At 26.6% G+C, this 57671-nt stretch carries 51 protein-coding genes, 3 tRNA genes and 1 other RNA gene (2 of these 55 cut by a window edge); 33 read left to right on the forward strand and 22 right to left on the reverse strand.

What is annotated here, in order from left to right:
* The 3 genes from ACWXVK_RS01135 to ACWXVK_RS01145 all read right to left on the reverse strand — a co-directional run.
* Window positions 1-1000, reverse strand: partial view of an MHO_1580 family protein gene (locus tag ACWXVK_RS01135; RefSeq protein WP_456016977.1) — the 5' portion only. It extends 110 nt beyond the left edge of the window; the window shows 1000 of its 1110 coding nt (coding positions 1-1000); the start codon lies at window positions 998-1000; the stop codon falls past the left edge of the window.
* A 183-nt stretch (window positions 1001-1183) separates the two neighbouring features.
* Window positions 1184-1564: a hypothetical protein gene (locus ACWXVK_RS01140; RefSeq protein ID WP_438340802.1), complete on the reverse strand. Its 381-nt coding sequence runs from the start codon at window positions 1562-1564 to the stop codon at window positions 1184-1186.
* Window positions 1565-1704: 140 nt separating this feature from the next.
* Window positions 1705-2253 carry an inorganic diphosphatase gene (locus ACWXVK_RS01145; protein WP_438340803.1) on the reverse strand — a complete coding sequence of 183 codons (549 nt, stop codon included), beginning with the start codon at window positions 2251-2253 and terminating at the stop codon, window positions 1705-1707.
* 111 nt (window positions 2254-2364) lie between these two features.
* On the opposite strand from ACWXVK_RS01145, the gene ruvA reads away from it, so the two are divergent.
* The 13 genes from ruvA to hpt all read left to right on the forward strand — a co-directional run bounded on the left by ruvA (window position 2365) and on the right by hpt (window position 15888).
* The gene (ruvA, locus tag ACWXVK_RS01150) at window positions 2365-2976 is read left to right on the forward strand and encodes a Holliday junction branch migration protein RuvA (protein ID WP_438340804.1); all 612 of its coding nucleotides are present in this window, start codon (window positions 2365-2367) and stop codon (window positions 2974-2976) included.
* A complete protein-coding gene (gene ruvB, locus ACWXVK_RS01155) occupies window positions 2960-3907 on the forward strand; it encodes a Holliday junction branch migration DNA helicase RuvB (protein ID WP_438340805.1) in 948 nt (315 codons plus the stop codon). Before ruvA ends, ruvB begins: the two co-directional genes overlap by 17 nt.
* Before the next feature lie 87 nt (window positions 3908-3994).
* Window positions 3995-6637 (forward strand): protein translocase subunit SecDF, encoded by a 2643-nt coding sequence (secDF, locus tag ACWXVK_RS01160; protein ID WP_456016979.1) that lies wholly within the window; start codon window positions 3995-3997, stop codon window positions 6635-6637.
* 15 nt (window positions 6638-6652) lie between these two features.
* On the forward strand, window positions 6653-7912 hold the full coding sequence (hisS, locus tag ACWXVK_RS01165) for a histidine--tRNA ligase (RefSeq protein ID WP_456002093.1): 1260 nt from the start codon (window positions 6653-6655) through the stop codon (window positions 7910-7912).
* A gap of 1 nt (window position 7913) precedes the next feature.
* A complete protein-coding gene (aspS, locus tag ACWXVK_RS01170; protein WP_456016981.1) occupies window positions 7914-9587 on the forward strand; it encodes an aspartate--tRNA ligase in 1674 nt (557 codons plus the stop codon).
* 14 nt (window positions 9588-9601) lie between these two features.
* Window positions 9602-9844 carry a preprotein translocase subunit SecG gene (gene secG / locus ACWXVK_RS01175; RefSeq protein WP_438340809.1) on the forward strand — a complete coding sequence of 81 codons (243 nt, stop codon included), beginning with the start codon at window positions 9602-9604 and terminating at the stop codon, window positions 9842-9844.
* A 12-nt stretch (window positions 9845-9856) separates the two neighbouring features.
* Window positions 9857-12001: a ribonuclease R gene (rnr, locus tag ACWXVK_RS01180; protein ID WP_456016983.1), complete on the forward strand. Its 2145-nt coding sequence runs from the start codon at window positions 9857-9859 to the stop codon at window positions 11999-12001.
* Window positions 12002-12032: 31 nt separating this feature from the next.
* Window positions 12033-12464 carry an SsrA-binding protein SmpB gene (smpB, locus tag ACWXVK_RS01185; RefSeq protein ID WP_455966273.1) on the forward strand — a complete coding sequence of 144 codons (432 nt, stop codon included), beginning with the start codon at window positions 12033-12035 and terminating at the stop codon, window positions 12462-12464.
* A 1-nt stretch (window position 12465) separates the two neighbouring features.
* Window positions 12466-12858: a transfer-messenger RNA gene (gene ssrA, locus ACWXVK_RS01190) on the forward strand.
* Between the two features lie 624 nt (window positions 12859-13482).
* The gene (locus ACWXVK_RS01195; protein ID WP_438340812.1) at window positions 13483-13659 is read left to right on the forward strand and encodes a DUF2188 domain-containing protein; all 177 of its coding nucleotides are present in this window, start codon (window positions 13483-13485) and stop codon (window positions 13657-13659) included.
* 2 nt (window positions 13660-13661) lie between these two features.
* Complete coding sequence (locus ACWXVK_RS01200; RefSeq protein ID WP_456016986.1) at window positions 13662-14534, forward strand: tetrahydrofolate dehydrogenase/cyclohydrolase catalytic domain-containing protein; 873 nt, start codon at window positions 13662-13664, stop codon at window positions 14532-14534.
* A 158-nt stretch (window positions 14535-14692) separates the two neighbouring features.
* Window positions 14693-15364, forward strand: coding sequence for a deoxynucleoside kinase (locus ACWXVK_RS01205; RefSeq protein ID WP_438340814.1), 672 nt, complete (start codon window positions 14693-14695; stop codon window positions 15362-15364).
* Window positions 15334-15888, forward strand: coding sequence for a hypoxanthine phosphoribosyltransferase (hpt, locus tag ACWXVK_RS01210; RefSeq protein ID WP_438340815.1), 555 nt, complete (start codon window positions 15334-15336; stop codon window positions 15886-15888). Before ACWXVK_RS01205 ends, hpt begins: the two co-directional genes overlap by 31 nt.
* Window positions 15889-16304: 416 nt before the next feature.
* Here hpt and tig read toward each other — a convergent pair whose 3' ends face one another.
* Both tig and ACWXVK_RS01220 read right to left on the reverse strand, forming a co-directional pair.
* Entirely contained in the window at window positions 16305-17738 is a 1434-nt protein-coding gene (tig, locus tag ACWXVK_RS01215; RefSeq protein ID WP_438340816.1) for a trigger factor, read from the reverse strand.
* 48 nt (window positions 17739-17786) lie between these two features.
* Window positions 17787-18488: a hypothetical protein gene (locus tag ACWXVK_RS01220; protein ID WP_456016988.1), complete on the reverse strand. Its 702-nt coding sequence runs from the start codon at window positions 18486-18488 to the stop codon at window positions 17787-17789.
* A 150-nt stretch (window positions 18489-18638) separates the two neighbouring features.
* Between ACWXVK_RS01220 and eno the strand changes: the two genes are divergently transcribed.
* Window positions 18639-20015 carry a phosphopyruvate hydratase gene (eno, locus tag ACWXVK_RS01225; RefSeq protein ID WP_438340818.1) on the forward strand — a complete coding sequence of 459 codons (1377 nt, stop codon included), beginning with the start codon at window positions 18639-18641 and terminating at the stop codon, window positions 20013-20015.
* Window positions 20016-20124: 109 nt separating this feature from the next.
* Here the strand turns inward: eno and rplA are convergent, their stop codons facing one another.
* The 5 genes from rplA to ACWXVK_RS01250 all read right to left on the reverse strand — a co-directional run bounded on the left by rplA (window position 20125) and on the right by ACWXVK_RS01250 (window position 26584).
* The gene (gene rplA / locus ACWXVK_RS01230; protein ID WP_438340819.1) at window positions 20125-20817 is read right to left on the reverse strand and encodes a 50S ribosomal protein L1; all 693 of its coding nucleotides are present in this window, start codon (window positions 20815-20817) and stop codon (window positions 20125-20127) included.
* The gene (gene rplK, locus ACWXVK_RS01235; RefSeq protein ID WP_438340820.1) at window positions 20817-21260 is read right to left on the reverse strand and encodes a 50S ribosomal protein L11; all 444 of its coding nucleotides are present in this window, start codon (window positions 21258-21260) and stop codon (window positions 20817-20819) included. The genes rplA and rplK overlap by 1 nt, the downstream gene beginning before the upstream one ends.
* Before the next feature lie 296 nt (window positions 21261-21556).
* Window positions 21557-21808, reverse strand: coding sequence for a hypothetical protein (locus ACWXVK_RS01240; protein ID WP_456016990.1), 252 nt, complete (start codon window positions 21806-21808; stop codon window positions 21557-21559).
* A gap of 41 nt (window positions 21809-21849) precedes the next feature.
* Window positions 21850-22854 carry a hypothetical protein gene (locus ACWXVK_RS01245; protein ID WP_456016992.1) on the reverse strand — a complete coding sequence of 335 codons (1005 nt, stop codon included), beginning with the start codon at window positions 22852-22854 and terminating at the stop codon, window positions 21850-21852.
* A 760-nt stretch (window positions 22855-23614) separates the two neighbouring features.
* Entirely contained in the window at window positions 23615-26584 is a 2970-nt protein-coding gene (locus tag ACWXVK_RS01250) for a DEAD/DEAH box helicase (protein WP_456016995.1), read from the reverse strand.
* Between the two features lie 582 nt (window positions 26585-27166).
* Between ACWXVK_RS01250 and ACWXVK_RS01255 the strand changes: the two genes are divergently transcribed.
* The 3 genes from ACWXVK_RS01255 to ACWXVK_RS01265 are packed head-to-tail and all read left to right on the forward strand — an operon-like array spanning window position 27167 to window position 31080.
* Window positions 27167-27523: a hypothetical protein gene (locus tag ACWXVK_RS01255; protein ID WP_456016997.1), complete on the forward strand. Its 357-nt coding sequence runs from the start codon at window positions 27167-27169 to the stop codon at window positions 27521-27523.
* Window positions 27486-28769 (forward strand): site-specific DNA-methyltransferase, encoded by a 1284-nt coding sequence (locus tag ACWXVK_RS01260; RefSeq protein ID WP_456016999.1) that lies wholly within the window; start codon window positions 27486-27488, stop codon window positions 28767-28769. Before ACWXVK_RS01255 ends, ACWXVK_RS01260 begins: the two co-directional genes overlap by 38 nt.
* A complete protein-coding gene (locus ACWXVK_RS01265; protein ID WP_456017000.1) occupies window positions 28756-31080 on the forward strand; it encodes a DEAD/DEAH box helicase family protein in 2325 nt (774 codons plus the stop codon). Before ACWXVK_RS01260 ends, ACWXVK_RS01265 begins: the two co-directional genes overlap by 14 nt.
* Before the next feature lie 250 nt (window positions 31081-31330).
* Here ACWXVK_RS01265 and ACWXVK_RS01270 read toward each other — a convergent pair whose 3' ends face one another.
* The 3 genes from ACWXVK_RS01270 to ACWXVK_RS01280 form a co-directional block, all read right to left on the reverse strand.
* Entirely contained in the window at window positions 31331-31930 is a 600-nt protein-coding gene (locus ACWXVK_RS01270; RefSeq protein WP_456017002.1) for an FMN-dependent NADH-azoreductase, read from the reverse strand.
* Between the two features lie 107 nt (window positions 31931-32037).
* Window positions 32038-32111: transfer RNA gene (locus tag ACWXVK_RS01275), tRNA-Gly, on the reverse strand.
* A 3-nt stretch (window positions 32112-32114) separates the two neighbouring features.
* Window positions 32115-32188 (reverse strand) — tRNA-Gly (locus ACWXVK_RS01280).
* Window positions 32189-32471: 283 nt separating this feature from the next.
* Between ACWXVK_RS01280 and ACWXVK_RS01285 the strand changes: the two genes are divergently transcribed.
* Genes ACWXVK_RS01285 through ligA form a run of 4 tightly spaced genes read left to right on the forward strand, consistent with a single transcriptional unit; the run spans window position 32472 to window position 37250 of the window.
* Window positions 32472-33275, forward strand: coding sequence for an energy-coupling factor transporter ATPase (locus tag ACWXVK_RS01285; RefSeq protein WP_438340827.1), 804 nt, complete (start codon window positions 32472-32474; stop codon window positions 33273-33275).
* Window positions 33260-34276, forward strand: a complete 1017-nt coding sequence (locus tag ACWXVK_RS01290) for an ATP-binding cassette domain-containing protein (RefSeq protein WP_456017003.1) — start codon at window positions 33260-33262, stop codon at window positions 34274-34276. The genes ACWXVK_RS01285 and ACWXVK_RS01290 overlap by 16 nt, the downstream gene beginning before the upstream one ends.
* Window positions 34277-34291: 15 nt before the next feature.
* Window positions 34292-35242: a CbiQ family ECF transporter T component gene (locus ACWXVK_RS01295; protein ID WP_438340829.1), complete on the forward strand. Its 951-nt coding sequence runs from the start codon at window positions 34292-34294 to the stop codon at window positions 35240-35242.
* Between the two features lies 1 nt (window position 35243).
* Window positions 35244-37250: an NAD-dependent DNA ligase LigA gene (gene ligA, locus ACWXVK_RS01300; protein WP_456013219.1), complete on the forward strand. Its 2007-nt coding sequence runs from the start codon at window positions 35244-35246 to the stop codon at window positions 37248-37250.
* On the opposite strand, the gene ACWXVK_RS01305 is transcribed toward ligA, so the two are convergent.
* From ACWXVK_RS01305 to ACWXVK_RS01315, 3 genes are all read right to left on the reverse strand, one after another.
* Complete coding sequence (locus ACWXVK_RS01305; RefSeq protein ID WP_456012143.1) at window positions 37236-38591, reverse strand: MAG0480 family ComEC-like protein; 1356 nt, start codon at window positions 38589-38591, stop codon at window positions 37236-37238. The two genes, ligA and ACWXVK_RS01305, sit on opposite strands and share 15 nt — an antisense overlap.
* Entirely contained in the window at window positions 38516-39031 is a 516-nt protein-coding gene (locus ACWXVK_RS01310; protein WP_456017004.1) for an MAG0490 family ComEA-like DNA-binding protein, read from the reverse strand. Before ACWXVK_RS01310 ends, ACWXVK_RS01305 begins: the two co-directional genes overlap by 76 nt.
* Window positions 39032-39564: 533 nt before the next feature.
* Window positions 39565-40299 (reverse strand): YebC/PmpR family DNA-binding transcriptional regulator, encoded by a 735-nt coding sequence (locus tag ACWXVK_RS01315; protein WP_438340833.1) that lies wholly within the window; start codon window positions 40297-40299, stop codon window positions 39565-39567.
* A 92-nt stretch (window positions 40300-40391) separates the two neighbouring features.
* Between ACWXVK_RS01315 and holA the strand changes: the two genes are divergently transcribed.
* The 6 genes from holA to ACWXVK_RS01345 all read left to right on the forward strand — a co-directional run bounded on the left by holA (window position 40392) and on the right by ACWXVK_RS01345 (window position 45750).
* Complete coding sequence (holA, locus tag ACWXVK_RS01320) at window positions 40392-41375, forward strand: DNA polymerase III subunit delta (protein ID WP_456012140.1); 984 nt, start codon at window positions 40392-40394, stop codon at window positions 41373-41375.
* Complete coding sequence (locus ACWXVK_RS01325) at window positions 41375-42883, forward strand: alpha-amylase family glycosyl hydrolase (RefSeq protein WP_456017006.1); 1509 nt, start codon at window positions 41375-41377, stop codon at window positions 42881-42883. Before holA ends, ACWXVK_RS01325 begins: the two co-directional genes overlap by 1 nt.
* A gap of 63 nt (window positions 42884-42946) precedes the next feature.
* Entirely contained in the window at window positions 42947-43468 is a 522-nt protein-coding gene (locus ACWXVK_RS01330; RefSeq protein WP_455966203.1) for an MHJ_0274 family protein, read from the forward strand.
* Window positions 43455-44318, forward strand: coding sequence for a CDP-diacylglycerol--glycerol-3-phosphate 3-phosphatidyltransferase (gene pgsA / locus ACWXVK_RS01335; RefSeq protein ID WP_456002202.1), 864 nt, complete (start codon window positions 43455-43457; stop codon window positions 44316-44318). The genes ACWXVK_RS01330 and pgsA overlap by 14 nt, the downstream gene beginning before the upstream one ends.
* Before the next feature lie 208 nt (window positions 44319-44526).
* The gene (gene rpmG / locus ACWXVK_RS01340) at window positions 44527-44682 is read left to right on the forward strand and encodes a 50S ribosomal protein L33 (protein WP_455966207.1); all 156 of its coding nucleotides are present in this window, start codon (window positions 44527-44529) and stop codon (window positions 44680-44682) included.
* Window positions 44683-44697: 15 nt separating this feature from the next.
* Window positions 44698-45750, forward strand: a complete 1053-nt coding sequence (locus ACWXVK_RS01345) for a M24 family metallopeptidase (protein ID WP_438340839.1) — start codon at window positions 44698-44700, stop codon at window positions 45748-45750.
* Window positions 45751-45824: 74 nt separating this feature from the next.
* On the opposite strand, the gene ACWXVK_RS01350 is transcribed toward ACWXVK_RS01345, so the two are convergent.
* The 6 genes from ACWXVK_RS01350 to ACWXVK_RS01375 all read right to left on the reverse strand — a co-directional run bounded on the left by ACWXVK_RS01350 (window position 45825) and on the right by ACWXVK_RS01375 (window position 54885).
* Complete coding sequence (locus ACWXVK_RS01350; RefSeq protein WP_456017008.1) at window positions 45825-46610, reverse strand: hypothetical protein; 786 nt, start codon at window positions 46608-46610, stop codon at window positions 45825-45827.
* Between the two features lie 1314 nt (window positions 46611-47924).
* The gene (locus ACWXVK_RS01355; RefSeq protein WP_438340841.1) at window positions 47925-48770 is read right to left on the reverse strand and encodes a deoxyribonuclease IV; all 846 of its coding nucleotides are present in this window, start codon (window positions 48768-48770) and stop codon (window positions 47925-47927) included.
* A 13-nt stretch (window positions 48771-48783) separates the two neighbouring features.
* Window positions 48784-50325 carry an RNA polymerase sigma factor gene (locus ACWXVK_RS01360; protein WP_438340842.1) on the reverse strand — a complete coding sequence of 514 codons (1542 nt, stop codon included), beginning with the start codon at window positions 50323-50325 and terminating at the stop codon, window positions 48784-48786.
* A complete protein-coding gene (dnaG, locus tag ACWXVK_RS01365) occupies window positions 50315-52249 on the reverse strand; it encodes a DNA primase (RefSeq protein ID WP_456017010.1) in 1935 nt (644 codons plus the stop codon). Before dnaG ends, ACWXVK_RS01360 begins: the two co-directional genes overlap by 11 nt.
* A gap of 15 nt (window positions 52250-52264) precedes the next feature.
* On the reverse strand, window positions 52265-53638 hold the full coding sequence (locus ACWXVK_RS01370; RefSeq protein ID WP_455994080.1) for a glycine--tRNA ligase: 1374 nt from the start codon (window positions 53636-53638) through the stop codon (window positions 52265-52267).
* A gap of 668 nt (window positions 53639-54306) precedes the next feature.
* Window positions 54307-54885, reverse strand: a complete 579-nt coding sequence (locus ACWXVK_RS01375) for a hypothetical protein (RefSeq protein WP_455994078.1) — start codon at window positions 54883-54885, stop codon at window positions 54307-54309.
* A gap of 367 nt (window positions 54886-55252) precedes the next feature.
* Between ACWXVK_RS01375 and ACWXVK_RS01380 the strand changes: the two genes are divergently transcribed.
* The 6 genes from ACWXVK_RS01380 to msrB all read left to right on the forward strand — a co-directional run.
* Window positions 55253-55915, forward strand: a complete 663-nt coding sequence (locus ACWXVK_RS01380; RefSeq protein ID WP_438340846.1) for a 16S rRNA (uracil(1498)-N(3))-methyltransferase — start codon at window positions 55253-55255, stop codon at window positions 55913-55915.
* A gap of 108 nt (window positions 55916-56023) precedes the next feature.
* A complete protein-coding gene (gene rplM / locus ACWXVK_RS01385) occupies window positions 56024-56458 on the forward strand; it encodes a 50S ribosomal protein L13 (RefSeq protein ID WP_438340847.1) in 435 nt (144 codons plus the stop codon).
* Window positions 56458-56856: a 30S ribosomal protein S9 gene (gene rpsI / locus ACWXVK_RS01390; protein ID WP_438340848.1), complete on the forward strand. Its 399-nt coding sequence runs from the start codon at window positions 56458-56460 to the stop codon at window positions 56854-56856. The genes rplM and rpsI overlap by 1 nt, the downstream gene beginning before the upstream one ends.
* Window positions 56857-56899: 43 nt before the next feature.
* Window positions 56900-56976 (forward strand) — tRNA-Ile (locus ACWXVK_RS01395).
* Between the two features lie 140 nt (window positions 56977-57116).
* Window positions 57117-57383, forward strand: coding sequence for a 30S ribosomal protein S15 (rpsO, locus tag ACWXVK_RS01400; RefSeq protein ID WP_438340849.1), 267 nt, complete (start codon window positions 57117-57119; stop codon window positions 57381-57383).
* A gap of 238 nt (window positions 57384-57621) precedes the next feature.
* On the forward strand, window positions 57622-57671 hold the beginning of the coding sequence (gene msrB, locus ACWXVK_RS01405) for a peptide-methionine (R)-S-oxide reductase MsrB (RefSeq protein WP_438340850.1). Its footprint extends 388 nt past the window's final position; 50 of the gene's 438 nt are visible here — the first part of the coding sequence; its start codon is at window positions 57622-57624; the stop codon falls past the right edge of the window.

The raw sequence follows: 57671 nt of genomic DNA on the forward strand, positions 1-57671 counted from the left end.
AAAGTTTTTTGTCAAAATGGTCATAATATTTAATTTTGCTAATATTATTTATGATGTTTTGATTTAGTTGAAATTCTAATTTAACATTACCTTTAAATGTGGGCGAAATATGATAGCCTATAAGTCCGTCTGTTTTGGAACTAATAAATTCTTTCTTTTTACTATTTCAACTATTTTTATTATTTATATAGTAATCTATTGTGTACTTGAACTTGTTTATTTCGGTTTTTCTTGGTATTAATTCAGCAGTAATGAATCTATTGCCTTCTTCAATAGAGATACTATTTAAAAATTCTAACTGATATTGCCTTTTAGGAATGTAATATTGATCTGGACTCTTTAATTCAATCGTTTGTTGCATTGCTTTTTCTAAAAAATTATTTTGTTTTAGGTTAAAAAACTTCATATTGTAAATTAGGTTATTAGCATAAGCAACATTATTTTCGAAAATGTTTGTATATTCCCCAGTCTCGCCATCGAAGGTAATTTTTATAGATTCAATTAGCTCAAACTTCAAATCTTTTTCTTTAACATTAATATTATTAAAATCAACAACATTATTTTCTATTTTGAAATTAATAACAAAAGAAAGCTTGTTATAAAAATTAGCTCTTCACCTGTTATAAAAACTAACCTTTAGTTCCTTTAAATCTTCGAATTTTATTTCGCTTTTGTCTGCATATTTTGAAATGCGAAATTTTATCCGTTCATTTTCTAATTTCTCTAAATCTTGCACTTCAAGATCCTTATTATTTAATTGCAAAATTTTAATTCTTGAATTCTCATATGCTGATTTAGGAATCGTGAATTCAATAATTCATGTATTCTCTTTCAGGTTTCTTAAAATTAATATTTCACATTTTTGATCTCTTGTAAGTCTGATGTCTAAATTTCATCTATCTTCGACATTGTATGTTCCGACAGTTGCACTAATTTTCTCTTTATATTCAACAACTTCTTTTTGGTGTTCAATGTTTGGATAATTATAAATTGGTAGCATTAAATCCTCTCTATGCCTCTCTTATGGGCATAATAAGTACACCATTATTTTTTACTTTATGCTAATAAATGAAACTTTTGAAACCTTTTATTACATAAAAAAATATTTTGTTCTCATTTTTTGCCAAAATAAATAAAAGCCATATTTGCTATCTTTGCAAATAAGCTTTATTTGACTATTTTATTAATCGAATAAACATCAATATAATAAACTTTCGATAAATTTTAATCTTCGATAGAATGTGGATTTTGATATATTGAAGGTTTTTCAAGTTATGTTGCTTAGATCGTCTTTGAATAAAATTGTTAGTAATATTGAACGGTCCAATTGACTTAGACTTTTAATTAGTTTTATAACTAATTGTTTTGATCCGCTCGTAATTTCTAATCTTTGCAATCTAAGTTCTTCAAAATTTGCAATTTTTTTGGATAATTCCAGTTCAAGTCTAGTAATGTCTAATTCTAATCTAAAACTGCCATTTTCATTTTTTAAACCCACAAAATCCTTTAATAGTTTTAATAATATTGGTCTTATAATAAGGATATTTTTAAATCTTTGTCTCATTTTTTACCTTTCACCATTATTTTAATATTTTTTTTAGGAATTATAGGAATCTATGAAACTGAAAAAACATTTTATATTTATAAATATAAAAAAATTTTAAAGTTTCAAAAAAAATGTAGCATTTTTAGCAATGCTACATTTTATAGATATTTATCTGGGTGTAATTCTTTCATTTTTTTAATGAATTCCTCTTTAGTAAGAGAGCCGTATTTTTGCATTAATTCGACACATTCATTATATTCATTTTGTGCTCATTTTGCATCTTCAAATCCAGTTATGCTGGTAATATTTGGGCCTTTGAAGAATTTATAGTTTTTAAAGAATATTTCTACTGAATGTAGTCACATTTTATCCAAGTCATCTAATGATTTAATGTGATCAAGACGATAATCATCAGCATGAACGGCGATTAATTTAGTATCAGTTTCACCTGAATCAATCATTTTCATTGCTCCAATAATTCTAGCTTCAACTGAGACACCTGGCATAAAAATTTCAGGTGAATAAACCAAGACATCTAGTTCATCACCATCTCAATCAAGTGCTTCTGAAAGGTAACCATAGTTTGCTGGATATCTAAAACCCTCACGCAAAATTCTATCAACTTTTATTTTTTTGGTTTTTCGATCATACTCATATTTAATATTTGAATTTTTAGGAATTTCTATATTTACTATTACATTTTTCATAAATAAAATTTTATCAATTTTTATTTTTTCTAAAAAATTTCCCTATTTTTTCTTAAAGTCGATGATTTTTAAAATTTCGCACTTATATTTGAATTCAGGAGGAAGAAAAAAATGACAATTTATTTATACGGAAAAATTGTACACACAAATACAAATTATTTTATTTTAGACCACAATGGTAGAGGTGAACTTATTTATGCGCCACAAATGAGTAGATTTAAAGCAGGGGAGGTGAGAAAAATATTTATATCTGAAATAAACAATGAATATTCTAGGGTGACATATGGATTTGACAATTTTAAAGAAATGGTAGTTTTTGAGGATTTAATTTCATTGCAAGGATTAGGCCCTAAAACTGCTATTTCAATATTAAATTCAGGTTGAGAAAATATTATTAATTATATTGCAAACTCTAATAAAGAAGAGTTAATAAAGGTACCTTATGTATCGCCAAAGATTGCTAATGCAATTTTATTGACCTTAAAGGATAAATATATTAAATTTATTTCAAAGATGAGTGATGAAGAAATGCAAAAATTCAATAAAGTTTCAAAAAACAACACAGTTTTAAAAGAATTTGAAGAAACAATGAAAATGTTAGGATTCAAAAATAATCAGATCAGACTTGCTCTTGATAATATGGAATTAACGAGCAATATTGAAGAATCTGTTGAAAATGCAATTAAAATAATTAGTCAAAAACAAAATGAAGCAAGAATTTAGAATAAAAAGTTTTGATAATTTTATTGGGCAAAATAAGATTACATCTACTTTAAAAGTGATGATAAACTCAGCACTAAAACAAAAAAGACCTATTGACCATTTATTATTTTACGGGCCACCAGGATTAGGGAAAACTACCTTAGCTCAAATAATTGCTAATGAGACTAAAAGTAACATCATTTATGTGCAAGGGCCCCTGATTCAAAAGAAAAGTGATATATTAACTTTGTTTTCTTCGTTGCGTGAAAATGATATTCTGTTTATTGATGAAATTCATGGTATAAATAAGAATATTGAGGAATTATTATACTCTGCCATTGAAGATTATGTTATTGATTTGCCTGTTGGTGTTGAAGGTGATATGAAAATAATGAGATTAAATTTAAATAAGTTCTCATTAATAGGGGCTACTACAAAATTTAATTTAGTATCAAATCCACTAAAAGATAGATTTGGATATATCGGAAAATTATTGCCTTATAGTAACGAAGAAATTAAAGAGATAATCAGTAATTCAGCCAATAGAAATAACATTATAATCGCACCAGATGCAATTGAGGAAATAGCAAGAAACTGTCGATCTACTCCAAGGATTGCTAACAACTTATTAAAAAGAGTTTATGACTTTGCATTATTTCGAAACTTAAATCAAATAGAAGCAAGTTTGGTAAAGGAATCATTTGAGTATCTAGATATATATCCCGGGGGATTAAATATTTTTCAGGTTGAATATTTGAGTATTTTAAAAAATGTATTTAAAAATAAAAGTGCTTCTTTAGATACTATAAGTTCAATTTTAAAAGATGATAAGGTAACAATAATTAATGATTTAGAGCCTATTCTTTTAGTAAAAAAGTTCGTTGAAAAAACTGTTAGGGGTCGAAGAATAACCAGCGACGGAATTGAATATCTAAAATCAATTAATAAATAACTAATAAGTTTTTATGTTTTTTATATTTAAAACTTTATAACTATTAAAATATATTCAAAATATAACAATTATTATATAATTGTACCTATGAATAAAAAAAATAAAATTAGCCCTGCAATAAAATGAGTTTTTAGTATTTTTATATTTATTGGGATGTTGTTAGCATTTATTTTTGGTTCTATTTTTTATTTAACACCAACATTGAATAAATTTAATCGTACTAATAATGAAATTATCGGAACTAAAACAGTTTTAAAAATTCAAAAAAATAGCAACCAAACAAGTTCTAAAAACGAATTACAACCAAATAAAATTGCAGATATTGTAAAGCAGTACCTTCAAGAAAAAGGTGATAAATTAACTTCTAACTATGATGTTAATTTATTGTCTAATAATCTTATTGAAGTAAAAGATTTGTCAGCAACTGATGATAAATCCCAAAAACAGCTTTTAGACTCATTAATTAAAAAACCTAATTTAACAATTACTGATCATAATGGTAATCCATTATTTTATAAAGGTAGATATCAAGGTAATGAAAGCTCATTTCACGGGTTGAAAGAGCTCATTGATGAAGGGTCTCAAAATTTTAACATGGATTTAGATCCGAATCCCGCAAGTGATAAAATACCTGAGGGTTATGCAGATAGAATTCAAATTAAATTGAATAGTTATGCATGAGATCAATTTACACACCTTGCATATGATTATTTTATAAGAGGTTTTCAACAACAAGGACAAGGTCAAGATGACCCCAGCTCAAAGGTATACTTTTGGTTAAATTTGGATGAATTCATTCAAAATGCCATTCAAAATGATAGAGAAAATTGAGATAGAGCAAAAAATAATCCTGTTAATTATGCATATGCCAATAATAAAGCAGGTGATGATGTTACACGCGATAAGGACGGAAAAGTATTAAAGACGTTAAAACCAAGCTTAAAATATTCAATTAATGCCCAAAGATATTTAATTTCTGCAATATCTCCTATTTCATTGATTTCATCAAAAAAACGTGATTCAATATTTTACTTAATTAATAACATTTCTAATGGTTATTCAAATAAACAATTAACTTCTTTAATTAATTTCTCATATACACCATTTAAATTGGAAAAACAAACTTCTTATTTTATTACTAAATCATATAGACAATTTGATTCATATATCATTGCTATAGTTGTTATGTGAGCCGTTATGTCACTATTTTTATTAATAAAGTACAGACTACTTGGTGTAACTGCTAGTGTTACGTTGGCATTCTTGATATTTGTATTTTTATCAATCATAACTGCTTTTGGTGTAGTTATAAATTCAATAATTGGACTAACAGCAATTATGTTACTATTTATTGCATTTAGTTTATTAATTAGAAAATTGCACATCTTTGCAAAGGAAATTAAGGAAGGTTCGAATACTAACAAAGCTATAAATAAGGCGACAAAAAGGTCATTGATATCTGGACTTGATGTAGTAGCTGTTATAGGCATTGGGGCCATTTTGGCTTTCTATTTAAATATTAATCATTCTTCAACTATTGGTGCGTTAATGGGTATTGGCGCTTTGTTAATTTCTTTTATTGTTATTGGTTTAAATACCATATTGTTTAGACTTATAATTCAAACCGAATCGTTTGATAATAAGAAGTATTTGCTTTTAAGTGCAAATAAAAAAATACATAAATTTACTTTAAAGATTAATAATTTCTTTAAAGTAAGACCACTTATTATTCCTATTATCGCTATTCTTATGGTGTCAATATTAATATTTGGTTCCTTTTCTGGAATACAAAAGTCAGCATTATTAGGTTTTAATGTCGATTCTAATTTAAAATTTAAGTTTATTTATAGTGTTGGTTTAAATTTCAAAAATGGCGTTGATATTAGTGGACAAACTACTATATTAAATGAATTGCAAAATTTTATTATTTCTCATAATGAAGGTGTTTTAATCGAGAAAGTAAAAGCAAGTGAAAACGGATTAAATTCGCTATTAATTTATTCTAATATGGATATGAGCAATTTAATAAACAACGAATTGCTAAAGTTATTTAATTCAAAGAATTATGCAGATGTTACTTTAGTAACTAGCTCTAATGCTTTAGGAAATAACAGCATCGGGTATTCAACTGCCTGAATCTCTCTATTAATGCTATTAACCAATATTTGCATATTCATATATATCACAGTTAGATATTCAATGCAATCAGCAGTTATTTTTATAGTAAAACAAATTCTTTTGATTGGTTTAGTGTTGGGGATATTCATTATCTTTAGAACTAAAATTGATAATTTTGTGTTTGACGGTTTATTATTTGTTTCATTTATCAATATTGTTGATTCGGTAATCAATTCATCAATCATAAAAGATGAAATTTTAAAAGATACTAATACCAAGAACTTTATTTATAATCCAACCCAGGTTCATAATATTATCAAAATATTAATAAGTGATACCTTTACTATTCAAACATTTAATGTTATTTTGGGATTTGTATTATTATCATCAGCTCCATTCTTGCTTGTGAGTGTATCGTTTAATGCAATATTTTCACTTCAATTAGCATTGTTATTTACTTGATATTTAAACATGTTTATTATTCCAAGACTATTAGAACATTTAATTAATTTAAGATATAAAAATAAACACAAAAGAATTGAAAATGATTTTTGAAAAACAGAAAAAATCCAAGAGCAAACCTTTATTGGTATTAATGATTTTTCGATGTAATTTAGTGAGGAATATATGTTCAAAAGATTAAAAGGCACACAGGATATTTATAATAAAGAGGCTAAAATACTAAATTTTATTCGTAAGACTTTTGAGGGAATAAGCAAAAAATATAATTTCCAATTTATTGAAACACCAATTATTGAAGACTATAATCTTTTTATAAGAGCAGCTGGTGAAACTAGTGACATTGTAACAAAAGAAATGTATGTTTTTCGCGATAACGGCAATAGAACTATTAGCTTAAGGCCTGAAGGCACAGCATCAGTTATTAGAGCATATATCGAAAATAAGATAAATAATTTTACAAAGGCAAAATTATTTTACTTTGGTCCTATGTTTAGATATGAGCGACCACAGAAGGGTAGATATAGACAATTTATTCAAGGTGGAATTGAATTAATCGAAAAAAAATCAGTTCTCTCTAATTTTGAGGCAATTAAATTTGCTAATGATTTCTTAAATGATTTAAAAATAAATGATTCTATTTTAGAAATTAATAATCTTGGTAGCATTGAAAGCAGAAATAAATATATTGCATACTTAAAGGATTACTTTTTAAAATATAGAGATCAACTAAGTGAAATTTCAAAAATTAGATTAGAAAAAAATCCCCTTAGAATTCTTGATGATAAAGAGGAAAATAAAAAAGAATTTGTAATGAATGCTCCTAAATTACTTGATTTCTTAAGTTATAATGAAAAGCAGGAATTTAATGAGTTATTAATTTTGCTAGATAAATTTAATATTAGATATAAGGTTAATCCATATTTAGTGCGAGGATTGGACTATTATACAGATATTGTCTTTGAATTTGTTTCAGATTCGAAGGCTCTTGGTTCGAAATCAACAATTCTTGCTGGTGGCAGATATGATGGAATGGTTGAATCTTTCGGCGGCCCTATGATCGGATCGATCGGGTTCGCTTTCGGCGTTGATAGAATATCTAACATAATTGCTTATAATATTGACAAATACGAAGAGATAAAAGAAGATTTAGATATTCTTATAGGTTATATAAATGATCACGAAAAAGATGAAATATTAAAAATCGCTTATGATTTAAGAAAAGAGTACAACATTGAATTTATTAATGAAAAATGCTCAATTAAACAACTTTTTAAATTAAATTATCAATTAAAACCTAGAATGCTCATATTTAAGGAATTAAATTCGAAACATCAAGAAATAAAAATAAAAATTAAAGATATTGAAATTATTCATAAATACCATGACATCAAACAATTTCAAGAGATAATAAAGGATGTAATATAAAATGAAGAAAATATATTGTGCAGATTTAGATATAAATAATATAGGTAATAGTGTGGAACTGTTTGGTTGAGTGGCAACTAAGAGAAAATTTAAGAATCAAATGTTTGTTGATTTGAGAGATTCTAGCGGTATCATTCAATTGGTGTTTGTTAATATTTCTGACCCACTTTTAACCAAGGAAAGTTGCATTAAGGTTAATGGTATCGTTAAGAAGCGCCTTGATGCTAATGCAAACTTAAAAACAGGTGAAATTGAAGTTTTAGTTAATGAATATCAAATTCTTAATTCATCTAAACAAATCCCTTTTGATATTGAAGATGATAAGAATAATTCTGCAAATGAGGATTTACGTCTAGAATATAGATTTTTGGATATTCGAAATAAAAAAGTATTGAACAATCTTAAAATTAGACATAAATTATCGCTTTATATTAGAAATTTTTTCGATAAGAAAGGTTTTATTGAGGTTGAAACACCTATTTTAGCTAAATCAACTCCAGAAGGCGCAAGAGATTACCTGGTGCCAACAAGAAAAAAAGGAAGGTTTTTTGCGCTACCTCAATCACCTCAATTATTTAAACAATTATTGATGGCTGGAGGTGTTGAAAAATATTTTCAACTAGCAAGAGTTTTTAGAGACGAGGATTTAAGAAAGGATAGACAACCAGAATTTACTCAATTAGATATTGAAATGTCTTTTGGCTCGGAGGAAGAAATCTTTGCATTATGTGAGGAAATGTGAGTAGAAGTTCTGGGAAAATTAGGCTATAATATTGAAACAAAATTTCCACGAATGGATTTCGAATACTCAATGAAACATTATGGAAACGATAAGCCCGACACAAGATATCCATATTTAATTCAAGATTATTCAGAGGAATTGAGTGATAAATTCGGAATGAAATATGTAAAGGGTATAATATTTGACCGAGATGTTAATGAGCATATTGATATAATTAATGAAATTTTTTATAAGAATGGTGGTGAGTTTTTTGAAACGTTAGATTTAACTTGCCCATCATGTGAAGTTAGCAAACACCTTGCAACAAAAAAAGAGTCAACTCATTTATCAAACCCGATCGCTTTAATATCGGCCGGTAACGATGAAGAAAATGTTTTAAAAGCCTTGGGTGCAATAAGAACGCTATTGAATGAGCTATATAAGTTAGCAGATCCTAATAAATTAAACTTTTTGTGAATAGTTAATTGGCCAATGTTTGAATTTGATAAGGAAACTAATTCTTATGCTCCTGCACATCACCCGTTTACTCAATTTGATGAATCTACTGTTCATTATTTGAAAAATGATGAGTTTAATAAGGTTAGAGCTAAATCATATGATTTAGTTTTAAACGGTTTTGAGCTAGGCTCTGGATCGATTAGAATTCATGATCTCAATATTCAAAAAATGATTTTTGATATTTTAAAAATATCAAAAAAAGAACAACAATCAAGATTTGGCTTCTTCTTAAAATCATTTGAATACGGCCTACCACCGCATTGTGGCATTGCATTTGGTATTGAAAGAGTTTTAATGATTTTAACTAAATCATTATCCATAAGGGATGTTATTGCTTTTCCAAAAAACGCAAAAGGTGTAGATTTACTTACTTCAGCGCCATCAGAATTAGCAAAAGATCAACTTGCTGAGTATGGGATAGAAATTAAGAGTTAGGAGAAAATAATATTATGGTATGAGCATTAGTTGTAATTCTTTTAATAATATCCTTAGGTATTATAGGAATATCGTTTATGATGGCCCCAGATTCTAATAGTTTTAGCGGTGCACTTGTTGGTAGCAATGATCTTGACCTATTTAAAATTTCAAAAGAACGCGGAATTAAAAAAGTTCTTAAATGGTCGATGATTTCCTTAGGCATTTTAATGTTTATATTTGCAATTATTTTGCGCGTTGTTTGACAGCAAGGTTAAAACTTACATATAATGAACAATAAATTTTTTAAAAATGTTAAAAAATTAGACTCAGTTGAGATATTAAAATTCATTCAATCTCATCCACAAGGTTTAAGTTTTTTGGAAATTGTAAAGAAATTAAACATACATCCATCATTAAATACTGATTTATCATTAATACTTAAAAAATTGGAAGAAAACGAAAAAATCGAATACAAGAGGGATGGTTCCTATATTCCTATTTTTTATCTTACAATGGTCGAAGATATTGTTGCAATAACTAATAAAAGATTAGGTTTTATTGATTTTATTGACGCTAATGATGAATCGAAGAAAAAATCTGCAATTTTATTTCCATTTGAAACAAGAAATCTACTTGATGGCGATTTAATAGAGGCCAAAATTTTCTATTATTATAACGATCAAAATGAATTGTTATATAAGGCAAAAATTACAAAACTATTAAAACATAAAAAAAATATTTTGATAGGAAATTTCTTAAGATCGCATAATGGGAAGATTTATTTCGAAGCATCAAATGATCGAGATAAAGGAAAGTTTGAGATTTTTAATTTAATGAATATACCTACAAATATAAATAGAGATGATGTTGTTGAGGTTTTTGTTTTAGAACCAAATGAAAAAAATATTGCTATTAAGTTTAATAGAATTATTACAAATATTAATTCTTTTGAATTTCCATTTGCTAAAATTCTCGCAGAGAATGAAGTTAGCCAGAAATTCAATGATAGTGTTCTTCTAGAAGCTTCCAATATGCCTACATCTGTTAGTGATCAAGAAATTAAACAACGAAAAGATTTACGCAGTTTATTAACTGTTACTATTGATGGTCTAGATACAAAGGATTTTGATGATGCAATATCATGTTTTGTGTTACCCAATGGTAATACAAAACTTTATATTCATATTGCGGACGTTTCTTATTATGTAAAAGAAGGAAGCAAAATTGATAGTGAGGCATTGCTTCGGGGTACATCAATTTATTTGCCAGGTGAGGTTATACCTATGTTACCTTATGAATTATCTAATGGAATTTGTTCATTAAACCCTAATGTCGATAGATGTACTATTACACTTGAGTTAGAAATAGATAAAGAAGGTAATAATGTTAAAAAAGATATTTATGAAAGTGTAATTAATTCTAATTATCGCCTAACTTATAATGAAGTGAATGATTATTTTAATAAAAAGATAAATGTATCGTTAGAATTAAAAAAATTAATGGATGATTCGCAAAGAATATCAAAAATTATTCGACAATATAAGATCAAAGAAGGTTATGTTAATTTTGAAATTAAGGAACCAAAGTTAATTATAGAAAATAATAAAGTAGTAGACATCAAAATAAGAGAGGATGGCGAAAGTGAAAATATGATTGAAGATTTTATGGTTAGAGCAAATGAAACAATAGCAGAAATGATGTTTGAAAACCATATTCCTTCAATATATCGTGTTCATGATAAACCATCTGATGATAAGCTTTTTGAGCTTCAAGAACTTATTAAATTTGCACATTTAAATAATATATTGGTACCTTTTGATGGAAACCCATTAAGTTTTTCAAAAATGGTAAATAAACTAAAAGAAAAAGGATTGGATGATTATATAAAAAATGCTTTTCTTAGAACAATGCAAAAAGCAGTATATTCATCTAAAAATATCGGTCATTTTGGTCTTGCTTCTAAATATTATTCACATTTTACCTCACCAATAAGAAGATATCCTGATCTATTATTGCATCGTTTAATTAAGAAATATTTGTTTGCTCGTAAAAAAATTAGCGATGAACAATTTTCGGAGGAATCTAGTAAAATTGAGCAAATTGCGCTTATGAATTCTGAAAGCGAAAGAACGGCAATGACTGTTGAAAGAGACATTGTTGATATTAGAAAAGCTGAATATTTTGAATCACTAATCAATAAGACATTTGTTTCTACGGCCGTTTCTATTGAAAAATTTGGAGTATTTTTTAATATTAACGAATATCAAACAAGTGTTTTAATAAGATTTGAAGATTTGGATGATAATGTTATAAAAATTTCCAATTATGAAGCTAAAGGCGACCGCCTTTTATTCAAGGTTGGCCATAATTATAAAATAAAAATTATTGGAATTGAAAGAGAAAAGGGAAATATTAATGCGTCTTTGTGTTAATATTTCTTTTTTTGATCTTATAATATTATTTATGCCAAAGTTAATTATAAAAAATAAATTTGCTAAATTTGATTATGAGATTCATAGTACTTATGAGGCAGGAATTTCATTACTTGGTTGAGAGGTAAAAAGTTTGAGGGCACAAAATGCAAAAATAGATAATGCTTTTTGCTCTATTAGCAACAAAAATGAGGTTTGGATTAATAATTTGTATATTTCTCAATATATGCTAGTTAAGGGCGAATTGGATAGATCAAGAAAATTATTGATGCATAAAAAAGAAATTTTGAGAATAAGTAATTTAATTGATAGATTAGGCTTAATAATGGTTCCCCTTTCGATTTATTGAGTGAACAATTATATAAAAGTTGAAATTGCTTTGGCTAAAAGATTAAAAAAATACGATAAACGTGAAAAAATTAAACAAGAAGAGCTAAAAAGAAACCTTAGAAAAATATATTAACGGGGATGTAATGGCTTCGACAAATATTTACGTATTTCAATTGCAGTGGTCTTGTAAACCATAATACTTCTAGGCTTTTTAAATGCAAACTTAGAAAACAAAAAAGAAAAAGACTACTTCATGACAAACGTTATGAATCGTCAATTAAATCCAGTATTTGCTTAATTAAAATCTGGTCAAAATCTTATAATGTGGCCCGCATTTAAGAATTTTGTTGTCTTGGGCTTGATTCAGTACTGTTTCAGTTAAGGGCTGAATGACTCAAACAAACTGACACCCTTTTAATTTTTTTTCTATTTTAATTAAAACTGGTTTAGCATAAAAATAGGATAAACTGTAGATATTGAAATATTACAATGTATGGACCGGGGTTCAATTCCCCGCATCTCCACCAAATGTAAATACACTAACATGATGCTTTGGCATCATGTTTTTTTGTTTATGTTAAGAATCAATTATAAAAATAATTAGATAAAAATTATAGTAAAAATTTTTATTAAACAAATAGCAATATTAATAACTAAATAAGAGGAATCACCGATATACCAACGTCAAGTAAAATGATAGATGCAGAAAGTTAAAGAGTCGCCATTATTAAAAAAACTCCTTAAAATTTATTTTTTCAATTTACAAAAAAACTCAAAAGATATCGAAAGAAATGGCCTTTTAAAATTTTGGGAGATAGCAAATTTTAAAATATTTAAGATATTTAGCAAATAAATAAATTTATGAAATTATTGATTTGTGGTGGCTTTATTTCAAAATAACAATTGTAATCTCGCCGAATTGTTAAGTTAAATTTTACAATTATCATAAAAACCTATTTTATTGCTTTTTTTTGATGTAAAGTTTAGAAAATAATTTAATCCGGTTTTTTGATAAAAAAATATATTAATAACAAAAAAGTTTTTTTATTTTTTTTAAATAAAATAGCTTATTTTTAATTAAAAAATAATGTATGATTTTATAATATATAAAGTATTTTTATTGTAAATCTTAAAATAAAAGGGGAAAAATAATGGCAGTGAGATTAGTCGTAAATCATCCTGATGGATGGGCAGTAAAAAACCCAAAAGGGCAAAGAGCTTTGAGAGTTTTTAAAACGCAAAAAGAAGCTATGGATTATGCAAAATCATTGAAGGATACAACGTCAATTAATGTGCAAAGTAAGACTGGTGCATTTAGAAAAGTATAAAAATGTACAATATTTTAGATGGTAAAAAAACTAAGGAAGAAATACAAACTAAAATAAAAAAGCAATTTGAAAACATGGCAGAAGATAAAATGCCAATTTTAGGTATATTACAGGTTGGTGATCTTGAGGAATCTAATATATATATAAAGCATAAATTAAATATTGCTCATTTCCTTGGGTTTAAAACAAAATTAATAAAATTAAATAGAAACGTATCAGAAGAAGAAATAAAGCATAATATTGATATTCTGAACAAAGAAACAACCGGTTTTTTAGTTCAGCTTCCTTTGCAAACGGATAAAGTCAAAAATCTACAAGAGTTACTTAATTGCATTAATATAACTAAGGACATTGATGGTTTGACACAATGGAATCAAGAAGCAAATTTTCTAACTAATTTTAATTCATTTCTCCCTGCTACAGCTCTTGGTGTTGTTATATTATTAAAAAAATATCAAATTAATTTTAATAATATGAATATTGCCGTTGTCGGTCAAAGCAAGATAGTTGGAAAGCCGCTTGCTGATTATTTTGAGCAAAATGGGTCTCATGTAAAAAGATATGATATTAATACTCCGAAGGACGATTTATTATTGAATGATTTAGTTGTTGTAGCAACTGGCTGCCGTGGCTGCCTGGACGGAATAAAATTAAAGGATAATGTTGTCCTTATTGATGTAGGAATACATCGAATAAATGGTTTAATTGTCGGTGATATTGATATTTCTAAGATAAATAACAAAATATCATATTTAACTCCAGTACCTGGCGGTGTTGGACCCATGACTATCATTGCTTTAATGCTTAATTTGGTTAAGGCATATGATATACAAAACGATTTAAATTTTTTATCAAAAATATTGATAGATTTATAATTAACTTTATATGTTTTTTAATATAATTATTAACTGTTTTTTTATAAAAAAATAGCATATTACACAAATTGCTATTTTTTATTTTTTTACTATTTTTTGATTACAACATTTAGTAAAATAATTTAAATATTTTTAGTTTTCTTATTTAGGGGGTCTTTATGATAATAGGAATAAGTGGAATGATTGCTGCGGGAAAAAGTTCGCTTTCTTCCAAATTGGCTAATCATTATAAAAATTCTTTACTACTGAATGAATTTGAAGAAAATGATGAGGTATTCAATACTTTTTTAAAGTGATTATATGAGAAAAAACAAAATTTAACTATTAGTTTTCAAAGTTTTATTATTGAAAACCATTCAGCAAAATTTATGGAAATTTATAATAAATTGCAAGATAAACCCGATATAGATCGGCATTTGTTTTTGGATAGATTTTCTATTGAACATTATATTTTTGCTAAGTTAATTCTTAGTAAAAAGGAACCTAAATATTTTGATGGCTTCAAAGCCTTATTTTCTAAGTTAATTACAAAAAGCGAATTACCGGACTTAGTAATATTTCTTGATATAAGTTTTGATACTTTTAAGAAAAGAATTTTTGAGCGAGGGAGAGCTATTGAAATAGATAATTGAGATCTTAATTACGATTATTTCAAGAACTTGCATGAAAATTATTATAAAATTTTTAGAGAACTTGCTGATGATTTTCAACTTAATTACAAAATTATCGATACAAACAATTTATCTGAGGATGAGGTATATAAGCAAGTAGTAAAAATTATTGATGAAGAGGAAAAACAATGGCAGTTAAGACAATTGATCCACGAATAGAAAAAGTTCTTTTCAACCAAGAACAATTGGAATCAAAAATAATTGAACTAAGCAATTGAGTTAATGAAACATATAAAAATTCAAATAACTTAATTCTTGTCGGTTTATTAAAAGGATGCTTACCGTTTTATGCTCAATTGATAAAAACAATTAACATAGATTTTATTACGGATTTTATGATAACTAGTTCATATGATGGGAAAGACAAACCATCAGGAAATGTTAAGATAATTCTTGATCTTGTTAATAATATCGAGGGTCGTGATGTGTTAATAGTTGAAGATATTGTCGATACAGCAAAAACTATGACTAAGGTTGTGTCAATTTTGAAATCTAGAAATCCTAAGAGTCTTAAGGTCCTTACTTTATTAAATAAACCTAGTGGTAGAATTGTGGAATTTGAGCCTGATAATTATGGTTTTATTATTCAAAAAGAAGACTTTGTTGTTGGTTTTGGTTTTGATTGAGAAGAAAAAATGAGACAGCTGCCTTATATAGGCACAATTAAAAAAAGCATTATTTAATTGTAATTAAATAAAGGAAAAAAACAAACAAAAATGAGTCTTCTTCAATATATGAGGTTTCAGCATTAAAACATTGATTTTTTACAGTTTTTTTATTCCGTTGAGGAATTATTTTATCACTTGTTTTTACATTAGGAATTGCTATACCATGAGTTTATTGTGCAAGACAAAAATTTATTGCAAACCACACTATTATAGGTGCTAGAAGATTGAAATTTGATGGAACAGGTGGACAAATTATTTGGTTCATTTATTAAATAATGACTATTAGGTATTGTAACATTTGGTTTTTATACTTTCTTTATCTGCCACAAAGAGTTGTTGCTTTATACACAAAGCATACACTTATTGCTGAATAATTAAAAGAAATTATAAAATGCAAGAATTTAATCTTGCATTTTTATTTTTGCGTTTATCTATTTTTCAGCCTTGTCAGCCTTAGTTGTTGATTCTTTATCATTGTCCTTAGGTTTTGATTGTACCATTTTAACAATAGCTTGTTCAACATTCTTTTCATATTGTTTTATATTTTCTTCTAATTTTCTATATTTTTCATAATTTTCAGAATCGCTAAATTTAACTAGTAAAGTAAAAATTTTATGTGGTAGTTCATTTTGTTCCAATGATTTCTTTGAAACAAAGGTTTTTATTTGTTCTGGTTTTAAATTATATGATTTAGCTATTTCATTAACCTTATTTTCATATTCTTCATCAGTGATTTGTAGATTTTCCTCATCTACAATTTTTCCTAAAACAAATGATTTAAAAAGATTTTTAAAGGCTTCATCTTGATATGTTTTTAGAACATCCTCTTTATTGGTTTTTGTGAATTCAAAATAATCTCTTTCGCTAATCCCCTTTTGTTTTAGCTGTTGAATAAAACTTTTATAATATTTTTCAGCTTCTTCATTAATAATTATGTTAGAAATTGTTATTGAAGAGTTCTTGATGATTTCGTTGATTGCTTCATCTGTGTAGGTTTGCGAAGCTACTTGTAAAACTGCTTTTGTTGCTTCAAATTCAACATATTCATTAAATTGCTCGATAGTGTTTACTAATGGATTTATTTTTGCTTCTTTTAAGAATTGATCATTTACCTCTGGGTAATTATTTGTTTTAACTGAATTAATTTTTACTTTAAAGACTACATCTTTTCCAGCCAATTCTTTTGCATGATATGTTTCAGGGAATTTAAGATTTATATCTTTTGATTCACCACGATTTAGATTGACCATTTGTTCTTCGAAGCCAGGAATGAATTGATTTGATCCTATTACTATGTCAAATTTTTCAGCTTCTCCGCCTTCAAATTTTTCCCCATTAATGTAACCAGTAAAATCAAAATTTACACTATCACCCATTTTTATTGGTTCATTAGATTCAATGGAAACAGCGTAATTTTTTAGAATTGTTTCTTTGGTACCTTCAATCATCTTTTTATCAATGTTTGCAATGTTTAACTTAGTATTAAGTTTCTTATATTCACCTAAATTTACATTAGGAAATAGAGGGAATCTAAATACATATGTGGCACCTTGGTCAGAATAATCACTAACATCAAAACTAGGGTGATAATCATTGATAATTTTATCTTCGTCTTTAATTTGAGTAATTATATGATTTTTATAAACATCATCAAATTTATCATGAATTACTTTATTAAAAATTTTAAATGGATCAACTCTTTTTAGAGCTTCTTTTAAAGGGGCTTTACCTTTTCGAAATCCAGGAATTGTAACATCATTAGCTAATGATTTTTGGGCTTTTTCATAGGCCTTGGTTCACTCCTCGCCATTAATGGTATAATCGATAATTAATTCGGTATTTTCCTCATTGAATTTTCTTGACATTTTTTTGTTCTCCTTGAATAAAAAATATTGTTATTATTATAACATTATTTACTTAAATAATGAATATAATGATTTTTCATTATCTGATAGTGAATTTTCATCCCTTTCGCCAAATAAAACCTTAGTAACGTTGATTATTTCTTCATATTCGCTAATAGTTTTATTTTTTAAAATATTAATTCAATTTTTGAATAAATATGCACTGAATACTTGTCTGGCGATTTTGCTTTTTGCTACATCATTGCTGTAAATTGTTAATATTTCTTTTTCCAGTTTAGCAATTGCCTCATTTTTTAAAAATGAACCATCTATTTTAGGATTAATTATTATATTATTAACTTTGTAATTGTAATCAACATTCTTTGTTTGCAATAAATCATATATTAGCGTTTGAAATCCTCCGTTGTCAAAACCATCTCCATTAAAAAAGAATTGAAATTCAGATAGATATTCATTTATATCTCGGTTTTTTAATTCATTATAGTTAAGCATAAAAATATAATCCATTTTTTTGTTTTTTAATGAATTAATTAGTGATAAAGTATCTAAATTGGTTTTTGTTTTTAAATTGTTTTTTTTAATCTGAAATAATATAGTATTTCTGAAAGCGTCAATTTCATTTTGCATTGCATCAATAACAAATTTATTTCTCGAGTTATCTAAGAGATAAATTGCTTTGAGCGGGTCGTCATATCTTATTTCTGTTATTTTATCAATGAAATCATTAAATTCTTTTTCTATTAAATCCATAATATAAAATTTTACACTATTAACATTATTAAAATAAATAATGTTGCTTCTAAATTAATAAATAATTCTATAATTTATATATAAAAAAATTAACGTTATTAGATGACGAAAATTAATTTTATTTTTAAAGAATTTTTAAGGAGAATAGGAATGTCTAAAATTAAGAAAATATATGCATATGAAGTTTTAGATAGTAGAGGGAATCCAACAGTTAAGGTTGAGATAACCACTAAAAAAGCTTTCGCTGAAGCTCTAGTGCCATCGGGCGCATCAACTGGATCAAAGGAAGCTTTAGAACTACGTGATAAAGGAACAAAATATGAAGATAATTGATTTGGTGGAAAGGGTGTTCAAAGTGCTTGCGATCATATAAATAATGAAATAGCTAGTTTATTAATTGGGCATGATGTAAAAAATCAAGAGTTGATTGATAATATTATGATTGATGCTGATGGTACTCCAACAAAATCAAAATTTGGTGCCAATGCAATTTTAGCTGTATCTCTAGCATGCGCAAAGGCAGCTGCAATCGAAGCTAAAAAGCCATTATATGAATATCTGGCTTCTTTAAAACAAATTAGCGCAAGTTCATTTACCTTGCCGGTGCCGATGTTAAATGTTATTAACGGTGGTGAACACGCTTCAAATACTATTGATTTTCAAGAATTCATGATTATGCCGGTAGGGGCTAAATCATTTAAACACTCTCTGCAAATGGCAAATAAAGTATTTCATACATTAGCTAAATTACTTAAGAAGGCAGGACACGGAACACAAGTAGGTGATGAGGGCGGTTTTGCGCCTAATTTACATACCCATGAGGAAGCGCTTGATTTTCTTGTTAAAGCAATTAAGGATGCTGGTTTTAATCCTGCAACAGAAGGCGTAAATTCGATTGCAATTTGCTTGGATGCTGCATGTTCGGAACTATATGATTCAGAGACGAAGAAGTATGTATTTAAGAAATTTAAGAAGGCATTATTAGATAAAAGAGCTGGTTTTGAAAAATATGCTAAAAATAAATACGAATTTACAACTAAAGAACTTGTGAATTACTTTGGTAAATTGATTAATAAATACCCTATCATTTCAATTGAAGATTCACACCATGAAGATGATTGGGATGGATTTATTGCAATGAATGAAAAGTATGGTGAAAAGGTTCAGTTAGTAGGGGACGACTTAATTGTAACAAATCCTCAATATATAAAGGAAGCTATTACTAAAAAAGCAATTAATGCTTCATTAATTAAGATTAACCAAATTGGTTCATTAACAGAGACAATCAAAGCAATCAAGATGTCTCAAGAAGCTAATTTAGTTCCTGTTATCTCACACCGTTCTGGCGAAACAGAAGATACATTTATCGCTGATTTATCAGTAGCATTTAGCACCGGAGAAATAAAAACTGGTTCAATGTCAAGAACTGATAGAATTGCTAAGTATAACAGATTAATAAAAATCGAAGATGAGCTAGGAAATAGAGCTAAGTTTAAAGGAAGAGAGACATTTTATAATTTAAAATAATATATCAAAATAAAATTAGACCTAATCCCCGATTGTTATGGGTTTGGTCTAATTTTATTATTTTTGTTTTAAAAAACTTAGCCAAAAAAGCTAAGTTTTTTAAAACAAATTAATCGATTTTCACTTTAACAGCAGCACCCATTGAAGTAGAAACTACAATGTTTAAAACATATGTTCCCTTAACAGTTTGTGGTTTTAATCTCTTAACTGTTTGAATTATGGTTTCAGCATTTTGAGCCAACAATTCAGTAGGCATTGATTTTTTACCAACCGAGGCATGGATAATTCCACCCTTATCAGCACGGTAATTTGCTTTACCTTTTTTCAATTCTTCAACAGCTTTAACTGGATTTGTTGTAACTGTTCCTGTCTTTGGGTTTGGCATTAAACCTTTTGGACCAAGCTTTTTACCATATTTTCCTAAAACAAGCATCATTTTTGGATCGGCAACAATCACATCAAATTCATATTTATCTTGATTTAAAATTTCTGGTAGTTCTGAAGATGAATAAACAAAGTCTGCCCCAGCCTCTAATGCTGCTTTTTGCGCTGAAACTTCATCAGTAGCCACTAAAACTTTAATGCTTTTACCAGTACCATTTGGTAGCACTACAGCTCCACGTAGTTGTTGGTCTGATTTTCTTGTGTCTAAATTTAATTTAATAGCAATATCTAATGACTCGTCAAATTTTGCAAATGAAGCTTTTTTAGCTAATTCAATTGCATCTGCTAAAGGGTAAATATCTTTTTTGTTAACTAATGTTTTTAAAACTTTAGCGTTCTTTGTAACTCTCTTAGCCATTAGTTAGCACTTCCTTTTAGTCATTCTTCATAACCTTCAACTGTAATACCCATATTTTTAGCAGTTCCAGCAACCTGATGCATAGCGCCTTCTAGAGTTATTGCATTCATATCTGGCATTTTATATTCCGCTATTTCTTTTAATTGTTCCAAAGTAATTGAACCAACTTTTTCTTTGTTTGGAACTCCACTACCTTTTTTAATTTTTGAAGCTTGAATCAATTTATATGATGTTGGTGAAGTAAATAATTTAAAAATAAATGATTTATCCTTATAAACTGTAATTAATACAGGAACCGGTTCCGAACCTCTATCTCTTGTTTGGTCGTTAAAAGCTTTAGTAAATTCAGGCATGTTAATACCAACACCTGCTAATGCAGGGCCCGGTTTGGCTTGTCCAGCTAAAAATTGTAATTTAGCTTTTTTTACTATTTCCTTTGCCATTTTTAAAAAATCCTTTCGATAATTGTGGTTCAAACGAATTAATAAATTCTTCCACATTTTAGGCAATTTTACATTGCACCTAGAAATTATAGCAAATAACTTATTTTATAAAAATAAACTCATTATATTTATCGTAAAATTTAATCAAAATAAATAATATCGACATAATAGAGGCATAATAAGAATTCTATATTAGTAATTTTTTAGAAATTTTTATGCTTTTCTAACTAAATTTATAAAAAAAAGTATCCACATTCGGATACCTTTATAATAACCTTTACAAAATTACTAAGGCTTTAGTTTTGTAAAAAGTCAGCACTACTTGGCATTAATAATCTAACTAAATGATCCAACAACTGAATTTTTAGATTTGGATCTTTTTTATTATTGCCATCTGGTGAATTATTCATTTTTGAAAGTTCAATTAGCTCATCAATTGTTTTTATTGCTTCGTCAATTGATTTTTCATTATATGAGTTTCCACCAAGACCATATTTAGAAAGTTTATCATTATCTTTCTTGTAATTTTCTTTGTATTCTTTAAGCATTTTCTTAAGGTTTGAAAAACTAGATTCATTTGCTTCTATATTTAGATTTTAACCATAGAAACAATAGTTTTAACGTTTTCGATTTGTTTTTCTTGTTGTGTTTTTTCTTCGAATTTTAAATTTTCACCCTTAGGGAAAAGTAAATCACTTGCTGTCTTTGTTAATAGCTTACTAATTTCTCCTAATAATTGAATTTTTGCTTGTTCTGGAATATTTTCTGACTGTAAAAGTTTAGTTTTTTCAAGCGCATCTTTAAGTTTTTCATCTTCGTAATTAAATTCTTTAATATTAAATTTTTTCAGAAGTTCATTTAATTTTTTTTCATCTTCAAGTAATTTTCGAAATTCTTCTATTGATTTTTTGCCTGAATTAACATTAAGTTTATTCAATTCAACACCTAAATTAACATTTTTGTTAAATTCTTTTTTAAGTTGAGGATCGATTTGTCCCTTGAATAAGCTTTTTGTAAAAATGTTTTCAATTTCGTTTAATAATTGAATAATTACATTTGGATTTTTATCTTTATTTTTAATGATATGGTCAAGATTAATTAATAATGAAAATGCTTTTGTTAAAACATTTTTGAAATAATAATCACTTTTACCAAGTTTTTTAAATGTCGCAGCCCCCCCTTCTGTTTTAAGTTCATCAATAAAGTTATCTTTTGAAATATCAACCTTAGAAATTTTTTCAGCGAAAAGCATTACTGCTTGTTTGTCTTTGTTAAATTGAATTGATTCAGGTGTTTCAATTTCTGGTTTAATTGGCTTATCATTCTCTGAATCGCCTTGCTTTGATTGATCAGTATCACCTTGTTTATCTGGACTAGGTTTTTTATCAGTATCGCTTTCTTTATCAGGTGTTTTTTGTTGAGGGTTTTTTGTTTCTGGGTTTTTTGTTTCTGGGTTTTTTGGTTTCATTGGTTCAGCTGGTTTTTCTGGTTTATCTGGTTTTTCCGGTTTAGCAGGATTTGCACATGATAGAGCTATAACTGGTGTTGCCAAAACAGGTAAAAATCCTAGAAAAAGTAATTTGCTTTTTTTCATTTTTCTCCTTATATTTAATTAAGTTTATAAAGCATATTTTATAGTATTTTTTTTTTTTTTTTTGTTTTGGCAAAATTTCATGATTGATGCTCTAATTATGACCAAAATTTTAGACAAAGCCAAGGCATTTATAAAGGCGCTTTTTACTACTTAGTATTATTCTAATTTACGACCTTGATCTAATAAAAATATATTTATTGCAAAAATGTCTCTAATATAAATCAAAATTATTTAATTCATTTTTATTTTCCCAATTTTAAAATTAAAAAATCATAAATCCACCTTAAATTAAAATAGATTTATGATTTTTTATTTAATTTTTTAATTGCATTTTTTTAAATCATCATATGAATTTTTTAAGCAAATTATCAATTAATTCATCACCATACACTTGCTTGTATACAAATCGTTTTTATTTTCTATCGAGTCTGTTAAAGTTTTTTCTACTTTTTGGTTATTATTTTTTGTAAAAATTTTTAGCTTTCCCTTTGTTGCTTCTATTACATTTAATTTAATTTTTTTAATTAGTGCTTCAACATTGCTAAAACTAAATTGATTAGTCGGGCTTTTATTAGAGGTGTTTGACTATCTTTTGTATATTTGTAAATCATTCCTTTTGGGCTCTTTATGAAAATTAAAAATAACTAGATTCTTTTTTACAATATCCTTATATTAAAAACCTAGGAAAAATATCGGTTCTTAAATAACTTGATTTGGCATTTAAAACATATATAAATAAACTTAATATTCATATATTTTTTTATTGCTCATTTACAATTTCTAGGTGTTTTAAGCAAGCTTTAATTACATCACTATTGAGTGATTCATATACTTCCTTATCGCCAATTATATAAAACTCCTCTTTTGCACGTGTTACTGCTACGTTCATAATATTTGGATTATTGCTGCCAACAGCTCATTGAGCAGAATTTATACTATCTTTATCGCAACCTAGCACTAAAAAAACAATTTTAGCTTCTTTTCCTTGGAAAGTATGTACTGTTCCTATATTACTTTTATTAATTAAATCATTGAGATTTCTCTTAAGTTCATTTACTATTGCCTTAAAAGGAGAAATAATAAAGACATCTTTTAAATTTGCATCACGGTTTTTTATTTTAAATAAATATTTTTTTAAAACTTGACATTGTTCTTTTACATAATGTTTGTTTATGGCTTTTCCCTTAACATGAAGTCAAAATCCATTGTAGCTTTTTTGTTTACCGTTTTCTTTTCCTTGGACCATATTTCCTTCATAGGAAATTTCGTTTGAAATATCAAACATTGGACTTAGACATCTTCTATGTACTCAAAGAGGTATGCCAATCCAATCTCCGTTTCTCTTATAAAATCCATATTTGCTATGATTATCAACAATTTCTTGCACCGAGCTATTAAGACCATAAGGCAATTTATATTTTTCTTTTATTCATTTTAAGGTATTTTGGTCTAATACTGAAACTGGTTCAATTTGCGATGGATCACCAACAGCAATAATATTTTTCGTTCTAAAAATTGCACCTACCGCCGCTTGTGGAACCGCTTGTCCCGCCTCATCTATAAACAAAAATCCCATTGATTCTTTTGGAAAATTCTTGTACATTGTCCTTATGCTTGCAAAGGTTGAACTAATTGCGGGTACAGCCATATTAATTCAATTTCATGCTTCCACTAAACACTCGCATTTATCAATAGTTTTTCCTTTGATTTTATTATTTCATATTTTAACGGCGCTTTTTAAAGCCTCCCTGTTTTCATATAAAAATTGTCTTCTGACTTTTAGCGCCAAAATAAACAATTTTGATTGTTTGATTCTAAAATTCTTGTTAAATCATGGGTTACTTTTTTGAAATACATTGTTGTCATTAATTGCATTAAATTTATTAATTTTCTTATTGATAAAAAAATCTTCGATTTTATTTTTTTGATCTAGCATTCTGTTGATACTATCGATTTTTTTGCCTATGTTATTCTTTTTAGATTCGAGAGATAATAGTGAGTCGCATATTTTAATGCGTTGATTTAAATAGGAGTTTAATTTTTCATTAAATTCTTTGTATTTCTTTGTTTTAAATAATTTACTTATTCAGCTTGGTTTTTGCAGTTTTAAATTTTCGATAGATTTGTTTATATTTTTTAATTCATTTTGGTTATTATTTATTAAGTTTATTATCTCTTTTAGGCTTTCATTAATTGCGTTTTTAATTGATTCAATATTAAGATTTCTATTTTCAAATTTATCGTCAGGTTTATCCTTCATGAAATCGTCAATTAAAGCTTGCATTTCTAATTCTATTTTAGCTAAAAGGTTTATGTGCATTTGTATATCATTTTGTGCTTTTTTAATGTCATTATATAAATTTAAAAAATCTTGATATACATTTGAATTGTTATTTTCTTGCTGGTATATTTCTTTTATGATATTTTCGACAGCTTTTATTATTTCTATAATATTCTTCTTTTTGCCGCCTTCCAATGAAAAAAGACCTCATTTTTCTTTTGCGATTTTATGCTTATTGGAAATACCTTCATTATTATCTTTTTCTTCAGTTATTGCATTAGCAGTTTTGTAAAAATAATCAGCATTCTTTATCTCGTTTGCTAGATCTTTGTCAACATTTTCCAATAGAGGCAATTCGTTTACTATATTTTGCACAGCTCCATTATTTGAACTTGCTATTAAAATGCTCTTATTTGCAATTTGTGTAGGCAAAATTTTAATTTCTTTATAAAAAACATCCTTAATTATCTTTGAATCTAGCTTGCATATTTCAAGCGATTGTTGAGTAATTAGCTCAGCAAATATATCCTTTAGTAGGGTTGTTTTTCCTGTTCCTGGAGGTCCATTTACACTTTTCATTTTAATATTTTCATAGTTTTTACTTGTCGATAGATTTACTGCAATTTGTTGCATTAATGAAAGTGCATATTCTACATTGCTTGGAAATCTTGAACATGGATAATTCTTAGGATCTAAAATTTCTTTGATTTGTTTAATACCATCAGCTTGTTTATTATCTAAATTTATTTTTATTAATTCATTGCTATTTTCTTCTTTTGATGATGATAAATATTTGTCTAGATTTTGTGTTGATATTCCTTTAGCTTCTACTAAGTCATCAATAAAAAATGAATGCAATAAGGCATCATCTTCATCATCATTTACTATTTTATATCTGGAAAGATTAACATCAATATTGTAATTTTGTATTAATTTTTGAAATGCTTTATTAAAAAATGCTTTTAAATCTTCGGTTTCTTTCTTTTTAAATATATTTTCAATATCATCTGAAAGTTCATGTTCTTTTTCTTTAAATTTAGACATAGAATTAAATTCTAAATCACTCTTGGTCTCTCTAATATATGCACTTCAAGTATAGAAAGTGCATTGTTTTTCTATTTCAAGATTATTATTAAAACGTATAGCAAAACTGAATTTATTATTTCCTATTGATTCTAATTCATCATCATTAATTTTAGTATTATGTTTTTTGTTTAGAAGATCAATTAGTTCTTTTGAATTAAATGTGTTAAAAATAAAAACTAAATATTTTTCCTTTTTTTGCTTAGTTTCTTGTTTTAAAATCGTATTAAAATAGTCATAATAATTATCGTTTTGTTTATCTAGTTTAATCTCGCGATAATCTTTTTTATTTCAATTACCTTCGCTAAGTTTTTCAATCATTATTCAATGCTCAAGAATATTTTCTTTAATGCTTTTAGGGTTCATTATATCTCCACAATGTAATCATATACAGGTTTAATTTTAATATTGTAAATATGACTCATCTAATCATAATATTTCTCATTATTTAAATAATTTAATATTATTAAATACATTATAGTTGATAAAAATGTTTTATTTAAAAAAGTAGTTATGAAGCAGTATTTATTAGATATCAATTTATTTTGATTTTTTTGATGTATTGATATTTTTATAGCTCTTATAATTTATTAAATAAGATACCTGTAGAATAATGTCTTAATTTAAATTAAATCATGATATAAGAAAAAGTGCGTTTTTGCATAAAAACATTTCATATTGAAATTTTAAAATCTTTATATAGATTTTGCAAATATAAATATAAATATAAATAAAAAATATATATAAGAAAACATTATTTAACTTCCGTTGCATGTATTTTTATAATAAATTAGATCTAATAAGAGAAATATTATTAATTTATGAAAACAAGATTGTATAAAAAAGAACTATTGATTAAATTGTTCAATAAAAACTGTCTTTTAATCTATTTTGATTTCTCTTATTTAGTAAAATTAATTAAATATCATAAGCTATAAGGAGATATTAATGAGTTTATTAAAAAATTACATTCAGAAAATTGATGATATTTCTTCGAAAGAGTTGAACACAGACCAAAAAAGACTGGCAATAAAAATTTTAGAAAAATTTCAAGAAGACGAAAAACAACTACAATATGTTTTTCAATTCATTGTGCAAAGAATTAAAACAGGTTTTAGATTTGATGTGGCACCTGAAAGCGATTGGCAAACAGTTGCGCTATTAGAAAAAGATGAAAAACTTAGCTTTGTTTTAGACGAAAACAAAAGCAAAGATAATACATTAATCATTGGTGAAAACTATGATGCTTTAAAGAATTTGATAGTGATTGAGAGAGAGAGAGAGAGAGCTGCCTTCGCTTGATAAATATGATGTAATTTATATTGATCCTCCTTATAATACTGAATCAACTAAAAAAGATGGTAATAGTATTGCAGATAATAATGAAGATGTTAAGGCAAAAAAATTCATTTATCGTGATAAATATTCTAGAAATGGTTGACTTAATTTAATGAATGAAAGATTACAATTAGCAAAAGAGCTTCTCAAAGATGATGGAGTTATTTTTGTTTCTATCGATGATGCCGAACAAGGCTATTTAAAAGTTCTAATGGATGAAATTTTTGGCGAAGAGAATTTTGTTTGTAATTTTATTTGGGAAAAAAATTATTCTCCAAAAAGTAATAATCATTACGTTTCTGTTAATCACGATTATATTCTATGTTATTTAAAAAATAAGCAAATAGTAACTAAATTTAATCGTTTAGAACGCAATGAAAAAAATAATAAAATGTATAAATTTAGTGATGAAAAAGGAAGATATAAAATAGCTGATTTAACAAGAAATTCTAATAATAAATTTGACATTGTCTGAAATAAAAAAGTTTATAAGTGCCCGGAAAATTCTGGGTGATTATTTTCAGAAAAAAAGATTTATGAATTGATAAGAGAAAATAAGATATACCTGCCAGATGATGTCACGAAAAGGCCAGGTTTAAAAAGATATTTATCTGATGTTAGAGATATTATATCTAAGACAATTTTGGGGTATGAAATTGTAGGACATACGCAGGATTCAAAAAATGAAATAAGAGATATCCTATATAAAAATGCTTTTGAAACACCTAAACCTATAAAATTAATAAAATATTTGATTAGACTTCATAGTGATAAAAAAAATATTCGTGTCCTTGACTTCTTTGCCGGATCTGGTACCACAGCTCATGCCGTTTTAGAATTAAATCGCGAAGATGGTGGCAATAGAAGCTTCACTCTTGTTACAAATAACGAAAATAACATTGGTATAAATGCAAACTATGAAAGACTTTATAGAATAAACCACGGGGTTGGTACTAAAAATGAAACTTTTGATTGAATAAAGAAAAACGAACCATATAAAGCAAATTTAAATGTTTTTAACATCAAATACTATGACATAAATCCAACAAACAAAGATATTGAAATTGAAGACTTAGCTAATAAATTAATTGATGTTTTAAAAGAGTTTGGAATAACTTCAATAGATAAAAACAATCAACAGCAATATATTAATCTATTAAATGATTTATCATCTTTAAAGCCAGAGAAAAGAGAAGATAATGAATCTAACTAATTCTCAAGAAAAAGCTATTAATGCTTTAATTAATAAAACCATAAATAGTTTAGAAGAAAACAAACAAAATTCCGTTTATTTTAAAGCTCCAACTGGGTCTGGTAAAACATTTATGATGATTAACTATATTGATAAATTAATTGAATGAAATAAATTTAATTTTAATCAAAATTTAGTTTTTGTTATTGCAACTTTATCTAGTGCCGAGCTACCAAAACAAATGGAAGAAAACTTCAATGAGTATAAACAATATTTAATAAATAACGATTTAAAAATTACAAGAATTGAAAGCCCTTCAAATATTAATAAAAATTCTAAAGTAGAAAAAAATTATCAGTTTTTTGCTAAACCAAATAATGTTTATATTATGGGCGGAGCATCATTTAAAGCTAACTCAATTTTAAGAGAGCAACATGCTATTGAGGCTTTTTTAGATGAAATAAAACTAAATGACTATAAATTAATTTATATTCGTGATGAAGCTCACATTGGATCTGACACTTCCAAAAATAAAAAAGAAGAGATGTCATTTGAACACAATATGCAATCAAGAGCTGATTTTGTTATAAAAATGACAGCAACTCCAACCGATTTAAGTTTAGATCTTATTGAGCTAAGCGAAAAAGATCTATTTAGCGACAAAATCAGATTATTAAAAAGTGAAAAAATCTTTAATGAAGGTATTGAAAATAATGAGGACATTGCTTATATTGATAATGATGTCATTTTAGAACAAGCCTGTTTAAAATTTAAAGATATTAAAAGACAATATAATGACAATAAAAATGAACCGGGCTTAGTGGGCATTAATGCCGCCATGTTAATTCAAGTTGATAACGCTAGTAAAGATCCTGAAAAAGAAAAAATATTCAATGAAACCATTGATTTAATAATAAAGAAATTAGAGAAACATTCTTTATCCTGAGTAAAGTATTTTGATCAAAATGATAAAGAATCAAGTCTAAGACAAAAAGATAATTTCTCACTTAGAGATATATCTAAATACAATTCGGACACTGATGTGATAATTTTTAAAGTAGGACCAGCAACTGGTTGAAATATACCGAGAGCATGTATGCTAGTTCAACTTAGAAATGTTTCGTCAAAAACATTAAGCGCACAAACTATCGGAAGAATAAAAAGAAATCCAAACCCCTCTTATGATTTTAGAATTAATTCAATTGCAAATAAGTATTATATTTATAGCAATGTTGATAGAGATATAAATGACCAAAAAAGACTAATTTTGAAGCCTGAATTTGAAAAAGAAAAATTTATATACGGATCTCTTATAAACAGTAAATCTAATACTATTTTTAACTTAGAATCTTATGAAAGAAAAATTATTGAGCTATTAAATGGTTATTCATTTAATAGTTTTGAATCAAAATACCTTGCCTATCTAGAAGAGTTTTCTCAAAACAAATTCATAATTGCAAATCAAAAAAAATATGGCAATAAGATTGAAATAACCTCAAAAATACAAAATAAGATTCAGATGGAAATGTTTAATTTAAAAACAATTAAGGCCAATAAAGCATTATTTACGGATAATATAATAAACAAGATAAACTCAATTTATGAAACAAAAATTAAACATATAATGGGCAAAACATTTTTCTGATTTTTAATAGTTAAACATGAAATTAATATTTTTAACGATATTTATAAAATGCATATTAAAAAACAGTTAGAAAACAAAGAAATAAAATATGTCTTAAATACTTCAAAATCACTGCCAAACTATTTAATTGAAGTTAAAAGTGATTATATTAAAAAAACAGATGATAAATTTGCTTATCAAGAAATTAATAAAAATTTTGCAAACATTAATTTACAATCAAAAGCCGAAGAAGCATTTGTAAACGAATTAGAAAAATATATACCAATTTTCCCTAAAATAAAAATTTGAGCAAAGAATCCAGTACATAGTGGAATTAATTTTGAATATATCAATAATTTAGACACGAGTAATAGCTATCCAGATTTTGTTATCGTACACGAAAATCATTATATTTATTTAGAAATTAAAACATACAAAAACGACATAGATAAAGAAAAAACTAAAAAGCTAATTGAAGAATATAGAAAATATATTGAAAATAATAGTAATTTAGATTTTAGACTTACACTAGCTGTTATATTTGCTGATATTAAAGGAAATAATTATTACGCAACTGGCGCAAGTACAATAACAAATCTCAACGACCTATTTTTAAAACAAAATAATAATTGAGATGAAAATGGGCAATTTTTCATAAAGGATGTAACCGTACAATTTTTGCAATTGCTAATGGAAGGCAAAGAATAATAAAAGTTTCATAAAAAATATTTGCTTTAGCTAATTTCTTATTATTTTGCAATAAATTATTAATATTTTTTGTTTTTGATAATTTAGATAAAATATAAATATAAGCTGTGTTGAAAAATGATTGTTCAAAATAACTTAATTTTGCAAAAAATGATGATCTAATTTTTTACCAAAAATTTGGGCTTAAAATAAAAATAAAAAACCAAGCTTTCTCATTATTTTAGAGCTTGGTTTTTAAAATTTTAAATTATTAAAAGTTCATAACCCTTTCTTTAATTTTGTTAATTTTATTTTTAATAATTTCCTCAATTGAATAAGAATTAAATGGTTCTACTTTTGTTGCGTCAATTAAAAGGGTTTCGCTAACCTCTGCACCCAAGAAATTTCAGATGCCCTCTAGGTAAGAAATGTGACTTGCTCAAGGATATCAATCACATGGAGCTCCCTGAGAAGCAATTATTTGTACCTTTAAATTAAATAACAAACCTATTGAGCTACCTTTTTTAGCGTATTTATAAGAAAATGTCTTATTAGCAACACAAATTCGGTCGATAAAATTTTTTAACACTGCCGGAACATTAAAATTTATCATTGGGGCTGAAATAATTAATTTGTTGGTTTTTTTTAAAATATCAATATATCTACCTGATAATTCATCATTAAAAAAATCAGAAAAATTATTTGAGTTCATTGGATGTGTTGCCATTTCAAGTTCGTTTAAATCTAACTCCACAATTTCATCATTTTTGTTAATTTTTTTATATTCCTCAACGAAGCTCTTAGTAATAGCACTTGAAACAGACTTCTCTTTTGATATGGGCGAAGAATATAAAACTAATACATTAGCCATAAAACTCCTTTATTATTTATTTTTTAATATTATATAAGTTTTAATTGCCTTATTTTGAATAAATTTAGTTAAATCAAAAAAACTTGGTTTCCCAAGTTTTTTTGAAATGGTGCGGATGAAGGGAATCGGACCCTCGTATTCAGATTGGCAACCTGATGTTCTACCATTGAACTACATCCGCAACTGGTGCAAGTGATGGGAATCGAACCCACGTAGTTAGCTTGGAAGGCTAAAGTTCTACCATTAAACTACACTCGCAATTAGCGTTATATATTATAAACCATAATTTTTGTTTTATCTAAAAATATTTTTTAATTTGTTTGTTTTCAGCCAAACTATATTTTAAAAAAGCAGAATATTTATAAAAAACTATTAGTTATAAGAAACTACGACACTTGGGTTTTTGCATTAAAAGAAGTTAAATAATATGTTTATAGTTGTTGATTTATATAGTTTTTTTATATATTTTATTGTATACAATAAAATGTCAATTTAAGCATTTTTGAAAAATAAAATTAATATTATATTTATAATTATCACTATGATTGAAATTAAAAAACTTTGTTATAAATATCCTGGTGCTAAAAAATATGCCTTAGATAATATTAATTTTACAATTGAAGATGGGCAATATGTTGCCATTTTGGGACATAATGGTTCAGGAAAGAGCACTTTTTCAAAACTACTTGCTGCAATTTACAAAGCTTCATCTGGGAAAATTATTATTGATGGTCTAGAAATAAATTCTGAAAATTTGGCGGAAATTAGAAAAAAAATTGGTATTGTTTATCAAAATCCAGATAATCAATTTATAGGCGCTACTGTTGAAGACGATATTGCTTTTGGCTTAGAAAATAAAAAAATGTCATATGATGAAATGAACGTAATTGTAAAAAAATATGCCAATGAAGTAGGAATGGGCAATTTTTTAGATAGGGAACCTCAAAATTTATCGGGAGGTCAAAAGCAAAGAGTGGCCATTGCTTCTACTCTTGCATTAGATCCCAAAATTATTATTTTTGATGAAATAACTTCAATGTTAGACCCTAGAGGCCGCAATGACATTTACAAAATAATTCATGATCTGCATTCCAACACCAATAAAACTTTAATTTCGATCACTCATGATATGGATGAAGCCTTGTTAGCTGATAAGTTAATTGTCTTTTCAGGTGGCCATGTGATAGCTCAAGGAAAACCTATTGAAATTTTAAATAACAAACAAATAATTGAAATTGCAAAAATAGATTCACCTTTTATATACAAACTTAGTGAAATGATTCACGGAATTGAGCCAACATATGACGATAAAAAATTATTGGAGACATTATGCAAATTAAAGTAGACAATATTTCAAAGGAATATAACAAAAAGCTTCCTACATATGTTAAGGTGCTAGATGGTGTATCAGTGGAAATTAATGAATCAGAAGCAATTTCAATTATTGGGCCAACTGGCTCTGGTAAAACTACATTAATAGAGCATCTTAATGCATTAATATTACCCGATGAAGGTTTACTGCATTTTAGTGATGTCCCTTTGTTTAAGAAAGCCAAAAAGCCATCTAAACCAAAAAAACAAAGTGATGATAATGATGAAACATACCAAGCTAAATTAAATGAATATATAAAGAATTTAGAGAAGTTTCAAAAAACTAAAAAAAGTGATCGTGTTGAAATAGTATATACTGATATTGATATTACCAAAAGTAAAAGAAAAATCAAAAATGTTAAAGCATTAAGAAAGCAAGTTGGAGTTGTATTTCAATTTGCTGAATATCAATTATTTGAATCTACTATTGAAAAAGACATTATTTTTGGGCCTGTTTCAATGGGTATTAAAAAAGACAAAGCTAAGGAATTAGCGGCTAAATATATTGAGATGGTTGGTCTACCAATTGATTATCTTAAAAGAAGCCCCTTTGATTTATCAGGAGGGCAAAAAAGAAGAGTTGCTTTAGCAGGTATTCTTGCTATGGAACCAAGATTTCTTGTTTTAGATGAACCTACTGCTGGTTTGGACCCGCAAGGTGTTGAAGAAATGCTCCAGCTGTTTTATAATTTATATAAGCAAGGCACAACTATTATTATTGTTACACACGATTTAGATAATGCTCTTAAATGAACAAATAGAACCTTATTTGTTAAGGATGGGAAGATTATTAAAGACGGTAATACTTATGATATTCTAAGTGATAATAAACTATTATTAGATAATAATTTAATTCCCACAAAATTGTTGTCATATGTAGAAAGGCTAAATAATGCTGGTTTTAATATTGGAAAAGTAACAAATATTGAAGAATTGGCAGATAAAATAAATAACATAATTAAGTGAAAAAAATAAAAAGGAGCTATAAATATGGATAAAACAATTATTGGCAAATATCTCAATATACAGACGCCAATTCATAGACTTGATCCCCGACTGAAATTTTTAGCTAACATACTATTTATAATTTTGTTTTTTATTTCTGAACATTATATTACATTATCAATTTTAGTAATTATTAGTATGGTTTTATATGGTATTTCTACTAAATCAGTAATTTCTATTTTTAAAAAAATTAAGTTTCCTATCTATATTGCTATTTTTCTCCTGGTCATTAATATGCTAACTGTTAAAGGTGCGGTAATGTATTACGAAATTGATAAATATGTTCCTCTTTCAACAGAAACAAATGCTGACGCTTTTGTGATTTATCGCGGTAAATTAATAGTTAATGTAGTATATTTTGCTCCTAACAACGATGTTAATTCGATATTTCAATTGTCATTATTCTCAATTCATCGAACTTTTACAATACTTTTGAGAATTTATGGCGTTGTATTAATAACAACAATTTTGACAGTAACAACAAAACCTGTTTTATTAACGAGAGCAATCAATGATCTGCTATATCCGTTAAAAATATTTAGAGTACCGACTGAAATAATTACGATGATTATATCCATTGCCTTAAGATTTATTCCTACCTTGTTAGAAGAATCAGGAAGAATTATGAAGGCGCAGTCAAGCCGAGGAGTAGATTTTAAAAATGGTAATTTTAAGGATAAAATAAAATCTTTCATTGTCCTAATGGTCCCACTTTTTGTTTCATCCTTTAATAAGGCCAATGATTTAGCTGATGCTATGACTTCAAGAGGATATGAACCATATGCAAAAAGAACCTATTATCGTCAATTAGTTCCTAATTGAAGAGATTTGATTGCTACGCTAATATTAATGACTCTAACTGCATTGGTTGTAATATGTGCTATAGACCATATTGCTTTACCATCATGGTGAATTGCTTCATTTCAAAAGGTTTAATATGAATGAAAAAGATTTTGAAACAAGAAAAAAAATACTAGAATTACAACAAAAAATAAGTCAATGAGATAAATATTATTATGATTTTGATAAACCGTTAGTTTCCGATGAAATTTATGATATTGAATTTAATCAATTAAAAAGATTGGAATTGCAATATAAACATCTTTTTTTAAAAGAAGAATTAGAGCAGTCGCCAACCAATAAAATTAATGCTAATGTATCTAAAAATTTTGCTAAGGTTAAGCATGATAAATCAATGCTTTCTTTAAATAAGGCATATACCATTGCAGAAATCCAAAAATTTATTGATAATATTAAAAAGGTAACCTCGCATTTTTCTTTTTTTATCGAACCAAAAATTGACGGGCTCTCAATTTCTATTAAATATAATCAAGGCAAGTTAATGCAAGCAGTGACAAGGGGCAATGGTTTAATCGGCGAAGATGTTACCAATAATGTTTTGCAAATAGATAATATTCCAAAAATAATTAATTATAAAAAGCCCCTTGAGGTTAGAGGTGAAATTTTTCTTCCTATTGATGAGTTTAAGAAAATAAACGAAAAATTGCTTAGTGAAAATAAAACGGCTATGGCTAATCCACGCAATGTTGCTGCTGGTACTTTACGCCAATTGGACCCACAAATTGTGAAAGAAAGAAATCTTTCATCATTCTTATATTATGTTGTTGCACCGGAAAAACATAATATTCAAACTATGTATGAATCATTTGAATTTTTAAAAAAGTTGGGTTTTTGTGTTACAGAGCAATCAATCCTTGTTTCTTCTATTAAAGAAATAGAACAATTTATTGAGGAATTCAAGACTAAAAAGTTATTATTTAACTATGAAACTGATGGCATAGTCATAAAACTTAATGAGCTCAAATTTTATGATAAATTAGGTGAAACAGCAAAATTCCCTCATTCAGCAATTGCTTTTAAATATGAGCCTGATGTTGTTTCCACCATATTAAAAGATATTTTTATTACTGTTGGTCGGACTGGCTTAGTTACATATAACGCTTTATTGCAAGAAGTTGAGTTGTCAGGAACAAAAGTATGTTTTGCAACGCTTAATAATTATGAATTTATTAAAAATCTAGATATAAATATTGGTGATGAAATATACATAAAAAAATCTGGTGAGATTATTCCATGCGTTATAGGTTTGGCTAATAAACATAATTTAGAGAAGCTAGAGCCATTTAAGGTATGCCCATATTGTAATAATGTTTTGTTATTTAATGAAACAGGGTTGGAACAATATTGTTTGAATCAAGATTGCCAAGAAATAAAAGTTAGAAAACTTATTCATTTTGCTTCAAAAGAGGCACTTGATATTAATTCACTTGGTGAAAAAAATATCATATATTTTTACAAAAATGGTTTTATAAATAATATATTGGATATCTTTAATCTTCATAAACATCGTGATGAATTAATTAAATTGGAAAGATTTGGATATTTGTCAATAAACAAAATTTTAAAATCAATTGAGGATATTAAAACTAAACCACTTGAAAATTTGATATTTGGTTTATCAATCCCATTAGTCGGAAAAAGAACTGCGAATATTATTGCTTCAAAAATTCTAAAACTAGAAAATGCCTTAAATTTTAATTTTGAAGTGTTTAAAGATTTTTATGATTTTGGTGATAAGATTACTAAACAATTAATAGAATGATTCTCCAATGAAGAAAACATAAGTTTAATTAAAAAATTAATTGAACATGGTATAAATCCATCATATGAACAAAAAGCAATAACCAATATCCTAAATAATAAATCTTTTGTTATAACAGGCAAGCTTACAAAACCTAGAAGTTATTTTGAAAAACTTATTGTGGAAAACGGCGGCGAGGTACTTTCGTCTATTTCCGCTAATATAGCCTACCTATTAATTGGCGAAAAGGCAGGAAGCAAGCTATCTAAGGCGCAAAAACTTGGTATAACAATAATTAATGAAGATGATTTAAAATTAATGCTAAATTTATCAAACTCCTAACCTTAGTTGGCTATGGAGTTTTATTTTATAAGCCTTTAATAAGGCTATACTAAATATAAAGCACATTAATCATGATGTATCAAATTTTATGATTATGTTTGATTCACTAATTATGTCAATGAACGCATCAAATCAAAGGATGGTATTTTCAATAATGATATTTATCCTAAAAAATAGAAGTGTAATAATGTAGTTTAAAGAAATAATTGGAATAAACAGAAGTTGAATAAAAAAAGAAAAAATATTATAGTTTTTATTAAAAGTGTGAATTATTAAAGTGGAATAAATATGGGCAATTAAAAATACCGCAATTGTTTTGACAAAATATCCTTGTTTTGTTAAAACAAAAATTGTAATAAATATGGATAGTGTAATCAAAAATGATAAAATGAAAGAGTATGAAAACATTATAAATGGATTGTAAAAAACCATTATTAAACCCGTTATTGCTAATAGCGCAATATTGTTTATTTTTTTGTTAAAAATAATTTTATTTAGATATGCTAATATTAAAAAGATTAAAGACCTTGTTGCACTTACATGAAATTCGATTGATATTAAATAAATAATCAATAGAGGAATAGCGATAAAATCTTCAATAAAATAGCCATTTTTAATTCTTCTAATTATTTTGGATATAAATAGATAAATTAAATTAAAATGAAATCCGCTAATAGTGAAAAAGTGAATAATATTAAGATCACTAAGCTTTTTATATATGTTATTAGCTTGATTATAATTGTTGAAAATGATGATATTAAGATAATCTATAACTGTGTGGTTTTTTGTGTTAAAAATTGATAATTTTTCATTTTTTTTAATAAATTCAATATTTGAATTAGTGAGATTAAAAAATAGCCTATTCGCAACTTCAAACGAGCTTAAATTCTTATTTAAAATAAGTGTTCCTTTGATATGAAATGTATACTCATAGTTGTTCATAAAAGCAATATCTATAATGCTTTTGGTCTTAAAAACTTTAAAATAGGCATCCTTATATTTGAATATTAGATAGGCTTTATATTCTCTAATCATATTTAAATCATTATCTAATTTTATCCCGTCAATTTTTGCAAAAATTGACTGGTAAACTACATAGCTTAAAAAAATAATTGAGCTAAAAATGAAAAATGTAATTCAAAATTTAATATTAAAAAAATTAAAAATGCAAATCATTATTAAAGCTAGTGAAATTAAAATAATTTCAATTCTCAATATTAATATAAATATTAAAAAAGAACTGATGGACGATATTAATAGAATATCTATATATCTATATTTTCTGTTAATGTTTGATAAGTTTTTTCACCAATGCCTGGTAGTTGTAATAAATCATCTCAATTCTTAACATTCCTTTCTTTAATATATTCAAAAACTTTTTTTGCAATGTTTGTTTTAATTCCTAAATTTATTAAAATTTGCAAATCATTGATATCTGTTATCTTTAATTTTTTATTTTTAGTAAAGGGAATAAAAACTCTTTCGTTGTTTTTTAACAACTGTGATTTATTTATCTTTTGTAAATCTGCACCACTTTTTAAAATACTTTCTCTTATTAGATCAAAATAATTTGCTCCATCCTTTAAAGTATATTCGCCCGGATATTCCACTGCACCTTCAATAAAAACAGTTATATAATTACTTTTAAAAGAAGATTTGTTATGATGTCATTTATCTATAATTTCTGTTTTAACTACAACGCCACTAATAAGTACAACTGATGAAATAATAAAAAATGAGGCAGTTAGAATAAATTTCTTTTTGTTTATTTTTAATTTCATAAATCAAATTTTTAATAATACACAAATGTTTTTATCTAATATGGGAAAAAATAAAGAAAGTATTAAGAAAATAAATCAAATCTCATAATAAACAAGCAATATTTAAAGAGAATAAATTTTGACATCTCGAATATTTTTTCCTCTTTAAATCATGTCTTTAAATTTCTTTTTTATTTTTCTAAAAATAAAGTTTTGGAAATAAACAGAAACATAATTAATAGCTTAGATAATAGAGGGATAGGATATTTTTTTCAATATTGAAATCCGAAATTTTTTTTAAGTTTCAACAAAGGATGTCGAAAAATGACTTTTTAACGATTATCAAGAAAAATCAAGGAGTTTGTAAATTAATATAATAACGAAGGAATTGCATTATAAAAAAATGCCCATATTAAGATTTTGTCAAGTCAAATTCTTAATATGAGCTAAACTGTCTGAAAAAATTTTACAAGTTTATTTTGTGCATTTTTAAAACCTTTCTCTTGGTATGAAAAAGGTTTTAAATATTAATAATTATTAAGTAGAACTAATTTTTATTCAATAGTTGTTGCATTATGTCAAACTTCCTGAACATCTTCATCATCTTCAAGTAAGTCGACGAATTTTTCGAGTTGCCCCATTTTTTCTTCATCGATTTCAACCTCGCTATTTGGAATATATGTAACTTCAGCAGTTGAATAGTTATCAATTTTTAGAATCTCATCAAGAGATTGTTTGACTTTTTGAAAATCTGATGGATGGGTAATAATAACATATAAGTCATCTTCAACCTTAAAATCTTCGGCGCCGGCTTCCAAAACGGTAGTCATTACTTCTTCTTCAGAAGCTAATGAAATTGGAAATTCAATTAATCCTTTTTGGTCAAAAACATACGGAACAGTACCTTGTTTTCCTAGCTGTCCATTATATTTATTAAAATAGTGTTTAATGTTAGATGATAAACGGTTAAAGTTGTCGCTTAAACAACTTACTACAAAATTTATACCACCAAAGGCTGTTCCTGAATATAGATATCCTTGAAAGTTAGCGCCTTCCTTTGAACCACCTGAAACTTTCGAGATTGCTTTTTCAATATTTGCTTTGGGCATCGATTTTGCCTTTGCCTTAGCAATTGCTAATTTTAGTGCTGGATTTGAATCTGGATCTGGGCCGCCAATTGTTGCTGCTACAATAATTTCTTTAGAAAATTTTTGAAACATTTGTGCTCTCTTTGAATCCATTGCAGCTTTATGATGTTTGGTAGTTGCTCATTTTGAATGTCCTGACATTTCTTTAATGCTCCAATCTTAAATAAATAAATTGTAAATAATATTAGTTTATTATACCAAAAAATGTCCTTATTATAATATAATAAATTAGTATGTACCTAATTAAAGGCAATGAAAATTTTTTGATAAATAAAAAAATTAATGAAATAATAAACAAAGAAAAAACTATTGAAGCAGGTGATATCGAGATAGTTAAATTTTATGATTTTTTTACATTAGAAGAATTATCAGATGCATTAAATAACAATTCCCTTTTTTTAAATAAAAAAATCATTTTATTTAAAAATCCCTTTATATTTAATATAAAAAATAAATATGTTAATGGTTCGTGTATTGATGAGTTTATAAAAATAATTAATGCATCACTAAGTGATGCTAATCTAATTCTTATTTTTACACAGGAAATAAATAAGTATGATAAATCTTTTTTAGCATCAAGAGCTTTTGCATTTATAAATGATAATAGCACTACTATTAATATCGAAAAAATTAGCGATAAAGAATTATTTTCTTTTGTTTATAAAATGATTAAAACAAAAGGTGGAACAATCAAGGATAAGGTCCTTATTGATTTGCTATCAATGCTACCACATAATCTAGAAATAATAGAATCAGAAATTGATAAATTGCTATTAATAAATAAAGATATAAGCGAAAAAATGATTAATGATAATAATTATGCAGTATCTAATAATATCGATTTTGCCCTAAGTGAGGCAATGTTAAAATGTCAAGACACAAAAACTATTATAAAAAAGATAAACGAACAGATTAGCTACGGGATTGAGCACAATTATGTGATATCGCAAATATCAGCGATATTGCTTAATGCAAAAACAATTGGAATATTAAAATCAATAAAATTAACTAATGATGAAATAGCAAAAATGCTTAATATTCATATATATCGTGTCAAACTTCACTATGACTTTTTTAATAGAATTGACATTAACACATTAAATCAGTTGATCATTGATTTAGCAAATATTGATCTAGATTTTAAAAAAGGAAACATTTTACCAGATACGCTTATTGATTTATTGAGTATAAAATTATTGAGATTAAGGATTTATTAATGGTTAATTTAGGTAAAAAAATCATCTTATATGAGCTAAAAGTTGAAAATTTTGTTGATACCAATGGAAGCAATTTTGGTGATTTTAAAGGGGTTATGAGCAAATTGGAGTATTTCAAAAATTTAAGTGTTAATGTTATATGCTTTGAAGATATTCTAAAACTATATGAAAATAGATTTGATCTTGGACTAATAAAAAAAAGGTATGGTTCAATCAAGGATTTTGCAAAGCTTGTTGAAACATTTAAAAATAATCAAATTGAAGTAGCTCCAATTATAAATTTAAAAGAAGTAAGACAAGCTTTTGTTAACTGAAATAATATGATGAGTTTATATAATTTGAATTATTATGAGTCAAATAGATACTTAACGAAATTAGATACATATTTAATTAATAAAGAATTTGAAAAAACATCATTATATGAGTTATCTGATTTTATTAAATATTTTGAATCAGTTTTAGGTTTCTACTTGCAACTTAATGTATCAACTGTTATACTTGATAATTTTGAATTTCTTGCTTTTGAAGGCTTAAAGGAGGAAGAAAAATTAAAATTTATTAATGATTTATATAAGATTATCAAGCGTAAAAATAGCAATATTAATGTAATTTTTAAAACCAGTAATAATAACTTCAATCTATATAAAAAGATGCTAATGGTCGACAATAAATGCCTAGATTATTTGTATTTAACTTGAATGTCTGTTATTGGCAATAATGATGCATTAAAAAAACATTTCAAGAATAAAATGAGTTTTAAATCCTTATATAGATTTGTAGCTAATTTTAAAAATCATTCAAATGTGATATTATCATTCGGCTCTGATTTATCAGGTCGTTTCTTTTCTAAATGAGCTAATGAAAAGGCTTACCTAAATGAATCAACAAAAAGTTTCTTTGTATTTTTATATAGTGGCAATCATTCAATAGGTTTTTATTATGGCGATGAAATAGGTGCCTTGCGCGCTAAATTCAACCAACGTTTCACATTTAACAATGAAGATTATAATGAGGAAAAAAGATTTCTCCAATATAAAAATATAAGTTTAAATGAATATCATAAATATAATTGTTATTTCAATAAATGATCGTCTTATATTCAAATGCCTTGAAATGGACAAAAAATAAGAAGCAATGAAAATACTAATATTTTTTACCCAATTAATTTAGAAAGTAACAATGTAGAGGAACAAATCATTAATAAAGATAGCACAATAAACTTTGTTTATTTCTTGAATAAACTCTCTTTAAATTCCAAATTTTCTTCTTATTTCATAAAGGGTGTATGAAATATTAAACAAAGTCATGGTATATTTAAATTTAGCAAAAAACTTAACGAACAGAGGATGGTATTGATTACAAATTTGACATCAAAGCATCAGAAGATAACTCCGCTTTATGGTTATAAAATTTTAGCAAGTTCATATGCTAATAAATTCTACTCAGAAATTCCAAAAGAACTCAACCCTTTTGAAGCTTTGATTTTATATAAGACAAAAAACAATTAACATTGTTTTGTAGTTTGGATGATATTAATATATAATTTTTAAAATATAATTAAGGAGAAAAATATGGGTAATGGACAAACTATTGTGTATGTCTTGCTCGCAATTGTTTTAGTACTTATAATTGCTTATATCGCTTGAAAAGTTACGAAAAATAAAAGAGCAAAAAGAAAAGCAGCAAAATTAGAATATAAAAAGAATGCTGAAACATTGGCGTTATATTATGAATATATTATGACTTATAAATATGTCATTGATTTTAGTATGAAACAGTTAGAGAAATTTGGTGCAAATGAATCCCAATTTAAAATGGGGCAAATTAAAAACGGTGTAAAAAAATTGCTAACCAAATTAATTAATAGAGAGGATTTTGCATATTCTTTCCAAAACGATGAGAAGTATACTCTATTTGTAGAACACGCTGAAAAATTAACAATAACTCAACCAAATTTGTGAACTAAAAAAATTAATGATACATTAGATTTTTTTGAAACTCAGTATATTGGCATTCCAGAAGATAAGAAAAATATAGCATTAGAAGAAAAAACAATTAATGCTATTGAGAGTCAATTTTATGAAGAAGATTAAAGATATTAAAAAAAGCAAAAATAATAGCCCACACATAAAAAAATTTGGTATTGCAAATTGGCTAACAGTGTTGAGAATAATATTAATGATTCCTTTTATATTTTTAATGTCGTCCGCTTTCTTTTTAATTATTAAACACAATGGAACATTTTGATATGATGGAATTAAAATTGTTGGTAATCAAAAATACTCAATAACTTTATCAATCATATATTGATTAAATGTCTCAATATTTATTATAGCAATGGTGACTGACTTTATTGACGGACATATAGCCCGAAAAACAAAAACTATTTCGCAATTTGGTAAGATTTTTGATCCAATTGCAGATAAGATTGCGACAATAATGATGTTGTTATTTATATCAATAATGAACTACTCGTTCTTACCAATTGTTGTTTTGTTTATCATCCGTGATATTTTGGTTGATGGTGCGAGAGTTTATGCTGTAAAGAAGGACATTAAAGTAGCAGCAAATTGGTGAGGTAAGATTAAAACCATTATTGTCTCACTTGCAATTATTACAATAGCATTTAGTGCACCATGATTTACTAATTTTGATAATGATTTAGGTAAATATGTTTCAAATGATAAATATATTCTTTATGTTAATATCCCTTTAATTGTTGGTCTTATTTTGTCATGAATTAGCGGAATTATATATTTAGTTAAGTATTTGAAGGGAATAACCAAGCAATATCTTGAAGACATTTCGAAAAAAAATAATGACGATATCAAGAATCTTGATATAACAAAAGATAATATTATTATTGAGCCAATCCAAGGTGATAGTATAGAAAATAAAGATATAGAGCAAAAAAATAATTCAGAACAAATATCACATAATTAATCGCTTGTTAATAGTTAGCAATAGCAATAAAAAGTTATGTTATTAAATAATTTTTTAAAAAATAATTAATCATTTTTTTATGTTATCCTTAACATATTAAAAAAAGCAAATTAATAGCAAATTATAATATAATTTATAATTATTTTAAAATACATAATGTTATTTAAAGTATTCAAAAATTAAATATTTTAAAAAAGAAGGAGAAAGTATGCCAAGAGAAGGTTTAACATTAAGATGTGAGTCATGCAAAATGGAAAACTACATCACAAAAAAGAATAAAAAGTTGCATCCAGAAAAAATGGAAGTAACAAAATATTGTCCAAAATGTAATGAACATACAAACCATAAAGAAAAAAATAAATAGAGTTTAGGAGTTAAAATGCTAAAACAACAAATAACCAAAATTTTCGAAGAATTGAAGCTAGATGCAATTATCTCTGAGGCGCCTCAAACAAGATTATGATATGCTGGTATTCAGACAAGTGATGGTTTTATTGTGATCGAGAAAGAAAAAGCCTTTTTATTTGTAGATGGTAGATATATTGAATATGCAACTAAATTTGCAAAGAATGTTGAAGTTATTTTATTGGAGTCAGGAGAAGAAACACTATCGAATTTTCTAAACAAGAAAAAATATTCTAATGTTGGTATTGAATCAGATTATTTACATGTTCAAACATTTGAATATTTTAAAAAAATGATGCCAAAAGCAAAATTTCATAATGTAAAAGGAAAACAATTTAGAATAATAAAAGACCAAGAAGAATCCGATTACATCCAGGAAGCTTGTTTAATTTCATTGCAAGCATTAGAGGAATTAAAGAAAATTTTAGTTGAAGGCATGACTGAATTAGAAGTATCAAATAAACTTGGATATTTAATGCGCCTTTTTGGTGCTGAAAAAGAAAGCTTTGAAACAATCGTTGCATTTGGTACAAATGCTGCCGAACCTCATCATCATCCAACAAATCGTAAATTGGTTGATGGCGATATTGTTAAAATTGATTTCGGAGCGCAATACAATGGTTGAGCTAGCGATATAACAAGAACATTTTTCTTTGGAAAACCCAAGTCAGCTGAATTAGTTTCGATTCTTGATGTTGTTAGCGAAGCTCAAAAACTTGGCCGCGAAGCTGTAAAACCAGGAATTGAAACATCTGAGATTGATAAAATTTGTCGAGAATATATACAATCAAAAGGATATGGTAAATTCTTTACTCATTCAACTGGCCATGGTGTAGGAATCGATGTACACGAACTACCAGGAGTTGGCAGAAGAACGGGCAATGTGGTATTAGAAGAAGGAATGGTTATCACGGTTGAACCCGGGATTTATGTAAAAGATTTGGGCGGGGCTCGTATTGAAGATACAATCCTTGTTACCAAAAATGGTTCTAAGATCTTAAGCCGCCCTGAAAATTACGAAGAATAATTGAAGTAATTTTAAAAGCAAAGGTTTGTTACCTTTGCTTTTAAAATTTTTTTATTGAGATTTCTTAAAAGATATTAAAGTTCAACCTTTTGACCATCAATAATTAATTCTACAAGACGAATTGACTGAATATTATGGGTATCTGATTTAATTTCACTATTTAAAGAAAAATCAAAAGTGAATTTATTATTAAATGAATTTATTCTTTTGTTAGTTAAGGTTAATTTCTGTGATGTAAATTTTTGCGACGATTTTTCGAAGGCGTTAACAACAATTGTTATTGTAGCTATTTTATTAAAATATGAATCATTATTTGTTTCAAATTCAATAGTTAATTTATCATTTTCAAATTTTCCACCATAACTCTTGAAATCAGTATCTTTTATCTTTAAACCGTTTGTTTGTCTGCTAAATTCTTCCTCACCAATAGTTGCGCTTCCAAAACCCAATAATTCAAATGTTGGCGGTGTTTGGTATTCTTTTGGTACATCAGCCTGTCCGAAAATCTGGCGATTAAAGTCCTCTAATTTAATGTTTTCTTTATCATATCCTAGCAATTCGAATGAAGATGGAACATCTGAAGATTCATTTTTTTTATGTTCTTCATTCTTTTCTTGTTTTTCTTGTGATTTATTATTTGAATCATCTTTAGTTCCTCCGGTATCGGGAGTTGTTTTATCGGATTTACTCTTATCAGGCATTTCTTGTTGAGGGGTTTTTGTTTCTGGGTTTTCTGGTTTCTTTGGTTCAGCTGGTTTTTCTGGTTTTTCTGGTTTAGCAGGATTTGCACATGATAGAGCTATAACTGGTGTTGCCAAAGCAGGTAAAAATCCTATAAAAAGTAATTTGCTTTTTTTCATTTTTCTCCTTTAAATACTATTTTGATGTAAGTATTTTACATTTTTTTTTTTTTTTTTTGATAATTCTCATCAAATCAATTAATGATCAATGGTGTTTTTAAATAACGCATAGGGTATGAATGAGTAAATATGGAAGCTAGCAGAATTAAATAAAAATCGGTATTACAGAACAATAAAATAAATTAAAAACATAAATAGTTTCTTTTTTAAATACAAAAAGTAAAAAAATCCATTCAGCGCGTAAATAATGATTTTGTTAGCAAGAAATTAATACATGCTAAGAAATAAGAATAGGCAGAAATGCTATCTACTAATTAGAATGTAAATGGTTTTAGCCCTGATGTTACTAATTTAATTAATATTTATCTCAATGAAATTCTTTTAAGATAAAAATTAGAAGAAATAGGCGAGACGCATTGCTATAATTGCGAAGTATAGATTAAATTCTAAAGGTGTTTTCATTGGACTAAGCAATACAAAAGAGAGTTGTTGGTTTTGGATTATATTCAAAAAAAATAATAAGAGCACATAGATCAAGTGATTTTAAATCTATTATGATTGAAGAAGAATATTCGGCTTTTAAGTGTTTAGAAAATATCCTTAGATAAAAAAGGGGGTAAATTTGATAAATATATTTTAATCCTTATTAGTCAAAACCACGAAATATAATAATGCAACTTTGTTGTTAAGCAACTAAAAACTAGCTATAAATAAATTTGTCGCATTTCAAAGAACAGATGTTACTTTATTTATTGATAATAAAGAATTTAGAGGTTCAATACTAATGTTATTAGATGAGATACTTCATTTTTCTAGTTTTCCTAATAAAAAATCTTCTCCTCTGCAAGATTTGATTGAGACAAATTTTTAGATATATTAAAAAGGTAAGATAAACAATTGTTAATCGCTATTGTCATAGAGATTGATATTGTACATTAAGCGAAGATATGAAAACTAAATTTTATAACAATAGATCTTAAATTTTCTCTTTCAAATAGTTTGTCCGAAGGTTTACATTAGAAAATATTAAAATATGTATGCTCACAAAAAAGAAATGAGATAATTATCAGTACTTTAAATAAAATTGAGTTTAACAAAAACTATGCGCCAAGTTTTAGACGCATAGTTATAGAATATGTTATTTTTAAGAAATAACTCAAATACTATATTTCTAACAATGGTGCAATTATTACCTTTTTTAGCAAAAAACTATGAAGAAAAAATTTGAAACTAGATGTTTAAAATAGGATAGAAAAAATTTTAGATTTAGTCAAAGATAATAGACAAATTACAAAAAGCGATCTTAAAGATATTTTAAAATAAACTAGGCTCTGTGTTATCTAATAATAAAGCGATTTCCTCTTTATAAGGCGCTAAGTCGCCAATGTATGGTGTTTCTAAAATAATGGGTATATTATCAAAATCGGGATCATAAACAAATTTTTTTAAAGTTTCTAAACCAATATACCCCTTTCCAATATTATCGTGGCGGTCCTTCTTAGAACCTAGCGGATTTTTTGAATCATTTAAGTGAATAATTTTTATATACTTTAGAAAATCGTTGTCTTTTAAATATTTTTTAAAATTATCATAATCCCTAATATCATATCCAGAATCCCATATATGACATGTGTCAAGGCATATGGCAACTCTATCAGATTTAATTTTCTCAATTATTTCTTTTAATATTTCAAAATTATTACAATAATTACTTCCATTACCAGCCATAGTTTCTAAGGCGATTGTTACATCATTAGTTTTTGCTAAAACTGTTTTTAATGAATAAATTAAGCTACTTTTAGCTTCTTCTTTGCTAAAAGTAGTATGTGCGCCAGGATGCAAAACAATTATTTTAGCCCCTATAAAATTCATTCTTTTAATTTCAGAGATTAAAAAATCAATCGCAAACTTATTTTTTAGCGGGTTTGAAGGATTAATGATATAGGGTGCATGAACAATAATATCATCGGATTTAATTTTATCTGCATAAAATTTATTGTACTCATCATACTTGTAGTATTTTTCTTCAACGCGATAAGGGGATTGATTTGGCCCGAGATAAATCATCATGCAGTTAGCATTATTATGATGTGATTCACGTGCAGCGCCTAATAGATAGTCCGGTTTTGAAAACGAGACATGACTGCCCAACTTAATCATTTTTCACCTCGTTTTAATCTAAATTATAACTTTCATTAGCATAGAACTCTTTTAATTGCTTACGTTTTTGCGGATGTCTTAATTTACGCAAAACCTTCGTTTCAATTTGACGAACTTTTTCTTTACTTACCCCTAATTCTTTAGCAAGTTCATCTAAGGAATGAGGACGATATGATTCTCCGTTTGGGTCAGAAATTCCATATCTTTTTCTTATTAATAATCGATCAGATTCATCTGTTAACGAATTAATCATTTCATTCAAAATAACACTCAATTCTTCTTGACTTGTAAAATTAGTTGGACTAATTACGCTTTCATCCTTAACAAAGTCTGAAAAGCTTGAATTTTCTTCCTTTCCAATATTTTTATCAAGTGAAATAGGGTCAATGTTTATTTTTCTTATATATCTTACCTTATCAGCAGTGAATTCAGGTTCACCAAACTTCTTGGCAATTTCTTCATCTGTAGGAGGATAACCTTGTTCTTGTTGTAATTCTCTCTCAATCTTCAAGACTTTATTGATTGTTTCAACCATATGCACAGGGACCCTTACAGTTCTCGCTTGGTCAGCAACGGCTCTAGTAATTGCTTGTCTAATTCATCAAGTAGCATATGTAGAAAATTTATATCCCTTAGTATGTAAATATTTATCAGCTGCTTTCATGATTCCAGAATTACCCTCTGAAATTAAATCAATAAAGCTCAAACCTCTATTCTTATATTTTTTAGCATTATTGATAACTAGTCTTAAATTTCTTTTAATTAACAAATCGCGTGCTTTTTTATATGCTCATTTGTCACCATTCTCTCTAGCCTTGGCCATTTTTTCAGCTGTTTCTAATTCTTCCTTTGGTGTTAAAAGCTTACCATACTTGCCTATTCATCTCATATATCACTTAACAATATCATTTGTTTCAGTTAACCTATTTGACAAATTACTATTCTCAGAATTTTTTCTAGCTGAACCAATTTTTATTTCTTCACTATCATAGTTTTTTAATAGTTTTGATGCATCAAATTCATCATTAGATCTTCTGCTTTTTCAATTAACTTCACTATAATCATCATATTCGTTAAGATCATAGTCATATTCTTCATCTTCTTCATCATACGTTTCACTAATTTTGCTTGAAATATATTCATCATCTTCACTAAAGGTTTGATCTTCTTCTACAGCAGAATTGATGCTATCATTTGGTACCAAGGTGCTATCATCATATTCAAAGTCATAGTCAATATCTTCGTTTTCAGCATCCTCGTCATCAATATCTTTTAACATACTTTCGTTAAATTCTGCATCTTGAACAAAATTTTCAACATCATCGTTATCGCCTTCATCAACACTATTAGAAATAAGATTTTTTTCAAACAATTTAAGCAATAATAAATCTGCTTCTTCATCATCAACATAAAGTTTTTTCTTATAAAGAATATCAAAAACTTCCTCTTGAGATAGGGTTTTAAATTTTTTATCTTTATTTTTCCTTTTAACTACCTCATTTTCAATTACTGAAATAACATAATCTATTGATTTTTCTAAATTATTACTTGTCATCCTGCGCTCCTTTGGTATACATTAAAATCTGCTTTTTTGGTTTCTTTCGATTCTCAACAAACTCATCTACACGATCATATAGATTTTTGATATCTTTTTTCAAATCATCACTTGTGAGAGTTAAATTTTTTATCTGAATTGCCTGTTCTAGATATGATTTATATTCATTTATTAAATCAATGTTATTTGATATTTTTGCCTTATTAAGGTCGGATTCAATTACCGAAACAAGATTGGATTGACTTAGTTCTAAACCTTCCTTGTTCTTTTTGATAATATAACTAATTAATTTTCTTAATATCTTTTGTGAATCATCATCTAAATTAAGATCGTGAAATCCATCATTTTTTCATTGTTTGGCAATAAAAGGTTGATTTAATACTAGCAACAAAATTTCCTTTAATAGCATATAATGCCTACTTATTTCTTGTTTTAATATTGTTCTAGCATTAATGAATTTTTTATTTTTTTTATTAATACTTGGCGAATTTGCTTGCTTCGAAACTTCTGGTTGTAGGCTTGCAATATCATTTTTGATAAAAAAGTTATTATCATAATTTTCATTTGTATAAATACTTGGGTGATTTGCGCTATGTTTTTTTTCATTAATTTTATTTTTAAATAATGGATCCGATAAGAAAAGAGGATTAGAATTTTTATAGTAGTTTTCAAATAAATCGGCAGTTAAAATGTTTTCATTAATAAATCTTTCTTTGAGCATTAAAACTAATGAATTATCAATATAATAAACATATTCAAATATCTGCTTAAATATTTCGTTTCTTTCAAATGATTGTTTATTGTTTAAAATATTTTGCTTGGCCAGTATTAATAAATATTCGACAATATCAACCTTGTTTTCACACATTTTTTTTAAAGTTAAACCATTATCTAGATTATAAAGTTCATCTGCATCTTTATTTAATGTATTTATAACAAATTTAGCATTTAAATTGTATTTTTTTGAATAGTACAATATCATCCTTAAATTTTTTAGTGTTGCATTTTGCCCTGCACTGTCATTATCAAAAAATAATGTAATAGTTTTATTATTTAATAGTTTTAGATGGGCTGGTGATAATGAAGTACCCATAATTGCTACGGCATTTTTGAATCCAGCTTTAAACATGGCTATGCAATCAAATTGCCCCTCTACTAAGTAAACTTCTCTTTTATTATTTATTTCATCTTTTGCATGAAAATAATTAAAAATTACTTCATTTTTTCGAAAAACAATAGTCTCAGAACTATTTAAATATTTAGGGTTTTGTAATTCAGTAATGTCTCTACCTGAAAAAGCAATAATATTGCCTAATTCATCGCATATTGGAAACATTAGACGATCATTAAAAAAATTTTTATTTTCAATAGAAGATAATAATGATGAATTGGATATTTCAAACGAATCAAATTTATGTTCGATAAGAGTTTCATAAATTGACTTGTTTTTTGATGAAAAACCAATTTGAAATTCTTTAATTAAATTATCATTTAGGTTTCTTTTGTGCAGATACTTTATTAATTCGGCGCTTTTTTCAAAAGTAATTTGATATCTAAAAAAATTAAGTGCTACCTTATTGACTTCAAGAATTTTAGAATGTTCAGTTGTGATAGCGGAATTATTCATAAAATTGCCGAATTTGGAAATATCTAGGTTTTGTTTATTGACTAAAAATTTTAGTGCCTCAAAGGATGTTAAATTTTCCTTGTATTGAATAAATTTAATTACATCTCCGCCTTTTCCGCATCCAAAACATTTAAATATTCCTTGCTCTGGGCTAACAACAAAAGATGGCGTTTTTTCGCCATGAAAAGGACAACAAGCCTTATAATTCTTCCCTTGCTTCATTAAAGTCAGATATTGCCCAATAATATTAACAATATCACTTTTAGAAATTACATATTCTCAAACACTTTCCTGCAAAATTAATTCCTTTTATTATCTGTTTTCTAATAAATAACTTGCAATTTCACTAATTGGTATTACATCTTGCTTCATTGTGTCTCTATTTCTAATAGTTACAGTATTATTTTTGGTTGTATCAAAATCAACAGTTATACAAAATGGTGTTCCAATTGCGTCTTGTCTACGGTATCTTCTACCAATAGAACCAGCTTCATCATATGCTATTCTAATATTAGTATTTTCCAATAAATTGTTATAAATTTCCTTGGCTTCCAATGACTGCTTTTTCATTAAAGGTAATATAGCAACTTGATAGGGTGAAATTTTTTTACTTAATTTTAAAATCACTCTTTCTTCTTTATCATCATTTTTTTCGACTGTATAAGCATCGATAATCAATGCAAAAAGCAATCTGTCCAATCCAATTGAAGGTTCAATAACATACGGAATTATTTTGGTCCCATCGTCTTTTAAGTATTCAAGAGATTCACCAGAAAATTTCATATGTTGACTTAAATCATAATTGCCGCGATTAGCAATTCCTAATAACTCACCTCATCCAAAAGGAAATAAGTATTCAATATCGCTTGTTCCTTTTGAATAGTGACTTAATTCTTCTGCTTCATGTGGTCTTATACGTATATTTTCTTCCTTAAGACCTAATAATAAAACGAGTTTTTTACATTTTTCAATTCAATACTGATAAAAATTATTGCTATCTTTTTCTTCGCAAAAAAATTCTAATTCCATTTGCTCAAATTCTCTTGTTCTAAAAATAAAGTCACGGGGGGTTATTTCATTGCGAAAACTTTTACCTATCTGGCCAATTCCAAAAGGCAATTTAGCTCTTGATGTTCTAGTCAAGTTCTTAAAATTCACAAATATACCTTGTGCGGTTTCAGGTCTTAAAAAGGTTTCAGAAGAACTGTTATCAATTGCTCCCATTTGCGTCTTAAACATCAAATTAAATGGTCTAATTTCTCCTCATTCTGCACTTACGCCATCATATTTTTTAACATTTTTTTTAATGATTTTCTCTAATTCGTCAAATGTACATTTTTCGACATTAATTTCAGGAAATAGATCTTTAATAATATGGTCAGCACGGTATCTTTTATTATTAACTTTATTTTCAATTAAAAAATCAGAAAAATTATCAATATGACCACTAGCTTTCCAAACATTCTTATTCATAATAATTTTAGAATCAATTTGATAATTTTTTTCTTTTCTTATAAATTCATTAATTCATATATTTTTGATTTGAGTCATCATAGCAGTTGCTAATGGACCATAATCTCATGTATTCACAACACCACCATATATTTCTGAATTTTGATAAACAAAACCCATATTTTTTAAATGAGCGATAACATCATGAATATTTTTTTTAGTATTATTTGGCATTGTAACCTCATTACATTTTTTATATATTTATATAAAATTAATATAAAAATTGTATCATAAAACATAATAAATTAAGTTAAGTTGGCATTTAAATTTTGGACACAGCTATTTTTTGGATTTGCTTATTTCTTCTTTTATTCATTCTAATATTTCGCTATTGATATAACTTATATTTTTATAAATGACAATATTATTAACTTTTCTTTTATTGTAGACTGATTTTTTAAAAAAATATTTCCTAAAATGCTTATAAAACTTGTTATACCAAATTTATAAAATGCTTTGATTCCTAAATAAAATTTGTATAAAAGCAAAAGCATATAGACAATGTTCCCTATAAAAAAATATGTAAATATTACAAAATTATTATTAATTTAATTTCCAGCATCGTAACATAATAATCAAAAAATCAAAAAAAGACCCCGCAAGCAATAAAAAGCAATAAAAGATATAAAGGGATTTTTTGCTTAGCCACCGTGTACAAATGGGCATATTTTTTATCCATAAATGTAAAACATTTGACTTTTTATTTTAAGTTTTTTATCAAAAGTAACAATAATAAAATGAGCACAACATAATGGCGCAAGTAAGAACAAAAAATATTCCTATTTTTTAAGTAATCCTAATCCATAATGTTGATTGCTCTATATAATTTTTTTCTTAATTTATTAGTTTGGTAGAAATGATGGAAAAATGTCATTGTTATTATCAATATGTGTTTGATTGAAAACAATTCTTTCAGTTCCATCTTTTTTTCAAAAAACAAATGTGTAATACTTTCCTGTACCTAACTTGTTTTCTGGCTTATCAAATTTAAATATTAAAGGATATTCAACACCAGCTCCTTCATCGGCTTGTGTCGATGCAATTTTTATATTCAAAGGATCTACTAATGTATTATCATTTCTTCCTTTAACTTCTGTGGCAAAGGCTAATCATTCGCCTTTAACCCCTTCCACTGGCCGGTGGTGTAATCTGAATGAAAATACACCATCCTTATCTAGAAAATTTTCACTTGTTGCCGCCGCAAATAATAATGTTCTGGTTTTTACTTGACCATTAAATTTTTTAACACCAAAATTAGTAAAATCTAATGTTTGATTTGTTTTTTTATTTTCATTAATTTTGGGCCCGGCGTCTGGAACTGTATGTTCGCTGTTATTTGTTGGTGCACATGCAACTAATGTTGCAGTGGGTAATATCGGCAACAAAAATAGTGATGCTTTTAGGAATTTATTTTTAATCATATATTCTCCTTTATTGTTTTTTATTTGCTATTAGTTTAATATAAAAAAGTTAGATTTTTTCATTTTTTTTACAAAAATAACAATAAAAATATAAATACAGTTATTTAATTTATGTTAAATATTCCGAATTTCCGTTATATTTTTTTATTTTTAATGTTGCATTTATAATTTGGATCATATAAAAGGCCGCAATTGGATTAATTATTTAATTACATGTTTTTTTAGAAAATAAGTGCTTATATTATTGTTGTTTATTAAGTGTTTATTAAAAAAATAAAACTTATTATCTTTCTATCTCTAAAACTTTTATTTATGATTTAAGGATAAAGAATTAGATATTTATAAAAAATTTTATAATTTAATAATTATGTATAAATTTTTTAGCAGTTCTAAAAGTGAAAATTATTTCTTTTTAGATGAAGATACACAAAAACATTTAAAAGTAATCCGGATTAAAAATCAAGATTTTTTAATAAACTTTAATAATGAGTTTTACTTATGTTATTTTGAGTTTCCTAATAAGGCCATAATTAAGAAAAAGTTAAATATAGATAATGAATTAGAAGATGATCTAATAGTAGCAATCCCACTTATAAAACAAAATAATTTTGAGATTGCTTTACAAAAAAGCGTTGAATTAGGAGTAACAAAAATTATTCCTTTTATTTCAGAATACACAGATAAAACTAATATGCAAATAGAAAGCAAAATAAAGAGATTTAAAAAAATAATCCTTGAAGCATCACAACAATCTTTTCGAAATACAATGCCAATATTCGAAAGAGTTATGACCTATGATGAGATTATTAAACTAGATGTTAAAAACAAAATTTTAGCTTATGAAAATGAAAAAGATAAAAAGATAACCAAACGAAAAGGAGATACTCTTCTAATTGTCGGGCCAGAAGGTGGATTTTCATTAAATGAAATAGAATTGGCAAAAAAAGAAAATGTCGAAATCGTTTCATTAACCAAGACAATTTTACGAGCAGAAACAGCATTAATATATATGATTGCAAAAATGAACTAATGAAATTTTTTTTGCTATAATAGTTTAGTGAAATTTATTTATATTAAGTTATGTATATAAATAATGATCATTAATTTTTAAATATATTTAAAACATGAAAGAGAAAGTATGCGTCAAACAACAATTATTAGAAAAGAAATAGTTGATAAAAAATGATACATCATCGATGCAGCCAACGTACCTTTAGGTAGACTTTCAACTCTTGTTGCTTCAATCCTTCGTGGAAAAAATAAACCAACATTTACTCCAAATGTTGACATGGGCGACAATGTAGTTGTTATTAATGCAAAAGATGTTCTTTTAACAGCTAAAAAAGATGAAAAGAAAATTTACTATCACCACACTGGATATCCTGGTGGTTTAAAACAAATTACTGCTGCAGATTTAAGAGCTAAAAAACCAATTGCTCTAGTTGAAAAAGCAGTTAGAGGTATGTTGCCTCATACAAAATTAGGCCGCAAACAATTTAAAAATCTTTATGTTTATGCAAATGCAGAACATAAGCAAGTATCACAACAACCAACACAAATAGAGGTTAAATAATGGCAGATAAAATTAGATACTATGGCCTAGGACGTCGTAAATCTTCCATTGCTAGAGTTTACTTAATTCCTGGAAAAGGCAATTTTGTAATTAATGGAAAAGAAGCGAAACAATATTTAAATTCAGAAATTTTATTAATGGATGCCTTAAGTCCATTTGGTGTTACCGAAACAACAAATCAATTTGATGTTTTTGCCAATGTAAATGGTGGTGGTTTAACCGGTCAAGCAGGAGCCATTAGATTAGGTATTGCAAGAGCATTATTAGAAGCATCAAATAATGAATATCGTAACAAATTAAAAGATGCTGGATTCTTAACAAGAGACGCTCGTGTTAAGGAACGTAAGAAATTTGGATTGAGAAAAGCAAGAAGAGCAAGACAATTTTCAAAACGTTAATTTTTTTGTGATATACTTATATGGGTTTATCCCATGTTTTTATGCGAGCATAGCTCAGTTGGTTAGAGCACACGACTGATAATCGTGAGGTCGATGGTTCAAGTCCATTTGTTCGCACCATTTCAAGAAATTGACCATAACACGCTAGTCGTGTTTTTATTTTTTTATGATATAATAAAAGCGAATGCCCTATATTGAGGTATTCGTTATTTATTCCTTGGTAGTAATTAAGATTATTGCTAGGTTATGAAAGGAAAAAGATGGTTTCTAAAATTAGAAAAAGCGAATTGGTAAAGCAATTTGGAAGAAATGAAAAAGACACAGGTTACTTGCCTGTACAAATAGCAATATTAACTGAAGATATTGAATCATTAAAAAAACACTTTGCTATTAATAAAAAAGATTTGCACTCAATGCGTGGATTTATGAGAAAAGTTAATCACCGTAAAGCATTGCTAAATCACTTAAAAAACGAAGATTATACATTATACCAATCAACCATTAAATCACTAAATATTAGAAAATAAATTTTTCTATGTTACTTTTTAAGTAAAAAAATAGTGCTAAAACACCACAGATCTATGTATTTGTGGTGTTTTTTTAAAAATATTAATATGAGCATATTTAATATTAGGTTCATCAAACTCTTATTAAGTTAGAAAATTCCTAATTTACAAATTCTAAAATAATTTAAATTATGCATAAAATCATATAAAATCTTTATATACTTACTCAATATAAAATTATAAAATATAAGGAGGGTTTATGAATCCCCAAGAAAAAGAAAAACGTTTAGCACAACTAAGTGAACTTGA

The organism is Mycoplasma sp. 3398 (assembly GCF_053851555.1).